Annotated in this window: 34 protein-coding genes (2 of these 34 cut by a window edge); 28 read left to right on the top strand and 6 right to left on the bottom strand. The window is 41.1% G+C overall.

From position 1 onward, the window contains the following. Positions 1 to 2951, top strand: partial view of a hypothetical protein gene (locus tag VGT41_06800; GenBank protein ID HEV2601969.1) — the 3' portion only. Its footprint begins 292 nt before the window's first position; only the last 2951 of its 3243 coding nucleotides appear in the window; the start codon falls outside the window, past its left edge; the stop codon is at positions 2949 to 2951. A gap of 77 nt (positions 2952 to 3028) precedes the next feature. Beyond that, positions 3029 to 5653, top strand: a complete 2625-nt coding sequence (locus tag VGT41_06805; protein ID HEV2601970.1) for a hypothetical protein — start codon at positions 3029 to 3031, stop codon at positions 5651 to 5653. A 64-nt stretch (positions 5654 to 5717) separates the two neighbouring features. On the opposite strand, the gene VGT41_06810 is transcribed toward VGT41_06805, so the two are convergent. Continuing rightward, positions 5718 to 6986 carry a glycoside hydrolase family 3 N-terminal domain-containing protein gene (locus VGT41_06810; GenBank protein HEV2601971.1) on the bottom strand — a complete coding sequence of 423 codons (1269 nt, stop codon included), beginning with the start codon at positions 6984 to 6986 and terminating at the stop codon, positions 5718 to 5720. Positions 6987 to 7021: 35 nt separating this feature from the next. On the opposite strand from VGT41_06810, the gene VGT41_06815 reads away from it, so the two are divergent. Together VGT41_06815 and VGT41_06820 are read left to right on the top strand one after the other, a co-directional pair. Further along, a complete protein-coding gene (locus VGT41_06815; GenBank protein HEV2601972.1) occupies positions 7022 to 7198 on the top strand; it encodes a hypothetical protein in 177 nt (58 codons plus the stop codon). A gap of 38 nt (positions 7199 to 7236) precedes the next feature. After that, the gene (locus VGT41_06820) at positions 7237 to 8457 is read left to right on the top strand and encodes a hypothetical protein (GenBank protein ID HEV2601973.1); all 1221 of its coding nucleotides are present in this window, start codon (positions 7237 to 7239) and stop codon (positions 8455 to 8457) included. A gap of 165 nt (positions 8458 to 8622) precedes the next feature. Here VGT41_06820 and VGT41_06825 read toward each other — a convergent pair whose 3' ends face one another. After that, on the bottom strand, positions 8623 to 10317 hold the full coding sequence (locus tag VGT41_06825; protein HEV2601974.1) for a family 1 glycosylhydrolase: 1695 nt from the start codon (positions 10315 to 10317) through the stop codon (positions 8623 to 8625). A gap of 288 nt (positions 10318 to 10605) precedes the next feature. Between VGT41_06825 and VGT41_06830 the strand changes: the two genes are divergently transcribed. Next, positions 10606 to 11484, top strand: coding sequence for a hypothetical protein (locus VGT41_06830; protein ID HEV2601975.1), 879 nt, complete (start codon positions 10606 to 10608; stop codon positions 11482 to 11484). Between the two features lie 2 nt (positions 11485 to 11486). Here VGT41_06830 and VGT41_06835 read toward each other — a convergent pair whose 3' ends face one another. From VGT41_06835 to VGT41_06845, 3 genes are all read right to left on the bottom strand, one after another. Next, a complete protein-coding gene (locus VGT41_06835; protein HEV2601976.1) occupies positions 11487 to 13919 on the bottom strand; it encodes a hypothetical protein in 2433 nt (810 codons plus the stop codon). A 488-nt stretch (positions 13920 to 14407) separates the two neighbouring features. Then, on the bottom strand, positions 14408 to 15520 hold the full coding sequence (gene ychF / locus VGT41_06840) for a redox-regulated ATPase YchF (GenBank protein HEV2601977.1): 1113 nt from the start codon (positions 15518 to 15520) through the stop codon (positions 14408 to 14410). Between the two features lie 119 nt (positions 15521 to 15639). Continuing rightward, positions 15640 to 16098 (bottom strand): hypothetical protein, encoded by a 459-nt coding sequence (locus tag VGT41_06845; protein HEV2601978.1) that lies wholly within the window; start codon positions 16096 to 16098, stop codon positions 15640 to 15642. Positions 16099 to 16335: 237 nt separating this feature from the next. Here VGT41_06845 and VGT41_06850 point away from each other — a divergent pair, with 237 nt between their 5' ends. From VGT41_06850 to VGT41_06945, 20 genes are all read left to right on the top strand, one after another. Beyond that, on the top strand, positions 16336 to 17496 hold the full coding sequence (locus VGT41_06850; protein ID HEV2601979.1) for an ankyrin repeat domain-containing protein: 1161 nt from the start codon (positions 16336 to 16338) through the stop codon (positions 17494 to 17496). A 91-nt stretch (positions 17497 to 17587) separates the two neighbouring features. After that, positions 17588 to 18250: an ankyrin repeat domain-containing protein gene (locus VGT41_06855; protein HEV2601980.1), complete on the top strand. Its 663-nt coding sequence runs from the start codon at positions 17588 to 17590 to the stop codon at positions 18248 to 18250. Between the two features lie 174 nt (positions 18251 to 18424). After that, complete coding sequence (locus VGT41_06860; protein HEV2601981.1) at positions 18425 to 19864, top strand: hypothetical protein; 1440 nt, start codon at positions 18425 to 18427, stop codon at positions 19862 to 19864. A 136-nt stretch (positions 19865 to 20000) separates the two neighbouring features. Further along, positions 20001 to 20234 (top strand): hypothetical protein, encoded by a 234-nt coding sequence (locus VGT41_06865; protein ID HEV2601982.1) that lies wholly within the window; start codon positions 20001 to 20003, stop codon positions 20232 to 20234. A 208-nt stretch (positions 20235 to 20442) separates the two neighbouring features. Continuing rightward, a complete protein-coding gene (locus tag VGT41_06870) occupies positions 20443 to 20745 on the top strand; it encodes a hypothetical protein (protein HEV2601983.1) in 303 nt (100 codons plus the stop codon). Positions 20746 to 20774: 29 nt separating this feature from the next. After that, positions 20775 to 21077: a hypothetical protein gene (locus tag VGT41_06875; protein HEV2601984.1), complete on the top strand. Its 303-nt coding sequence runs from the start codon at positions 20775 to 20777 to the stop codon at positions 21075 to 21077. A gap of 54 nt (positions 21078 to 21131) precedes the next feature. Next, entirely contained in the window at positions 21132 to 21509 is a 378-nt protein-coding gene (locus VGT41_06880) for a hypothetical protein (GenBank protein ID HEV2601985.1), read from the top strand. 208 nt (positions 21510 to 21717) lie between these two features. Beyond that, the gene (locus tag VGT41_06885) at positions 21718 to 22011 is read left to right on the top strand and encodes a hypothetical protein (GenBank protein HEV2601986.1); all 294 of its coding nucleotides are present in this window, start codon (positions 21718 to 21720) and stop codon (positions 22009 to 22011) included. Positions 22012 to 22223: 212 nt separating this feature from the next. Continuing rightward, positions 22224 to 22616: a hypothetical protein gene (locus tag VGT41_06890; protein ID HEV2601987.1), complete on the top strand. Its 393-nt coding sequence runs from the start codon at positions 22224 to 22226 to the stop codon at positions 22614 to 22616. Positions 22617 to 22631: 15 nt separating this feature from the next. Then, positions 22632 to 23087, top strand: a complete 456-nt coding sequence (locus VGT41_06895) for a hypothetical protein (protein ID HEV2601988.1) — start codon at positions 22632 to 22634, stop codon at positions 23085 to 23087. Positions 23088 to 23250: 163 nt separating this feature from the next. Next, a complete protein-coding gene (locus VGT41_06900) occupies positions 23251 to 27108 on the top strand; it encodes an ankyrin repeat domain-containing protein (GenBank protein ID HEV2601989.1) in 3858 nt (1285 codons plus the stop codon). Positions 27109 to 27174: 66 nt separating this feature from the next. Beyond that, entirely contained in the window at positions 27175 to 30597 is a 3423-nt protein-coding gene (locus VGT41_06905) for an ankyrin repeat domain-containing protein (protein ID HEV2601990.1), read from the top strand. Between the two features lie 62 nt (positions 30598 to 30659). Continuing rightward, entirely contained in the window at positions 30660 to 34163 is a 3504-nt protein-coding gene (locus VGT41_06910) for an ankyrin repeat domain-containing protein (GenBank protein HEV2601991.1), read from the top strand. 15 nt (positions 34164 to 34178) lie between these two features. Then, entirely contained in the window at positions 34179 to 37775 is a 3597-nt protein-coding gene (locus VGT41_06915; protein HEV2601992.1) for an ankyrin repeat domain-containing protein, read from the top strand. Positions 37776 to 37821: 46 nt separating this feature from the next. Next, positions 37822 to 39909 carry an ankyrin repeat domain-containing protein gene (locus tag VGT41_06920; protein ID HEV2601993.1) on the top strand — a complete coding sequence of 696 codons (2088 nt, stop codon included), beginning with the start codon at positions 37822 to 37824 and terminating at the stop codon, positions 39907 to 39909. 67 nt (positions 39910 to 39976) lie between these two features. Further along, entirely contained in the window at positions 39977 to 42427 is a 2451-nt protein-coding gene (locus VGT41_06925; GenBank protein HEV2601994.1) for an ankyrin repeat domain-containing protein, read from the top strand. A 99-nt stretch (positions 42428 to 42526) separates the two neighbouring features. Further along, positions 42527 to 44830 (top strand): ankyrin repeat domain-containing protein, encoded by a 2304-nt coding sequence (locus VGT41_06930; GenBank protein HEV2601995.1) that lies wholly within the window; start codon positions 42527 to 42529, stop codon positions 44828 to 44830. An 85-nt stretch (positions 44831 to 44915) separates the two neighbouring features. Then, positions 44916 to 46823: an ankyrin repeat domain-containing protein gene (locus VGT41_06935; GenBank protein HEV2601996.1), complete on the top strand. Its 1908-nt coding sequence runs from the start codon at positions 44916 to 44918 to the stop codon at positions 46821 to 46823. Positions 46824 to 46850: 27 nt separating this feature from the next. Beyond that, complete coding sequence (locus tag VGT41_06940) at positions 46851 to 49232, top strand: ankyrin repeat domain-containing protein (GenBank protein HEV2601997.1); 2382 nt, start codon at positions 46851 to 46853, stop codon at positions 49230 to 49232. 117 nt (positions 49233 to 49349) lie between these two features. Further along, positions 49350 to 51371: an ankyrin repeat domain-containing protein gene (locus VGT41_06945; protein ID HEV2601998.1), complete on the top strand. Its 2022-nt coding sequence runs from the start codon at positions 49350 to 49352 to the stop codon at positions 51369 to 51371. Positions 51372 to 51534: 163 nt separating this feature from the next. Here VGT41_06945 and dnaK read toward each other — a convergent pair whose 3' ends face one another. Next, the gene (gene dnaK / locus VGT41_06950) at positions 51535 to 53433 is read right to left on the bottom strand and encodes a molecular chaperone DnaK (GenBank protein ID HEV2601999.1); all 1899 of its coding nucleotides are present in this window, start codon (positions 53431 to 53433) and stop codon (positions 51535 to 51537) included. A 1509-nt stretch (positions 53434 to 54942) separates the two neighbouring features. On the opposite strand from dnaK, the gene VGT41_06955 reads away from it, so the two are divergent. From VGT41_06955 to VGT41_06965, 3 genes are all read left to right on the top strand, one after another. Further along, positions 54943 to 55851: an ankyrin repeat domain-containing protein gene (locus tag VGT41_06955; protein ID HEV2602000.1), complete on the top strand. Its 909-nt coding sequence runs from the start codon at positions 54943 to 54945 to the stop codon at positions 55849 to 55851. 340 nt (positions 55852 to 56191) lie between these two features. Beyond that, positions 56192 to 57484, top strand: coding sequence for a hypothetical protein (locus tag VGT41_06960; protein HEV2602001.1), 1293 nt, complete (start codon positions 56192 to 56194; stop codon positions 57482 to 57484). 102 nt (positions 57485 to 57586) lie between these two features. After that, on the top strand, positions 57587 to 57671 hold the beginning of the coding sequence (locus VGT41_06965; protein HEV2602002.1) for a CarD family transcriptional regulator. The gene runs 461 nt beyond the window's last position; the window shows 85 of its 546 coding nt (coding positions 1–85); it begins with the start codon at positions 57587 to 57589; its stop codon lies beyond the right edge, outside the window.

Raw genomic sequence — 57671 nt, forward strand, 5'->3', positions numbered from 1 at the left:
ACGAAGGAGAAACATACGTATTACGTCCTACATCGCAGGCGGAACGCGCGAAAGGGCAAGGCAACTGGAAGCAGGTACGTCAAGAAGGTTTGGTGTTATTAGAACATGCTCCCACTGGATCAGTAGTAAAACCTGTCTTGTCGATAGAAGATAGTGATAAGGGTGAGTATTATTGGAGCGAAAGAGACGGCATTTGGGTGTTTATTTCAAATCACCCGATTCAATTATCAAGGGCTGTTTCACAATCAGTTGCGCCTACTCCGACTGCGCCTATTTCTGAGTCTGTAGTTATTGCAGAAGCGGGTGCCGAAAATGTGCCATTAGCGCCATCTATCCCATCAGCCCCATTAGTCCCAACTGTGCCAGGAGCGTTAGCGATTCCCGGGGCACCGCCAGTTCCATTAGCACCAAGCATACCAGGCGCGCCTCAAGTCCCCATGGCTCCCGTGGCACCAAGTGCTCCAGCAAGTGGTAGCAGAGATTTATTATCTCAAATACGGGGCGGAAAGAACAAACGTGGCGAACAACAACAAGAAAAAAAGGAGTTGGCAGCGCTTGGGGAAGCTGAGCAGCAGGAATTATCCGATGAGCAGAAAAAGCAATCAGATACCTTACTGGTTGATAAACTCGTGATGCTTTCAAGAACCTGTGTAAAGCCAACACCAGGAGAGATATATCCGGTGACCCTTGAGAATTATAAAAAGAGTGTAAAGGCAGAATGTTCAGAGCTGTTGAAAAATGAACTGTTTCTTAAACGTGCAGAACTCAAAGAAATTAGAGATAAAAAATTTGATGCGTTTTTAAAAGATAATGCATTGCATAATCTGGATGTAGTTAATGATAAATTTGATGCAATTGTTACTGCTGGTGTGGATATGTTTAGCAGTGCACTCTTTAATCCTGCTGCAATGAAAGAGCAACCAATACGATATTTGGTGCTTGTTTTCGCAGGATTGTATCGAAATCCTCAAAACGAGAGAAAATATGATGCGTCGATGAAAGTTTCAAATGATCAGGTTATTGCAGCGGTTGGAAAATCACGTACCATGCAGCAGTTAATTGACCAGTTGAGTATGTTGTGTATTAATAGGGAATTTTTACATTATAAACGTCCGGGAGATAACCCACCCTTTTATCTGTTGGATTCATGGTTAAACGAAGAAGATAGTAAGCCACAAGAAAAAGAGAAGCCCGGTGAACCATGGAAGATTCCAGTATTGCAGCTCCTTTCTAAGCCCGAATATTATAGTAAAGGAGCTATATTAGGACTTGTTAGGCGTTTGATTTCAACAATGCGTGAGCAGTTATTGTACGCGGAAGTTTTGGATCTTGAGGATGAAAAAAGATTAAATCATCCTCTGTTTTTAGTAATTAGTAATTATCAAGAGACAGTGCAGCCAGCTAAGGGCCCGATATCACAAGGAGCGGTAGATCTCGATACATTATTGCATTGGAATGAAATTGAAACATTTGTTGATTTAGAAAATTCATTGAAGAAAATAGTAAAGCAGGTAACTGCAAAAGAGAAAAAGGCTGCTTTAGAAAAACTGTCTGAATTGATTAAAACCAGTCCAGATAAGGATGACGAAGTAAAGGCTTTATATAAAGAACTATTTAAAGAAAATTTAGAAAGTTTAGGCGCATTGTATATAAAGCATATTAGGGAAGTTGCGGCATTACGCGGTTTGCGTCAGTCGCGCGCTCGCTGTCAAAAGATACGTTCTGAGGCAGAGGGGCTTAAAAAGGCGAATAAATTTGCACAAGCAGAGGAATTATTAGCTACCGCATATCAAGGTGCATTGTTATATCATATCTTACAGGGTATTTATTGGGAAGACCTTCCACCATTTGTAAAAGATGGATTTACTAAATTATATAGGCGTAGTGATGATATTTATAAACTGTTTGATCAATTAATTAAAAAGAGTGTTGGATCATTATCTGCGCTTGGGTTTTCAAAAGAAGATTTTGCATTAATGGTTGAGCCATATGGTCTTTTATTAATGATGATTGCGGAGTTTAATAAAACAAAAGAGTATCAAAAATTAGTTAATGGATTGGTTGCATTAGATACAGCAACTAAAAAAGCTGATGAGGAATCTTTTGATGCAGTGGTGAATAATAAAGAATATATTCATGATATAACAACGTATGCATTGTATAAAAATCGATTAAAAAACATACGAATAGCGTTTGATAATTTTGACATTGGTGAAGTGCGTACTGCTATAGAGCAACTGGTTAAGCAAGCCGATCTATATCTTTCTAAAAATCCGGTACGTGGTGAGGGAGGCATTGCAGTAATGCAGTCTGCTGGTATCGACATTACTAACACTTCGGCATTTAGTATGTTGATGAACGAAATGGAAAAAACGCTCAGTGAGATATTCTACTTAAAAATAGTTAGTCGCATACAAGCATTATCTCAGGGTGGTATCGTAGAAAAAGAACATGCATTTACCTTGCCTGAACCATCCGCAGATACAGGATGGACCCGCAGATCGCGAGATCCATATCTATTGGTTGCGCTCGTCAAAGCTCAATCATTGCAATCACTACAGCAGGTATTTGTAGGGAAAACCATTATGGATGCAGGGCTTATAGGTGCGGTTGATAAAGCACTTGAAGATGTACGTAAAGCGCAATCATTGCAGGCAGTAGTACGAAAAACATTAGATGAGCGATGGTCTGGTGCCAAGCCGGCTAATTATCAAGCACTGCTTACTGCTGAAGTTAGTGCGATTGTAATGTACATCCAGGAGTATTTAACATTGCAGCGGGATCAGCTGGAAGTATTACAAAGAGCAGTGGGTGTTGAAAGCGCATCCGTTGGTATTGTGCCGCAAGAAAATGTTGAACAAGTAACAGAACAAGAAGCAGAAGCTAAGAAACATGCAGAACAAGCTCGACAGGAATATTTTGAAGAACAAGCTGCATTAGCGGGCTTCTGATTTGGTAGGGGTTTTTGTCCAGTAGAGTTCATATGATATTGATAGCAAAATTGTTGTAGTAGTTACATGGAGTAATAATGATGAGTGAAAAAAAAATTATTCTGTTTTTAATGCGGCTTATTGTATGTATAGCCTATATTTTTGCTGTTTCCGATTTGTTATATGCATTTGATAATGGATCTCAGATTGGTAATACCGTCGTAAATTTAACCATTCCGAATGATCCACCAGCACCAAATGTTCTGGAAAGAGCATATGTTATTCCAACTGTTCCTCCGGTAAAAAGTATTCCTGTAGCTCCACTGGCACCACCCTTACCAGGAGCACCAGTTGCGCCAGCAGTCAAGACTATTTCTCCAAAGCCAACAGGAGATCGCAGAGATTTTCTTGCTGAAATACAAGCTAGTAAATCGTCAAAAGGTAGAGCTACTCAAGGCAAAACTGAACTGCCATTGCTTGACGAACAAGCGCTTGCAGTATTAACCGATGAACAGAAGCAACAATCAGATATCTTGTTAATTGATACATTAGTAACACTTTCAAGAACATGTATAAAGCCTGAGGAGAGTACGTCATATCCAGTGACCCTTGAAAATTATAAAAAAAGTGTGAAACAATCGTGCACAGAACTTTTGCAGAATGACCACTTTTTTAAGCGTGCAGAATTGCGAGAGATTCGTGATGCACAATTTGATGCATTTTTAGAAGAAAATAAATGTGATAATTTAGATCATGTGAATAATAATCTTGATACCATAGTATCCGCTGCAGTGCATTTGTTTGGACAGGCATTATTTAATAAGGATAGGCTTGATCCACAATCGATGCGCTATTTAGTGGTTGTATTTGCAGGATTATATAGAATCCCTGCGCAAGAGCCGAAGAATGATGCAAATAAGTACATTTCAAACGATCAAGTGATTCAAGCGATAACAGCAGCAAGAAGCATAGATCAGTTGGTTGAGTTTTTACTGATGCTCTGTATAAATAAAGATTTTTTGCATTATAAGCGTCCTAGCAATGATGCACCTCCCTATTTACTAGATTCATGGCTTGATGATTCAGATAGCAGAATGCAGCAAAAACTTGGTTTAGGAGCTGTGGGCGCATCATTTGATGAGCCGGTCCTTAGGTTGTTATCTAAGCCTGAAGTTGTAATGCGCAAGGGTGTTAAATCAAAAGAGCTTGCAGGACGATTATCAGCTACAATCCAAAAACAGTTATTGTATGTAGATGTTATGGAGCAAGATGATAGGGTTCTGATTCTTTCTCTGTTATCTGTATTAATTGATAATTATCAAAAAACATTTACGCCTGGTCAGAGCGCTCAAGAGTTAGTGGTTCCTGTAGCTGTTACAGACATGGATAGTCTTTTACATTGGGAAACTATTACAACATTTCCTGCCTTAGAAGGTGCATTGCGAAAAATGACTAAACGGGTTGGTGATAAAAAGAAAGATAGTATAGATAAGCTTGCTAAACTCATTAAAAGTAATCCGGACAATAAGGATGAAATTGTAAGGCAATATGACTTATTATTTAAGAATAATCGAAACAAGTTAGCTGCTTTATATGATACGCATGCAAAAGAGATGGCTGTACTACGACTATTGCGTGCAGCGCGAGCAACATCTAAAAAAATAGATGGGCAGGCAGAAGTACAAAAGCAGGCTGAACTAAAAGGAGTCCAAAAAGGTAAAAAGGGTACTTCGGCAAAATCATTACGTCTTCAGTCGTACCAAGGAGCACAATTGTACAAAGAGTTGCATAGAATATACGGGGACGCTCTTGCTCATAAGGTGCAAGCACGATTTACCGCATTATTTAGACGAGGTGAAGATATATATAAACTGTTTGATATGTTACTAAAAAATAGCGTTGGTTCTTTAGTAGCGCTTGGATTTTCAAAAGAAGATTTTGTTAAAATGATTGAGCCATATGGTCTTTTATTAATGACGCTTGAAGAATTTAATATAACAAAAAATTATAAGAAATTAATGAATGGCCTTGTTGCATTAGATACAGGAGTCAAAAAGGCGGATCAAGAGTCATTCGATGATGTGATTAATAACAAAGAGTATATCAATGATATCACTACCTACGCATTATATAAAAATCGGCTAAAAGGGGTGATTTCAGCACTTGAACATAATGACCTATCGGGGGTTTGCAATGGTATAGTCGCCATTGTCAAACAGGCAGGCGTCGGGGCTGAAACAACAGAAGATTTTCGTAATTTTATGGTAGAGTTCAGACATTCTCTGTTGTCTGTTTTGTATACAAACATAGTTAATCGCATACAGGCATTATCTAATGGCTCTATTACAAAACAAGAACATGGGTTCGAGTTTCCAGCTCCAATTAACGCAGGATGGCAGCAAAGAAAGCGAGATGCATATTTGCTTGTGGCTATCGCACGCGCTCAGATTTTTAAGCCGTTGCGGCGGTTATTTGTCAATAAACTGATTGCCGAAGTTGCTATAGATGCATTGGATGCAATGCTTGCAGCGCTTAATAATTCAGTAGCATTAAAAGAAGTTGTTAAGAAAACATTAAACGATACATGGTCTCATGCGAGCAAGCCAGAGAATTATCAACAGTTGCTTGATAGGCAAGCGGCGTCAGTCATTGAGTATTTGCAGCGGTATTTGCAAGACCAGCGCGATCAATTAAAAGTGCTGCAGCGCGTTGCGGCAAAATAAGAAGCTTTTTGGTAGGTATGAAATATCGGCGGATGCATGTGATGATGCATTCGCCGATATATTTTTACTTTTGAGTTGGTGTAAACTCTTGGAACTGACCAGCCGTTATAGCGTCAGCTTTTAGGGTGAGTTTTTTCTGCAGATCATATGCATGTGCTGTATGAAGCTGTTCATAATCATATACAGGATGTAGTGATGCAGGATGTTGTGAAAAAGCCCATTGTTTTGCTTTCAAAATTTTTATAACACGTGCATCTAATTCTTGTTCTGAAACTGTATCATTGATGATGGCTTGCTCAATGAGTGCGACTGCTTTTGGCATATCAACGGGGCAGAGCAACATATCGCTGCCAGCAAGGAATGCCTGGAGCTCAATATCTCCTGGTGCATATTGTTGTGTTACCCCTTTCATACCAAGACCGTCGGTGATCACCAAACCAGTAAACCCGAGTTCATTTTTGAGTACATCAGTGACAACAGTATGAGAAAGACTGGTCGGTATTCGTGTCGGCTCAAGTGCCGGTACGCACAGGTGTGCAGTCATAATTGCAGGGGTCCCCGCTTTTATAAGCTCTTTAAATGGATATAATTCAATGGTATCTAAACGGCTTCTTGTGTGTTCAATGACGGGCAAATCATGATGCGAATCGGTTGTGGTATCTCCGTGACCCGGAAAATGTTTTGCGCAAGATAGTATACCAGCATCATGAAGCCCACGCATGTAGGCGATGCTGTGTTGGGCAACCAGTTCAGGGTTGTCACCAAACGATCGTGTGGCAATTATGGGATTGAGTGGATTATTATTAACATCCACAACCGGTGCAAGATTACAGTGAACGCCAATGAGCGTAAGTTGTCGACCAATTTCTTGTGCCATTTGATAGGTGAGGTCGACATCATTAATTTCGCCTACTATTGTATTGCGAGGGAATACTACCGCATCTTGCAGTCGCATACTAAGTCCCCATTCCGCATCAAGTGCAATTAAAAGGGGGGATGTGCTTAATGTTTGGTACATGTTGGTGGCATCGACAATATGTTTTGTTGTTCCTTTCCCTAAAAAAATGATGCCGCCGGGGCGATAGGTAGTGATGATATGTTTTATGTAATCAGTTGTTATATTATATGGTGCGGTTACCATAAAATCTTTGTGGCGAGATTCATCAGCAACTGCTGCAAGGATAAATAATTGTCCGATTTTTTCGCGCAAGGACATGTTTTTAAGGGAGGTGTTGACCCAGTCATCATTGTAGTGCGTAGTGTTGATAGATGTCACAACAAGCACGGGGCACAGAAAAGTGGTACATAATAAAAATAGAGTAATCCTATTCATACAAATTCCTTCTTTAGGGGAGTGAGAAAGATTGCTTGAATATAATTAATGCTCTTATTGTTTGTCAATGCATGGTAGCAGCGGTTGATGCATGTCGGATGAAGCCAAAGTTCCCTAGTCATTTCTTTTTAGGTGCTGGCAAAATTCAGTTAGAACAAGGCATGCATATTAGATATTGCTTCTGGCATGTCGATTTTGCTACACTGCAATGAGTGAATCCAAGTATTAACTGATTAAAGGGGAAAGAGATATGAAAGTTTTATGTATATATGTATTGGCAGGGATAATACTGATAAGCAGTAGCGTGCAGACAGTGGCAATGCAATCACAGCAAAGCCGATCGCGAGAATTGGCACGCATGTTGGAACGACAGCGCGAGCAGCAACGGAGAAACCAAGAGCTGGAACGTAGGGATGCAGCAGCGCTTGAGCGTCTCGTTCGAAGAGCTACTGGGCCGACAGAAGCGGCCCCTCGTAGAGAACCGTTGGAACAACCAAGACGAGTTGAGCGAGTGCCGGCAGTAGCGGCGCAACCGATGCCGTCTGCAGAGGAAGTTGCTGCACAAGAGGAGCATCGTCGGCATGCAGAAGTATTACGAGAAAGAAAAAGAAGAGAAGAAGAGCAGGTGAAGGCACGCATTGAGCAGTTGCAAAAAGGGGTGCTTACAGGTCAAAATCGCAAGCAGGAATTAACAGAACAAGAAAAAGAACAAGCTTTACGTTTGCAAAAACTTGAACAGAATTTGGCTAAACAAAAAACAGAAACAGAACAGCGCCAAGCAGAAAACACTCGTGCTTTGCAAATCAAACAGCAGAGTGTCGAAGCACAGAAGGCAGAATTACAAAAACGTGTGTCGTTTGCGAACTTAAAAGAACAGCAGAAAGAACGGTTACCGGATTTAATAAAAAATCTCATGGAGCCATTATTGACAGCGCTCATTATAACCGATGATAAAGGAGCGCGTAGAAATGTGCGTTATATGATACAAAGAATGATACAAGGGATCAATAAGGGACGGCCCGCGTATGAAGGGCATATCCCACAAGACAATCCGGATAATAAGGACATTACCGCGTTGCTCATACCATCGATCGGTCGTCAGCTGGCAGCAGATCGGCAGTTGGTTGCGCCAGCGGATTCAGCGTTTATAGATTTATTGAGAGCTTTGCATGCAGGTGATTTGCAACAAGCGATATATATTGCCCGAACTGCATATCGAGGAAGTTCGTCATTTGGTAATGATTTTAAAATCGAAAACTTTGAGCACGAATATAAAAATACGGTGGCAGGGATTGCATTGATAGGAATGTTCGATCACGGAAAGCCATTTGAATTTTTATTACAGCTTCCACAGGGGGACCTTGCGGAGCAATTGGAAACTATTAGGGTCGGACGTGAGAAAGTGAGAGACGCAATGCTGAGAGATTTGGACATATCAGCGCGCGATGTAGCGCAGGATGTGCGTTATTAAAATCGAATTATACGATATATACTTGGCAGGCTTTTGTATAAGAATGTGATGTAAAGATCCCAGAAAGTTGTAATGCAGCGATTTGGGATCTTTTTTTATGAGTTGTATGTATACAAAAAGAGATGCATGGTGATGCATCCCTTTGATAAGATATCTAAAAAATAATTAGCTCAATTTAGGTGTATATCGACGGCCAAATTTTGGTTTTTTTTCTTGTTCTTTGTTTGTTGTAGTGAACTGCAATCTATCTTTTTTTTGAGTAAAAGGCGCAATGAGTCTTGCGTAATGGAGTCCGCTTTCTTTTATATTGCGATATTTATCAGCAAGGCCGAAAGAATATATATCATAACCATCTGCCCATTCGGCGTTGTCATATAAAGTCCAATGAGAATATCCAGCTATGTTATATCCTTCTTTGTATAATCTTGATACTGCATAAAGACTTCGGTTGAGCAATAATGCTCTCAGGTTATCGTCCCCAGCAACACCATTTTCAACGATATATATTGGGATATCGCCTAATGGTTTTGTTACTAAATTCGATACTTCTTTAACTGCACGATAGAGCCCTTCAGCATATATGGTGTATCGTGGCAAATCAGTTTTGATTTCATTTGGGTACGGGAATGGATCTTTAGAGCTATCCATACCATTATGACTGTAATAATTTAAGCAGATGAAATCGATTGTTCTTTCGTCAGGGTTTACGGTGTTTCGATTGTATAATGCTTTTAGTAATCGGTCTGGGCGCATATTTTTTGATGCCACAAATGGGATGAGCATAGTCAGTTGCTTGTCAGTAAAGAATCGGCATCCAGCGCTATTTGAAAGCCAGTTACCGAACCATGATTTTAGATATCCAATTCCCCATGATGCATATGCAGAGAGTATAAATTTGTTCTCATCAAAGAAAGGATCAAGTTGGAAGATATTGTGTGATATGCCGATTTGTGCATTCGTATCACTATTTTTAATTGCTCGATATACGGCGCCATGCGCATTGAGGATGTTTTCGTATACGTCCAATGCCCGTTGCATGTTGGTTGCTTGTGGTGGACGCTCTCCACGAAAATAGCCGTTGAGGGCATATGCATTTGGAGAATTCATGGTAATCCATCGAGGCATTAATTGTTCTTTTTCTGCTCGTGAACGGTTTTTAACCGCTTTTTTACATTCTTTATCTATGTATTCAAAAGCCGTGCAGCAGTATTCTACAAATTTTTTGCTATTTTCTTCGGTTTCAAAACCAACAGGGGTTTCTCCGTCTGGATACATGAACCATGCCGGATCGCTATAGTGATGGAAGGTGATAAAAGGAGTTACGCCGTTCTTTATCAGCTGTATACATCGTGAAGCATATTCTTTTAATACATCCATATCAAATGTATCGGGCGTTGGTTGTATACGGCTCCATTCAATAGAAAATTTATATTGATTAAGCCCAAGCTTTTTAATAAGTTCTAAATCTTCCTGCCAACGCAACCATGATTGGTTAGCGTCTCCCTGTAATGCTGGATATTTTGCGCGGTGGCGAGAGTGGTTGTAGGTACTGTCTATAATACCCCCCTCTGATTGTATTGCAGCATTACTTGCGCCAAAATACATTCCTTCAGGTAGATCATCGGGGTGTAACGTAAAGTCTGGGTTGTAATTTTCTCCATCATCAGTGCCAATAGCCTTCCAATCCCAGTAGGCGAAATCTTTTTTGAACTCTTGATATTGTTTTGCTTTTTGATACACAAGGGCGGTGGCAGCAGTGAGCGCGGCTATTCTTTTGGGATGATTGATGAGCGGTATACCGCTTATTTGAAAGGTTAGAGTTAAGAGTAAAAGTGACCCGATCGATCGATTTTCATTCATGATATATGCCTCATCTGTGCTAACACTGCGTACAAACTATTTTTATTCTATTATAAATAGGGTAGTACGGGGGGTGATAGCTGTCAACAGCTTGGTGGCAAGCATGGGTTTTACCGCTGTTGATCATAGCGTGTAGGCGTATTTCTTTGTTTTTATCGGCTTTTAAACAGCCATTTGCCGCCTTTCGTTTTGTTTATTATATTTTTTTTGTATTCTTACTATATGTCTGTATGAAATTGCTGGAGTGTGGGAATGGCATGAGATGGGTAACATGTAATAGGGGTTTGTATGTTTGTGCCGCGTATATGTATCGCAATAATAGTAGCCTTTTTTCTAGCAAATAACGTTTCTGTTGAAAAAAAGGTAGATAATCTGACAGAGCAGGTCGTGCGACAGAAAAAAGTGCGTGGCGGGTATGTTCTGGCAGATTTGCTGACATATGGTGTTTCTGCATATCTTAAAGATAAAACAGAGCAGGAACATTTAGAAGATATCTGTTCGTTGATTTGGTACCTGGATGCGATTGCATCTATTTCCGGTCAGCAGGTGGCAGAAGGTATGTATGTGCTGCAAGATGCTAATAGCGTTGTTTTTAATTTTTTGTTTCGGTATAGCAAGGTGTATCAGCGGATTTCTTCTCATTTTAAAGAGTATTACACGCCCCATTATGGTATTGATATACCAAAGGAGCTGCGTGAGCGGTTACTGTTGCCGCATAATAATCATCATATTTTATTTGGGTTGCTTCCAAACGGGTACATGTTTATTGAGCCAGAAGGATATGGGTTGCGGTATTTATCGGATCGCTTTGCGCATTTAAGGGATTATCTGCGGTATGTTATAAAAAAAAGATATAAGCCATCATTATTAGATGCTGCAACTGCTCGCCATGAAGTGATTCCGCATGCTGTGGCGATGAGGTGGCGTGAAGTAATAGCGCAGTTATGTCGTGATACCAGTTGCATGCGGCAGTATGAAAATTTGGGGTTAACATTTGGTATTAAAAAGATGCGTGAAATTGTGCATGATTTGAGTAAAAAGAAGAAACTCAATAACCTCCAACAACAAGCCATACAGCGGTTTGACGCGGCATTAGTAGGATATAATTATTTAGATGTTCGCCGCGGGCGTGAAGTTATTTTTATGCAACATGATTTGGTTGATTGAGGCTACTGTATTCCCATGCCCCCTAAATCAGCTGCTGGGCCAACCATGCTTTGTTTTATATGTTCTTGTTTTCCTTGTTCAAACGCGGTGTCGATTTCTGCTGTTGCATCGCGAATAAAAGTTTGAAAATCAAAGTCGGCTTGTAGTGCAAGTGCAGAAGTGCCATCAATAATATTTGTCAGACGGTCAACCCATTCCTGTATTTTTTCTCTCAGTATCTGGGGGAAGTTGGGCATCTGATCGGCGTGTTGTAGTAGCTGACGTGCGTGTGACAAGGTAGGAGATAGCATTGCCTCACTGGCTATTTTCGTAATATGCTCTTTAGTGTTGGTGACCAAAGTACTGAGATGCTTTCCTCCTCTTACCATGCCGATGTCGGACTCGATTCTTGCCTTTAATCCCTTAGTAGCACCTAACATTCGGTCTTTTTCCTTTTGGGGGAAATCAGGCATTTTGTTCGCTTGTTCAAGTAACCGCTGGGTGTAGATAATGACGGGAGTGATCAATTGTGCTGCGGCTTGACCTTCATTAAAAAGCTTTGTAAGGTCTTCTTCCTGTTTTGCGTACAATTTTTCTGATTCCTCTGCTGCAGGATCATACGTTTTTATGGTACGAATGATAGATTGCATGTTCAAGATGGAATACGGCGGGAAATTAGGTATTGCCGTTGCCTGAGTCATAAGTGCCAGATTTCGTATATCATTGTTTCCCCTATTAAAAAGACGTTTAATGGTTTGTTGCGTTATATAGATATGATTAGATTCGTCTGCGGCAGGATCAAGTCTGGTCAGATATTGTAATTCGTATTCCATTTGCTTGATAATCTCGGGAGAAAAATTTTGGATCGCTTGCGCTTGTGCTATAAGTTCCTGCATATTTTTGATTATTTCAGGCATGAATGTTTGTTCACGTGCAAGCTGAGCGATGGGAGGGAGCGAGGGTTTGGGTTTCCATATATCTATTTCGTTGTCTTTATTGCTATAAGTAACAATAAATTGATCATCAGGACTAATGATCAATGGTATAGACGGCCATGACCATTCCGGAGAGGATTTTGCTTTTTGTAAGAGCTTCCCAGTTTCGAGATCCCATATACTTAGAAGAAGGGGGGCTGCACCGATAATAGCAATGAACTTGTTGTTACCCACCGCAATAGTCTCTATTCTGCTGAATGTCAACAGTTGTTTTCCCGGTGCTATTTTTTTATATAAGGTGCCACTGCTGATTTGCCACACGTTTATCGTTTGGCCTCCTCCCGTAACAAGGAATTTGTTATTTGGGCTGAAGGCCAATGCTGTGATTGCATTATCGTGGTCTAAGCTATACAGCAATTTTCCTGAGGTAGCGCTCCACAGGTAGGCAGTTGCATTGATCGTTGCGGCGATGAAATTTCCATTTGGACTGATAGCTAACGATGTTACCGCTCCCCATTTTTTATATTCTAATTGTGGTCCTATAGGAAATCCTGTTTCATTGCTATATAAAATATTTCCATTGGTGGCGTTCCAAATCCGTATAGGCTCATTAAGGTCGGATGTTGCGGTTACGATAAACATATTTTTAGGGTCTATAGCAACAAACTTTACTGGTGCGGTGTGACCGGTGAGAGTAAAGAGTAATTCTCCGGTGCGTATGCTCCAAACATATGCATTATGGTCGGTGCATCCGGTGACAATGAATGCGTTATTCTTACTTACAGCAATAGATATTATGCGTGAGGGAGAAGTGAAGGCGGGTAACAGTGTTCTTGTCTTTCTATCATAGATATATATCTTGTCATCGCTATCCTGAGTAACTATGAGTTGCGTGTTATTGCAGATCAGGATTTTCACGATCTCTCGCTCTGATACACGAAACTTATCGAATATTTTACCTTCGCTTGGCTCCCGTAGATATACATGCCCATCTGTAGATCCCGTTGCAATGAATGTGCCGTCGGGGCTAATATCGGCGACAGCTTCCTGAAGTCCTGCGATTTTTATGTGTTTGAGTGCTTTGGGTGCATTAGGGTCACCAAATTGGCTTGGTGTTGCAAGTGATTCAATATGTTCTCCGATAGCTCTTGGAACGTTGCCGAGCACCGTTCTGAGTTTGGGATCGGAATATGGTGTATATAATTTTATTGTTTCAGGTTCTTGAGCATCTTTCTCTTCTTCCTCTTTTGTATCTTCCTGAGTTGCTATTGGCCCAGCGGCCTCTTTCTGGCGATGAAGAGTCCCTTGTTTTTTCTCTTTTCCAGCGCGTATACGCACTTCCTCTTGCTTTCGAAAGGCTTCAAGCCTCCGCTCGCGTTCTAACTGTGCCCGGATTGCCGCAGGATCTTCTAATGACGCTTGTATTGCAGCGTGAGTCTCTACATCTCCTGGTGCAGCTGACGGATATAAAGGGGATATAATAGTGAGGCCATATACAAGAACTATTTTTATCATTTTCATGGAAATCTCCTTATTTGTGCTCCATTCAATGCTATTGTACACAATCCTCTTGTTGAAAATCAACAGATTGATTCTCGGTGAATAAGACGAATGACACGCATCGGCGGCCGTTTGGGATGAGCGGGTGGATAACAAATAAAGGGGATTTAGTCTAAGACGCTAATCATCAATGTATTTAAGCGGTATATTATGATGCATTGCAAAAAGATAAAGGATGTTGCCTTTGCGTCATCACGAACGGAGCGCAGCTTCTGTGCGCAGTGTGGTGATCCAGCCTGTGATTTCTTATGGTGTCACTTTATGAGGCTAGATTGCTTCGCTAGCTCGCAACGACTATGTTCGAATATCAATAATTCTGTAAAAAGTTTTTAATTTCGCATAATTTTTACAACAATAAATACGACAAAATATAAGAACTCGTTAGGTCGAACTCATGCGAGATTAGCTTCCGAATAGGCTATAATGGGCATTTCTGGAAAAGGTCTTAGCTACACATTAAACTTGATATTCAACAGATCCCCATCACGTACCAAGTAATCCTGTCCTTCTTTGCGGAGTTTACCTTTTTCTTTGAGCGCGGTTTCACTGCCAAATTCAAAAAGATCGGCACAGTTAAAAATATCAGCGCAGATAAAACCTCGTTGTAGATCAGAATGAATTTCTCCTGCTGCAGCGCGTACGGTCATACCTGATTTGATCGGCCATGCGTGGGCTTCTTTTGGACCGCAGGTGAAAAAAGTGATGAGATCAAGATTTGCATAGGTTTTTTTGATGATACTGTTCAGGCTACGTTCTTCTATGCCTGCAAGATCCATAATTTCTCGTGCTTCATCCGGCTCAAGCTGTGATAGCTCACATTCAAGGCGGGCGCATACTGGGATAACCTTATCCGCACCAAATTTTTTAATGAGCGCTTGGTAATGTTTATTATTTTCGTATGCATTATTTTCCATCTCGTGCTCAGCGGTATTAGCGATGATAAGAAATTTTTTTGGTGCAAGAAGTGGAACAGTAACAGCATCGGAGGTCTTTAGGAGCTCCTGTGCGCCATGCAGGTTGCTAGCATCAAGAAGTGTGTGTAGTTTTTGCAGCAACGCTAGTTCAGCAGTAAACTCTTTCAGCTCTTTAGGTTTGGTTTGATGTAGTTTGATTTCTTTTTCTACACGAGGGATTCGTTTAGAGATAGATTCTAAATCTTTTAAAATAAGTTCGGAGATAATAATATCATAATCTTCTACGGGATCGATAGTGGCACCAGAATGGGTAATATTAGGATCTTCAAAGCAGCGGAGGACATGTAAAATTAAATCCACTTCTCTGATGTGGCTTAAAAACTGGTTGCCGAGTCCTTCACCAGATGCGGCTCCTTTGACCAGCCCTGCGATATCTACAAATGTTACCGTTGCAGGAATTAGTTTTTGTGATTTAAAGATTTCTGCAAGTTTTGCAAGGCGTTCATCGGGGACTTCAGTGATGGCCACATGGGGGTCGATCGTACAAAATGGGTAATTTTCCGCTGGTACTGATGATTTGGTCAGTGCGTTAAAGAGTGTTGATTTTCCGACGTTTGGTAATCCAACAAGACCTGCCTGAATGCCCATAATATAAGTATCCCTTTATTAATCTGTTATCTGCTATTTTGCTTATCATAGCAAAATGGTTGTGTATGCGCAAAAGATCTCTTTTGATGACGTAGCTTTATGCACGGATTATAGCCGTATTATTTTTGTAATAACAAATACCAAGACACTACACAACAAAACCAAACTTGTATATGTATGAGTATATGTAATGTATTAGGAACGGTATTATCACCGCGAGCGGGCAAAAAGGTATGTGTGTGTTTATATTCGCTCAATCCCTCTTTACGTGCCGGTGAACTCCCAAAAATATAGGGAAGCCACCATGCGCAGATTGTGCCAACCGTAAGGAGCGTATAGATAATTATCCAATTTATTTTTACCCAGCATGGGTATGGTCCTGGATAGTAAGTACGTAAGATTATTAGGCACCACGCGATTGTTCCGGCATTCACCAATGTGGAAAGAATTAACTCATTTAAGGAATGTTTCTCACGTAATGCTTTGATATTGGTAAATGGTGGAATATCAAGCCAATCATGTAATAACATGAAAATCATGAGTGTGATTTGAGCGATTAAAAATAAAAGGAATAGCATATGGATTATTTACCGTTTTTATACTTTGTATTAATACATTGCTGTAGCATAGCAAAATAATAGTATATGCGTAAAGGTGCGTTTTTCGACCGTGAGTGTTATGTTTTCATTGCAATGAATGTGACAACATCATCTATTTAAAAAGATTTTGTTTTTATGACTTTAAATTCTTATTGTTAAGCGTTAAGCTGTGTGGCACAGGTATAATCACAGCGTAACTAAACAGAAAGGTTTTTTATGAATATGGCAGAAGCTCTATTGACAGCAGGGTTGGCGTTGTTGGGGGTAGGGTCTCCTCAAGATGGTGCTATAGCATTACAACAACAAGTACCGCAACAAGAAATGCGCCCAGCAGTTGATGAAGAAAGCCGCGATCCGGTAGTTGTGGCAAAGAAAGATGTTAGTCATTCAGTCTTTAATGCGGCTTGTGTTGCTGAGTATGAAGTAGCGAAACAATTGCTCGGTGAAGTTCGAAAGGGTAAGGCGACTATTAATCCAGGCTATGTTGATCCAAAATCGGGAAGAGCGTTGCTTGAAGTTGCTTGTAAATATTGTAGAGATTTAGCGAAAGACTTACGTTTCTTACCAGGTTTTAACCGAGCTCAAATTGACGACTTGTTACTTGAGGAATTACTACAGAACAATGCTGAAGAGAGAAAAGAACTGGCTGTTGAGCAAAAGGGGGAATCACTTCTGCAAGCGACCAGATTGCAGCAAGAAGCATTGCAGGCTATTCAAGAAGAACACGTGCAGGTTAAGCAAGATGCAAGCCGGGTGTTATTTGATATAATGATCAAAGCTAGATATAAAGAAATAAATAAAAAATATGTAGATGTTAAACCTGAAGAGGTAAATGGTTGGTTGGGTCTAGCAGAGGCTGGTTATGTAACGATTAATCCAAATTATGCCCCTCTGAAACCAAAGAGCGATACACCAGAGAGCGAGCAACCACTTTTTGACAGAAATTTGTTGGCCTTGGCTGCTCAGCGTAATTTGTTTGTTCAGAGATTTCTTGATTTAAACGCTGATCCTAATGCGGTATGTTCTGTAGACGGCCGCACACCACTCTTTTCTGCAATTGCCGCGGATCAAGTAGAGGCTACTCAGATATTACTTAATGGTAATGCAAATGTTAATACTGTAACTAAGCCTGCTGCTGATACTCCTTTGCTATATGCACTATGTAGATCTAATGATAAGCAATGTAAAATTGGTCCTCAGATGGTCGAGTTATTGCTTAATAACAAAGCTGATGTAGAAGCAAAAACTAAAGTGGTGCGTCATAACGGTACAATCATTCGGCAATCATGTTCCGCATGGGATTATGCAAAGCCAGATCATCATCCAAAAGTGCATCAACTGCTTCTGGCTCATGCAAATAAACAACAACAACGGTGATTTGCAGTAGTATGTTTTTCTTATTTGCTTGGTCATCATAAGATGCTTATGTACTATATATGTATGGATTAATTATATTTGGAGAATGTGTATGGATATCGTTAAAACTATGATTATTTCTAACTTAATAATGGGTGTTTTTGGCATTCCTCGGGGCGATGCACCTCAACAGCAAAACGCACCGCATGCTGTGGTGCAAGAAATGGCTGATCAAGAGGAAGTTAAAGAAGCCGCGCAGGAACCAAGTCCTCTATTTTCTGCAATCAGTCAGGGACAATACGAGCAAGCGCATCAATTAATTCGTGAGGGTGCGGACGTTCGCTATATTGACCCGCGTTCTAAAAAAAGCGTGCTGGCTTTGGCTGCTGAAAAGGGTGTGGGAAATTTGGTTTATAAGCTCATACTTGCAGGCGCTGACCCTGATCAGTCATGCCCCGGATGGTTCAATTGGACGCCCCTATTTTTTGCAGTTAATAGCAATCAGCTTGGTACCACGCGTGTATTGCTCAATGACGGAGCCAGTGTCGACGCGCGTGACAGTCGTGGGTTTACGCCGCTCATGCATCGTGTGCAGGTTCATTATAAGGCAGAAGATAAACAACGTAGTATTGAGGTTATTAAAAGATTATTGAAAGGAAAGGCTGATCCAGCTGCAATTAATAAAAAAGGTTATCCGGTATCATTTTATACGCAGAATGAAAAAGTGAAATCTTTGCTTGATGAGGCTCAGCGTTTGCGTGAGCCAGGTCAATAAGGGCGATATTGAGATACATTTGCCGGAATAACTATTGAATTTTTGTTTCTTATGCCGCTATCTGGGTCCAGATGGCGGTTTTTTATTTTATAAGTGTTGCGGTTTGCGTGGTCAAAATGCTATTATGTTTTCATATAGAATATATTGTGGGGGTTTAAAATTAAGGAGTTTTATATGAAAGTAATGAAAAAAATAATGGTTTTGATTGGTATGACTGCTTTTTTTGTGCCTATATCACCAGCTGCTGAAAGAGAGCGACGTCTTTCTGAATGGCAGCGATATAATCAAGAGATGGGCGCGCAGCAGCAACAAGAGGTGGCAGATCAGGCGCGGCGTAAGGAACTTACTAAGCAGATACGTGCCGAACGTAAAGCGGCTAAAGATAAAGCAACAAGAGAAGGTGAGAGTTGGTTTGCTGGTCCCAAGACATCCGTGGAGCAAGAGGTTGAAAATAGAATACAGCAAGAACAACGTGAACGAGGGATCGCACAACTTGGAGGTCAAGATGTTTTGCAGAATGTTGGGGAAGATCGTACTGTAAAAGGTTTGGTAAGTGAAGTTGATACAATTTATAAGGGAATGGAAGGTGGGGCATCTGCGGCTCAAGAAGAAGATTGGGAGCTGGCGGAACGGGTGGTCACTATGGATGATCAAGTGAAGGCTTGGACAAAATTACTGCAAGATGGTACTGCGTTAAAAAATCAACTTACTGCATTGAAAAAATTAAAAGGTGATGCAGGGGTTTTGGTTGATAATGCGTTACAAAAATTGGATATTCTTTTAGAGCGTGCTCCATGGTCTGATGGAAAAAAAATCATGCTAAAGGTGCTTAATGGCTCAGTTCCAAAGATATCCGAAGATTTGATTCGCGACTTTATCTGGTATTTATATAAGCTTTCATACGATAAAGGACAAGGGTTTGAAGAAGGCATGTGGGTGCTTGCAGATCATCAAGAAAAAATCTTTAATTGGTTAAAATCATATCCAAAGGTATATCAGCGGCAATCAACCCATTTTTATGAGTATCGAAAAGATAGATCTAAGAAGAATTTAGGTATTGATGTGCCAGGACTACCGACTAATAAGCAGACGATATTATTTGATATATTTACTCATTGGGGTCAACATGCTGGCGATAAAAAGTATCTTTTTATTAAGCCAGAATCGCATGGAGTGCAGCATCTAGATTTAGAAGCGGTAAGTCATGCGGGAGAGTTAGCTATTGCTCGTGCAAGAAAATATGTACCTGGTGCGGATGATAGGCCTGAGTGGCGGAAAGAACGGGTGCCCTATGCAGTTTCGTCAGTCTTTAGTAGCATTGTAGAAAAAGCGAATGAATATTCCGCTCTTGGTTCTTGGGCGCGATGGGCAACTACGCAGGTGCCATTGGTGAGCAACAAGCTTGACCAACGAGATCCGCTCATTATCTCAGGTGAGCAATTGGGTATTTGGAAAATGAAAGAAATTGTAGATAGTTTGATAAATCAGAACAAAATTGAATTAAACGATCCGTTGATTGCTCGATTCAATAAAGCTTGTGCTGAATACGATAACATTGATATTAGAAAAGGACGTGAGGTTATTTTAACTGAGCAAGAATTAGGTAGTAGGTAGTTAGATATAAGTACGAATATCATTGCTGATATTGGATCTAATAAAGTTTCTGAATCAGTAAAACATTGCGTATGAAATGCTTTTATGGTATTTCAAGAAGATAGACATTTTTAAACATTTTTTTTAAGGAGAAGTCATGAAATCATTGGTTCATTGTTGTGGAAAAGTGGCGTGGGTTTTAACGGCATTAGCTGCAATCATGGTTGGTCTTTACCCGTTTGGTTTTGATTTATTTTTAACTAAATTTATGATTGATACGCCAGCTCTTGCATTAACACTACGGTATGTATGTTTGGCTGCAGGTGTGTTAAGTCTCGCTATGTTTGCAATGACGTGCAATTCTAATTGTTGCGCTTCATGCAATAAATAACGTCAAAGTAATTGATTTTGTAAGGCTCGGGATCTATTCCCGGGTCTTTTTTATGGCAAAAAATGGTTGCGTTATACAATTGGCTATAAATGGGGAAAAAGCCTTTAAACTATTGCTTTTTCTATTCTTAACTTGGTATCTTTATTACATATAGAATTTTTTGTTTTTAAAATGGATTATTGCCTTTATTTCAAAAAGGAGGATTTTTATGAATACAATTAAAAAATTGTTCTTAGCATTATTTGCTCTTGCGGGTCTTGTGCAGGTGGGATCTGCAGAAGCGCTGTTCGGGTATCACCGAAGATATGATCGACGTTATTATCGCCCATCATATTATTACGATGATTATGATGATTATGATTACTATGGGTATCCATATCGTTACGGTTATTACGGTCGCCCTTACTATAGCCGTGGTGAAGCGATTGCCGATACCGTAGGTGGTGTTGTAGGGAGTATTGGCGATGCAATTGCAGATCGTCATTATCGACGGCATCATTATTGGAGATAGTAGGCCATTGATAATGGAAAGGAAACGTTATGAATATAGTTAAAAAAATGTTCTTAGCATTGTTTGCTCTCGTTGGCCTTGCCCAGGTGGGATCGGCAGATGCCGGCGGTTATTGGCGAGATGGATATTGCTATGGTAATTGTTCATACGCTTGTGATGAGGAACCTATCGATGGAGCGGCAAGAATAGTTGTTCGTAGAGAAGGTGCTATTGCAGGTGCGCGTCGGCGAGCCAGTCGAGAAGATGCACGTGAACAAAGGGAAAATGAGGCAGAGGTACGAGAAGAAAGACGTGAACGCATTATAGAAGCATTAGATGCGACTCGAGATTAAATAGAACCTTATAAATAAATGATCGTTTATGCAATGTAATAAAGGGGGACTATAATGAATGTAGTTAAAATTTTATTGTTATCTATGCTTGTTATGGCAAGCGTGGTTCAGGCAGCTCCATTACCTAGGGATCATCATGGGAATCATGTTTATTATCATGATGGGAGATATTTTTATGGTAGGAAAGGCTATTATAGAGATTATGACCGTCCCTATGGTGTAGATGAGGTAGGTTATAAGGACTATTACGGAGATTATCAGAGTCCCAATAGTGTAGTTAACAGAGCGGCTGATACGACCGTTGGTCCAACGGCTAATGTTGCTGGAGTTGTTAGTGGTGCCCATGAGGATCGTCGCCTTCGTAGATCAAATAAGCAAGCAGAAGAACGCGGATATCAACAAGGCCACTCCGATGCTTATCATGGTGAGTAAACAAATAGAGTATATATAAATACGATGAAACGGCCCGGGTCTATTCCCGGGCTTTTTTTGTGACTGGATGGTATTGCCTTGCTTGCCCGGTTGATTCTTGTTGAAACAAAGCTTGCTCAAAACCATTGATTTTATATGTTTTAAATTGCTATGCTTGTTTCATATAGAATTAATTAATGTTTGTACAATGTAACACAGGAGAACTATTATGAATATAGTTAAGAAATTATTGTTATCTGCAATCGTTATTGCAGGGGCAACTCAGACAGGGGTAACAGTTGGTAATCATGGCTACGACTATGATGGTAGAGAGTATTCTGGCGATAGAGGATACTACAGAGGCGATTATGATCGTCCATACGCAACTGATGTAGCAGCTGATGTGGCTGTTGATACCGTTGATGCAGCGGCTGATGTGACTGGCGATGTTGTAGGCGGTGTTCTTTCGGGTCGTAGAGGCCGTGGTTATGAACGTAGACGTGATGGTGGGTATCGCCGATAAACGGCTAGCGCCATATATTTGAGAACTATAAAAAGGCTCGGGATTTTCCTGGGCCTTTTTCAGTATAATTAGGATCATTTCCTACATGGCCTGCCAATTCTATAAGAAATCATGCATGTTGAAAACCCTTGATTTTGGCCATTTAAAACTGCTATGATTGTTTCATATAGAATTAATATATGAGGTTAAAGTCTTATTTTAAGGAGAACTATATGAATATAGTTAAGAAATTATTGTTATCTATGCTTGTGATCGCAAGTGTAGCGCAGACAGGATTATTGTATGCTCCACACGGTGGCGGCGGTGGTGGCGGAGGTCACGGCGGTGGAGGCCATGGTGGCGGTGGCGGTGGACGTGCTGCTGTATCAGGTGGTGGTGGCGGTGGACGTGCTGCTGTATCACATGGCGGCGAAGGTCGTGATGGTGGACGACGTGGTGGCGAAGGTCGCAGAGGCCATTTCCATGATGGTGGCCGTCGAGGTGGTGGCTATTGGAGTGGCGGTGTATGGATTGGTGATGGCCCGTATTGGGATGATTATGATGATTATGATGATTATGGTTATTATACGCCAGTTGATGCAGCCCTTGATGTAGTTGGCTATTAAAAATAAGGAGAGGTTATGTTGAATAAAATAAAAACAAAACTGTTTTTCCTGCTTGCTATCATTGGTGTAGGGTGTATCACCCCGTCACTTAATGCATGGCGAGGTCGTTGGGGAGGCGGCTATGGATGGGGTGGTCGTCGATGGGGAGTTGGTCTTGGATATCGACGTCCTTATGGATATTGGGGTGGTTATTACGGTCGCCCATATTATTATGATGATTATGCACCTTCTCGTACCGTCGTTGTTGAAAAATCTACAACAACAAAAGAAACTACCGTGAAGAATGATACTAAGCAAACGTTGTATGTAGAATCAAATCAGGAATCTCGTAATGTTGCGCCGGGTGAACGAATTGTTATTCGTGGTCGTCGGGTGGCAATTGAAGGTGATAATGGTACATTGCCCCAACGTGATTATGGATCGTCTGTACAGGTAACTGAAGATACGCAAGGACGGTTGCAAGCGCGATAACGCAATCATGAAATTGATACAAGATAAGGCTCAATGATGTTCTCATTGGGCCTTTTTCATTGCGATTATTGTTTTGAAGGATGGCTCTTATGTATGATGGCAAAGGGGTAGGAGATTCGCCTCCATTCATAGTACGGCGGATAAGAAAGAAGGGGTGTAGGGGATGCTATCAAAAAATAGTTTTATTAATTCATTATTATGTGCTTTTTTATTGAGCGGCTTTATGCCGCTCTTTGCAATGCAACGTATTCAAAAGATGGTGCAGGGTAAAACAAAAAACATTTTTGATGCGATTGAAAAAGGACGTATTGAATCGGTAAAATATTGGTTGGATCGGGGAGTAGATATTGAATCGGCGAACGCATTGGGACGTACGCCACTCATGAAAGCGGTTGAGTCTGTTGATGATGCTGGTTTAGCGATAGTGCAATTATTGCTGGACCGGGGTGCAAATATTCAAGCGACTGATCGTGCTGGGTTGACGCCATTATTGTTAGCAGTCGAGTACAATAGAATTAAAGTAGTTAAAGAACTTCTTGCTCGGAATGCACGTCTCGATGTGGTGAGTAAGAGGGGCTTTACTCCTCTGAAAATTCTCCTTATAAAGAGTCATAAAGAAAGTATTTTGCCCTTACTGCAACTGCTCTTAGATCACGGCGCCAAGATCGATGAACGTTATGAATCAGGTGACACTCCATTATCACAGGCGATTAAAAATAATCGTTTTGATGCAGTAAAGTTTTTCTTGGATCGGCATGCTGACATTGAGGCGAGTAATCAAGGAGGCAAGACACCGCTGATGGAGGCTGTGCTATGGGGTAATACGGATATCGCAGAATTACTGCTACAGCGGGGCGCAAATATTGAAGCGCAAGATATGGAAGGTAATACTCCACTACTCTTGGCAGCTAAGCAGGGGATCCTTAAAAGTCTGCAGTTACTTCTTGATAAAAAGGCAAATATCGAAGCTTTTAATAAACAAGGCGAGACTGCGCTTGCGAGTGCGGTAATGTGGGGCAGGCAGGAGTCGACTGCATTGTTATTAGCACGCGGAGCAAACCCGAAGGTCAAAACCGCGGACGGAGACAGCTTGCTGATTTCAGCAATTCGAGGTGATAGTCCGGCAATAGCGAAACAGTTATTAGAAGTTGGTGTGGATATTCAAGCGCAAGATGCAAAAGGTTTGACTGCTCTACAGCTTGCTATTTTAGGAAAATCTCAAAATATAATTCCCATGCTTCTTGAACGAGGAGCTTTTATCACCGAAAAGGACGTTCGAGATATACTTGATTTGGCTTTGTTTTATTCCAATGAGAATTTGTTGCATGCGCTGCAGATGAGGGGTTTTAAAGATGTTATCAATACCCCGGATGCTCGGGGCGAGTTATTGTTAACACAATCTATCATGAAGAATGACAGCAACCGTGTTGTATTTTTAATAAAACAGGGCGCTAATCCGTATGCACAAGATGCTACAGGATTTGATGCTTTTGATTATGTGCAAGCGCAAAACAGAAAAACAGAAATTTTTAAGTTTTTTAAAGAACAATTTCCCCAAGAGATGGTCCACAGAGAACAAGCTGACGGAAGTCGTGCACAGTTTGTATCGATCGAAGGGGGAGTAACACCAACAGAGATTCATTATGCACAGTTTCGTGAAATCATAGAAAAAAAATATGAAAATGTTTTAGAGGATTTCGTGGTGCAGGAATGTATTGCAAAAGAACGCATTGCGTATGCGCAAGATAACTATGTTTTTTATCGTGCAGAGCCAGGAAAATATAGAATATATCAGTATGTGATACAAGAGTTTGATGATTTATTGAGATCATTTGGTAAAAATAAAGATTCATTTGTTTTCACTCGTTTTTTTAAAGATGCGGCGCTAGAGCAAACGATCAATGAGTATATAGATACAAAGCCATGGGCGGCGCACAAAATAGATCCAACTAAAAATGTTCTTTTATCAACCAACATACCATTATTTGGCAATGTTGGAACTCCGGGTAGCTGCACGTGGGAATATTTTAAAAATAATCATGAAGCGGAAACGTGGATAGAATTGGATACACTTTTTAAGCGAGTATTTAATCTTTATGGCTTTGATACACGCTACATTGATCAAGAGCTTATGCCATTGCAAGAGGGAGGGCTTGAGCGTATGGCGTCGCTGCAGCAAATTATTATTCCGAAAAAAATTGTCGATGATGTGGCAATGTTAGCGGCGGTTGGTTATTGCGTGCCATGGCCTACCGTCGTTGATCCATCGTGCTGGGATCCAGAGGCTCTTAGTGCAGATCGATACGGAAATGGCACCCGAGGGCGCCACACGCGTATAGGATCGATTATAGATAACTATAGAATAAAACAAATTCCAATAGATGATGCATATCAGGCGCGGATTTTTATGAATGCAGCCTATGGTTTAAATCCTGCCAGTGGCATTACCTTTAATGTATATACACGTTTGCCTAAATCAGATACGCGCATTGAAAAACTGAAAGCGCAGGTGCGTGCAATTACCGATAAGATGTTCGGCGAGTGGTTTGCCGATCAAGTGATGCGCGATGATCGGCCGCTTACTATGACGGGTGAAGAGTTACGAGCGGTGCTAAAAAATTATGGTAATGGTAATGTCGATAGGCAAAACGCTTTTTTTGATGCCTTCAGGAAGCGTAAAGAGCAATCGGGTGAGGATCGTAAATATGAAGCTGATATATCAGAACAAGAAAAGGGACAAGCGGTTGCGCAGGTGGCGGCGCGCATAGCACGGGAAGATATTCGATCAGGGGCGCGAGAGGCGCACGTGAAAGAAATAGAAAAAACGGCGACCGCAGCATCATTAAAAGAATATGTGCCAGCGAGTATTTGGCAAGAATATGCACAGGGTCACGAGCTTGCGAAGGAGGGCATGGCAGTATTATATAGTAACGATTGTGTAAGGGATGCCTTTTATAATGCACGTATTGCTAAAAAAACATCGCGTGTTGCCCGTATCGCCACATATAATGTTCATCTTTGGAAAGATGCCATTGGAGTTGATGCATACCAAGATATTCTTAATGTAATTGCCCAGATTCAAGCAGATATTCTTGTACTGCAAGAGGTATTAATGTTTGATGAAGCGCAAATAAAGAAAGACCTTGCTGCGTTAGGGTATGTCTATCCACCAACATTTGCACCAATGGATCGGATTGGTGGGGTGCAATTTGGCAATATGATTGTTTCAAAATATCCGTTTGTTAAGCCGCCGTTTCGAACAACATATGCGGCTAATGCTCGAGATGATCAGCGCAACTTTATTAATGCACACATACAATTACCAAATGGTTCTATTATATCACTGTATGGCACGCACTTAGATGTGTGGGATGAAACAGGCGCAGTGCGTGAAAAACAGGTGCGTGAATTACTTGAGCACGTGCAAAAAGATCCGCACGAAAATATAGTTCTTGCAGGTGACTGCAATGCAGTGCGGCGTTCTGATTACGAGTATGAAGTTGCGGGAAAATCGGTATGGGATATGCAGACGGAGCAATTTTTAAAGCGCGTTCCGGCGCGGTTAAGATTACAAGAAGTGCCGACGCAGGCTTTGCAGAATATAGAGCGCGCCGGCTTTAAAGATTGTTTTACCGCTGCGGGTATTGCTGGTCCAAAATATACCGTGTGGACGGGAACGATCGTTGATTTTATTTTCTGTGCACAAAAGTGGAATCTTCCTATTGATGGGTGCTACATATATTTTACTGCCGCGAGTGATCACCTACCGGTTATCATGGATGTGCGCATTGTAAAAACGAAATTTGCAAAGGAATTAGAACGCCTTGCGCGGCAAAAAGCAGAGCAGGTTGCGCGCAGCGAAGAATTAGTTCATCGAGAAAAAAAGAGACAAATGCAAGAAGCAACTGAGGGCGAGCACGAAGAAAAGAAATGGCCACAGGAAGGGGGGAGAGAGCAACAAGAAACGCAACGTGCTATTGAGCAAGATATTGAATGGAATGCAGCACTTATGGGATTTTAATGACATGAGCATAATGACGATGTTGAGGTGCCAAAAGGATTTATAAATACTATAAAGGGGTAAGGGATGTTGGGATCGATACGTATCAAGTTTTTTATAATGATGACAGTGTTATGTGGTGCGTCACCGCTGTTTGCGGCGTACATCAGCGGCCGAGGCAATACAGTCGATTTTCCTGATGCTATTGCACGGGAAAACGTAGGTGCTATTGCTCATTGGCTTGGGACGAGGCAATCGGTGAGTCGTAACACATTGACACGTGCATTGCTGGCTACCATTAAAGCAGCTGTTGTGCCAAATGAAGAAACGCGTTTAGAGGTTGTGAAGCGTTTACTTAATGAAGGCGCACCGATTGAAGAAGTTGATGAATTGGGGCGCACGCCGCTCATGCTTGCTATAAACGGAGGACATATTGACATCGCGAAGCTGTTACTAGAGCGGGGTGCAAGTATGAAGGCTCGCTCCAGTCAGGGTACCAGTATCTTTGAATTTGTTCCAAGGGGCAATGTGGCACTTATGCAATTGTTGCTCGATAACAAATTGGCTATTGAAGCTCAAGATAAATGGGGTGGGACAATATTACAATGGGCGGTATCGGGTGATGACGTGCCAATGGTAGCCCTCTTGCTTGAGCGCGGGGCCAAGACAGAAGTAAGAAATGGATATAGTGGCGAAACCTTGTTGCTTTTGGCAGTGAGCTATCGTTTTTTAGATGTTGTTAGGTTATTGCTTCAAGCAAACGCGGACATTGAGGCGGAAGATAAGCGTGGAAATCGTGCATTAACGATTGCTTTTGAGAAACGGAATGCTGATGCTGATATGGTATCGTTGTTGCTTGAATATGGGGCGTCTTGTACGCCGCAGCAAATAGCCGATTTTGTTGATTTTGCAGTATCAAAAGGACATGAAAAGATGCTGCAATCTTTGGAATTGCGAAAGTTTCCCGTTGCAGACCTTATTAATAAGCCTACGCAAAACGGGGAAACTTTGTTGATGCAATATGTTATCCGTAATAATTATTCTGTAGTGGCACTTTTACTTAATCATGGTGCGAATCCGTTTGTGCGAGATGCAGCAGGATTTACGGTATTTGATTATGTGCGGGGGCAGCAAAAAAACAGTAAGATGTTTTTATTATTTATTGAGAAATTCCCTGAGCAAATGAGGGAGTCGAAGGGTTCTGTATCGGTCTCGCCCGACGATATCCCGTTGGGCAAAGGCAATACTCCGACTGAAGTTCATTACAGACGTTTCAGTGCACAGATAGAGCTGGAAAAAAATTACGGAAAGGTCCTTGAGAATCCTATAGTGCAAGAATGCATTGCGAAAGAGCGCGTTGCGTATGAGCAAGATAAATATGTTTTTTACCATGGAGAACCGGGAAAATATAGAATATACGAGTATCTTTTGCAGGAGCTTGATGATCTGGTGAGATCGTTTGGCAAGACTACGCGTGATTTTATTTTTACTCGTTTTTTCAAAGATGCAGCGCAGGAAATGACTATTAATGAATATATAGATACAAGACCGTGGCGCGCAAATGAAGATCCTACCAAAAATGTTTTATTGTCGGCTAGTATGGCGTTGTTTGGCAATATATATAATAAAACAAGTTGTCCGTGGTATTATTTTTCACAGAATGCATCGGCCACCAAGATTGACTTAAATCCACTGTTTGAATCGATTTTTGAGCGTTATGGATTTGATAAAGCCTATATCAAGAGTGAGTTATTGCCATTGCAACAGGGAGCGCTTGATTCTGCTGGATCACTGCTACAAATCATTGTGCCGAAAAATATTGTAGATAAGGTGGTGATGCTTGCGGATGTTGGTTATTGTGTGCCATGGCCAGATATGGTTGATCCATCTTGCTGGGATCCACAAGCAATCAGTGCAGATAGATCTAGAGTGATTAAGCAAGGAAGGCATACGTGCATTGCTTCGATTATTGATAAATATCGGACGGGTGCGATTCCTGTTGATGATACGTTTCAAATGCGGATTTTCATGAATGCGGCCTATGGTTTAAACCCTAACAGTGGGATTACTTTTAATCTTTACAGTACGTTGCCAGAAGCGCGCTTGTTACGCTTAAAAGAGCAAATACATGCAATTGCAGACAAGATGTTTGGTCAGTGGCTAGCAGATCTGGTGATGAGTGCAGATCGACCACTGATTATGTCAAGCGAGGAACTGCGTGCAATGCTTAAACATTATGGTAAGGGCGATGTAGCAAGACAAACAGCGTTCTTTGAAGCATTTAAGAAGAAGTTGCACGTGGAAAGTGAAGAGCGTAAGTACGAGGCTGATAAGAATCCAGTGCAGGAAATGGGACACGCAGTTGCCCAAGTAGCAGCACGAGTTGCTCACGAGGAAATTATCTCTGATGCAAGAAAAGGGGTAGGAGTAAGGTCTGATGCAGCACGACTAAAAGAGTATCGTCCCGCAACTATTTGGCAAGAATATGGAGATGGTAAAACAGTTACAAAACAAGATATGCGAGCATTATATTTTAAAGATTGTGCGCGAGATGCCATATATAATGCGCGTATTCCAGAAAAAACAGCGCGCGTTGTGCGGATTGCTACCTATAATGTTCATCTTTGGAAGGATCTGTCTGGGAATCATGCATACCAAGACATTCTTGAGGTGATTGCCCAGATTCAAGCAGATGTTCTTGTACTGCAAGAGGTGTTAATGTTTGATGAAGCGCAAATAAAGAAAGACCTTGCTGGGTTAGGATATGTCTATCCACCAACATTTGCGCCAATGGATCAGATTGGCGGGGTGCAATTTGGCACTATGATTGTTTCAAAATATCCATTTGTTCAACCGCCGTCGCGGATAGTATATGCGGCTAATAATCAAAGAGAAAAGCGCAATTTTATCAATGCCAAAATACGCGTGTCCGGTGATTCTATAGTATCGGTGTATGGCACGCATTTGGATGTCCGGGATGAGACGGGTAAAACGCGTGAATTGCAGGTGCGTGAATTACTTGAGCATGTGCAAAAAGATGAACATGACAATATAGTTCTTGCAGGTGACTGGAATGCAGTGCGGCGTTCTGATTACGAGTATGAAGTTGCGGGGAAATCGGTATGGGATATGCAGACGGAGCAATTTTTAAAACGAGTGGAAGGGCGGTTTGAGTTGCATGAAATACCAACCAATGCATTGCAGGATATAGAACGTAATAATTTTAAAGATTGTTTTACCGCTGCAGGTATTGCAGGTCCAAAATATACCGTATGGTCTGGCACGGAGGTGGATTTTATTTTCTGTGCGCAAAAATGGAATCTTTCTATTGATGGATGCTATCTCTATTTTAGTGCAGCCAGTGACCACCTGCCGGTGATCATGGATGTGCGGATTGCAAAAACGAAATTCGCAAAAGAACGAGATCGTGCGCCGCAAGGAGAAAAGGGACAGGTCCAGCAAGCGGCTGAGCGTGAAGAAGAAGAAAAAAAATCGGCACAGCAAGAGTAAAGCATACGTGACAAGGTTGGAGGGTGCCAAAAGGATTGATAAGTAATATAAAGGGGTAAGAGATGTTGGGGATGCTACGTATTAAATCTTTTTTTATATCTATGATGTTGTGTAGTATGTCGCTCTTGTTTGGAGCACAGGCTGGTGACCGAGGCAATACACGCAATCTTTCTGATGCAGTTACGCGGGGCAATTTAGATGCTGTTGCCTATTGGGTTGATAATCCGCAACCTGTGGGTAGTAATGCATTGGCAAGCGCATTGTTATCTGCCGTTGGAGCATCTTTTATGGGGGACGAAGATACGCGTTTAAAAGTTGTGCAGCTTTTGCTTGATAGAGGTGCGCCCATTGAATCGTCTGATAATGGGGGACGCACGCCACTCATGCTTGCTGTAGCCGGAGGGCATCTTGATGCTGCGAAAATATTATTAGAACGGGGTGCAGATATTACTGTTCGATCTAGGCAGGGTGGTAATATTCTCTCATCTGTTCCAATGGGCAATGTGGCATTCATGCGATTCTTGCTTGATAACAAGTTCGATATTGAAACTAAAGATCTACAAAATCGCACAATATTAATGCATGCAGTTAGATATAACGATGTTCCAATGGTAGCTTTTTTGTTGGAACGCCAAGCGGATACAGAGGTAAAAGGTAGTGATGGTGATAGTCCCTTGCTTATGGCAGTGCGTTTTGGCTATGTAGATATCATTAAGCTATTGCTTGATGCCAAAGCGAATATAGAAATAAAAGATAAGCATGGCAATACTCCCTTGCTTATGGCAGTGCAGTTTGGCTATGTAGATATCGTTAAGCTCTTACTTGATGCCAAAGCGAATATAGAAGCAAGGAATAAGTCTGGGGATACAGCTTTGATGATAGCTTTCGAGGAGGGAAAGTATGACGATGTTATATCGCTATTGCTGGCGGCAGGGGCGTCATTTACTGCGAAAGAAATAACAGATTTTATTTATCGTGCGGTATCGGCAACTGATGAGAGGTTTCTACGCTCTCTTGAATCGCGCGGGTTTAATGTTACCGATGTTCTTAATAGAACTATGGATAATGGAGAAATGTTGCTCACGCAATACGTGATAGCTAATAATTGTCCGGTGGTAGCAATGTTACTTGCTCATGGTGCGGATCCCCTTGCGCGAAATGCCGCAGGACTCACCGCATTTGATTATGTGCGAGCTCAGAAAAAGAATAGTAAGATGTTGGCATTGTTTAACGAAAAATTTCCTGAAGAATTGGTGACGTTAGAGCCTGCTCTATCTATATCATCAAAAGATCTTCCCTTCGGCTCTGGTAATACTCCAACAGAAATTCATTATAAACATTTTAGTGTAGCGATAGAGCAAGCACAGAAATATGGGAAGGTGCTTGAGGATCCAATAGTGCAAGAATGTATTGCCAAAGAGCGCATAGCATACGAAGAGGATAAGTATGTTTTTTATCATGCAGAACCGGGAAAATATCGAGCATATCAGTATCTTTTGCAGGAGCTTGATGATCTGGTGAAATCGTTTGGTAAGACTACTCGTGATTTTATTTTTACTCGTTTTATTGGGAATGCAGCGCGTGAAATGACTATTAATGATTACATAGATACAGAACCGTGGCGTGAGGAAGGCATACGTTCTACTAAAAATGTTTTATTATCGGCGAGTATGGCATTGTTTGGGAATGTATACAATGATACAAGTTGTGCATGGCATTTTTTTTTGCGAAATACATCAATTACGAGTGTTAGTCTACAGGCGCTTTTTGAATCCCTTTTTGATCATTATGGATTTGATAAACAGTATATAGAAGAGTTGCGGCTATTACAGGAGGGAGCGTTTAACGCTTCAGCATCATTGCTACAAATTATTGTACCTAAAAACATTGTAGATAACGTTGTGATGCTTGCTGATGTTGGGTATTGTGTGCCATGGCCTGATATAGTAGATCCATCTTGCTGGGCTCCACAGGCAATCAGTGCAGACGGTAAGCAAGGAAGGCATACGTGCATTGCTTCGATTATCGATAAATATAGGGCTGAAGCAATTCCTATAAATGATAAGTTTCAAGTGCGGATTTTCATGAATGCGGCCTATGGTTTAAATCCTAATAGCGGCATTACCTTTAACCTGTACAGCCGTTTGCCAAAAGCATCAATTGTGCAATTAAAAGAGCGGATACATGCAATCGCAGATAAGATATTTGGTCAATGGTTGGCCGATCTGGTGATGCGTGCAGATCGACCGTTGCTTATTTCAAGTGAGGAACTGCGTGCAATGCTTAAGCATTATGGTAAGGGTGATGTAGCAAGGCAGGCCGTGTTTTTTGAAGCATTTAAGAAGAAATTGGAAGTGTTGGGCGAAGAGCGCAAAGATAAGGCTGATAAGACTCCAGTGCAGGAAATGGGACATGCAGTTGCCCAAGTAGCAGCACGGGTTGCCCACGAGGAAATTATCTCTGATGCAAGAAAAGGGGTAGGAGTAAGATCTGATGCCGCGCAGCTGAAGGCGTATGTTCCTGCAACTATTTTGCAAGAATATCGAGCTGGGAAAACGCTTGCAATAGCAGAGATGCTTCCTCTTTATGTAAAAGATTGTGCGCGCGATACAGTATATAATGCGCGTATTGCTAAAAAAACAGCGCGCGTTGCGCGGATTGCCACCTATAATGTTCATCTTTGGAAAGATGCCATTGGAGCTGATGCATACCAAGACATTCTTCATGTAATTGCCCAGATTCAAGCAGATATTCTTGTGTTGCAGGAAGTATTGTTATTTGATGAAGCGCAGGTAAAGAAAGACCTTGCTGCGCTAGGGTATGTTTATCCACCAATATTTGAGCCAATGGGTCGGATTGGCGGGGTGCAATTTGGCACTATGATTGTTTCAAAATATCCATTTATTCAACCGCCATTATCGATGGTTTACGCTGCCAATAGTTCTGAAGAGAAGCGTAATTTTATTAACGCTAAAATACGCTTGCCCAACGGGTTGGTTATATCTTTGTATGGTACCCATTTAGATCCCTGGGATGAAACAGGCGCAGTGCGTGAGAAGCAGGTACGTGAATTACTTGAATACGTGCAAAAAAATCCGGATGATAACGTAATTCTGGCAGGTGACTGGAATGCAGTGCGTCGTTCTGATTATGAGTATACAGTCGGCGGAAAATCGGTATGGGATATGCAGACGGAGCAATTTTTAAAACGCGTTCCGACGCGGTTAAGATTACGAGAAATACCAACACAGGCATTGCAGGATATAGAGCGTGCCGGCTTTAAAGATTGTTTTACCGCTGCGGGTATTGCTGGTCCAAAATATACGGTGTGGACGGGAACCGTGGTTGATTTTATTTTCTGTGCGCAAAAATGGAATCTTCCTATTGATGGATGCTATCTCTATTTTAGTGCAGTCAGTGACCACCTGCCGGTGATCATGGATGTGCGGATTACAAAAACTAAATTTGCAAAAGAACAAGATAGTGCGCCGCAAGCAAAAAAGGGACAGGTTCAGAAAGCAGCAGAGGGTGATGAAGAAGAAAAGAAATGGGCGCAGGAAGAGTAAAGGAGGGCAAGGAAAATGAAGTTAAAAAAAATAATTATCCATGTTTTGATGTTTGTTATTTTGTGTGGCATGCGCCCTCTGATTGGTGCGCAATCTGATCCTGGCGGAACGCAAGATATTTTTCATGCCGTTCGCGAGGGAAGTCTTGATTCTGTTACGTATTGGTTGGATCGGGGAGTTGCTATTGATAGTACAGAGTACGGTGAGACACCACTGATTGCAGCAGTAAATAATGGCCTGTCAGAGATAGCGACAGAGTTGATTTTTAGGAGAGCCAATATCGAAGCAAGGGGCCATGGTTATACCGTATTGATGTTGGCTACTGCATCGAACCTTAAAGAAGTAGTGGGGTTGTTGCTTGATAAAGGAGCGCTTGTTGAAGCTCGGGATGATCAAGAAGATAGAACTGCATTAATGATGGCTGCCGAGTCGGGGTATAGTGCAATTGTGCAGTTGCTGCTTGATAGAGGGGCGGATATTAACGCTTGGGATCATCTGGGCAAAACTGCATTGATGCTGGCTTGCGCATCGCGTGAGTTGGCGATGGTGCAATTGTTGCTTGATAGAAAAGCGGTGATTGATGCTCGAGATCAAGAGGGTAAGACTCCATTGATGATTGCTGCAGAAAAAGGATGGATGGAGGGGGTGCAGCTATTTCTTGATCGAGGGATTACCATTGAATCTATGGGCAAAGCGAGCTTTATGATGTTGCTGATGCATGTGGTCAAAGTTGGTCCTTTAGCGTACGTAAGAGAGTTGCTCGATAAAGGCATGATTCTTGATTTTATAAATCAAGCTGATCTTGCATCATTATTAATACATGCGGTTCGATTTGGTTCTTTAGAGGTAGTAAGAGAGTTGCTGAGCGGGGCTAGTGTTGATGCAAAAGATAAAGATGGTAAGAGTGCTTTGAAAATAGCGGTGGAGAAAAATCGATTTGATATAGTCAGCGAGTTGCTTGCAAGAGGAGCGCGCATTGAAGATGCAGAAGCGAAAATTATTTTTGATAAAGCAGTCCAAGATTGCAACGCTTCATTAATGAGAGCCTTGCAATTGCAGGGGTTTGGAAGGTTGATTAATCAAGACGATCCCGGGAAAAAACCGTTATTAATAGCAAGCGTTAAAAGTAATAATTATAAAAGGGTTAAGTTTTTATTAGAATCTGGAGCAAACCCGCGCGTGAAAGACAAATTAGGATTTGATGCATTTGATTATCTATTTAAAAAGAAAAATAGTGAGCTGATTACTCTTTTTAATGATTTTTTCCCCGAAGATATGGGCAGGCGAGAGGGTGCTAAAGCGGAGTTCAGTGGTTATATACTGGGACAAGCGCTCTTAACGCCAACCGAACTGCATTATAAAAAATTTGAGAAAGAAATAGAGCTTCGCTATGGTATGCAGCTTGATAATCCGATTGTGCGAGAGTGTATTGAAAAGGAGCGCATTGCATATCAGCAAGGTAACTATGTCTTTTATCGAGCAGAGCCGGGTAAATATAGAGTATATCAATATTTTTTAAAAGAATTAGATGCGGTAGTGCGGTCATTTGGTAAAAAGAATTCATTTATTTTTACCCGTTTTTTTAAAGATGCTGCGCAAGAAAGTACTATTAATGAGTATGTAGAAAAGCTGCAAAAGATGGATCAGGTTGGTGACATGCAGAATGTTCTACTGTCAGCCAATATACCGTTATTTGGTAATGTAAATAATCCTGGTAGTTGTACATGGGATTATTTTATAAAGAATAAAGAAGCGCTCAGGGGTGTCAACCTGTTCAAGATGTTTGAGCATATTTTTGATGTATATGGATTTGATCAGAAGTATATAGGTGCATTATTGAAGCTAAATGAAACCACACCGATAGAAAAGGGATCTTTGCAGCAGATCATAATTCCTAAAAATATTGTTGATGATGTCGCAATGTTAGCATCGGTTGGGTATGCTGCGCCGTGGCGAAGTGTTGTGGATGAATCCTGCTGGAAGCAACAAGTAGATAAGATAGACAACAATAAGACAATAGGTCGTCATACGTGCATTGCTTCGATTATAGATAAGTATAGAAGCGGTGAGATTGCTATAGATGATGCATTTCAGGCTCGAATATTAATGAATGCGCGTTATGGCCTTAATCCCAATAGTGGTATTGAATTTAATATGTACGCGGACATTCCGCAGGAAGATCTTGCTGCTTTTGGGGAGCAGGTTAAAAAAGTGGTAGATGCGATATTTGGTACATGGCTTGCCCATCAGATAGGAAGAGAAGGTCAGCTGATGGGTGTGGAGCGTCAAGCATTTCGTTATATTTTAAAAAATTATGGAAAAGGTGATCCGGACAGACAAAAAGTGTTTTTTAATGCATTTAAAGCAGTTCAAGCGAATAAGAAACAGGAAGTTCCCGCAGAGCCGAAAAAAAATGAAGAAGAAGAAAAAGATGATGCAAGTCAGGTGCGGGAAATGGGGCAAGTGGTAGCCCATGTGGCGGCGCAGGTAGCACGAGAAGAAATAGACTCGGAAGTAAGAAAGGGAGTGCAGTATGAGGCTGCGCGCGAAGCATCGCTGTTAGAAGGAGACTCGCCGGCAACTATCTGGCAAGAGTATGCGGCTAGGGGGGATGTAACTCCTGCTCGTAAGGAGTCACTATTTATGGAAGATTGTGCTCGCAATGCGGTACGTAACATGCGTATTCCAAAGAAACATTCTAATGTTATTCGTATTGCAACCTATAACGTTCATTTTTGGACCAACCTTCTTAAGCGAGGAAGCTATAATCAGATTCTGGAAACCATTAAAGCAATAAACGCAGATGTTCTACTACTACAAGAAGTTCGATTATTTGATGAGCAAAAAATTCATCGTGATTTCAGTAGTATGGATTATAAGTACCCGGCATTTATGCCTATGCAACTATTGGGGAATGATCCATTCGGTAATATGATTTTTTCAAAATATCCATTTGTGGGTGAGCCGTTTAAAAAGGTATATGCATCAAATAAAAATGTAGGGGGAGTGCGTAATTTCATTAATGCGATAATACAGCTGCCCGACGGCGATATGCTATCGGTATATGATACGCATTTGGATGTGCACGACGCAACGGGCGTCACGCGCATGCAGCAAGTGCGAGAGCTTGTGGAGCATGCACAGCGGGATAGTAATAACCCGAATGTTTTATTGGCAGGGGATTGGAATGCGGTGAGAGAAAAAGATTATCAGTATGAAGTTGCGGGAAAGTCAGTTTGGCAGATGCAAACGGAACAGTTTTTAAAAAGGGCAGGAGCAAAATTGGGATTAAAGAAAATACCAACAGATGCGCTTGAATATGTTGAAGGTAATGGATTTAACGATTGCTTTACTTTGGCTAATGCTACGGCTCCTTGGTACACCGTTTGGGCCGGAACAGTAGTTGACTTTATTTTTTGTGCCAAGACATGGAATCTGCCTATTGTAGGTAGTTATGTGTATTTTAGCGCAGCAAGTGATCATCTGCCGGTTATCATGGATGTACGCATGGCAAAAACAAAATCTGCAGAACGGGGAAAAGCCGCTCAGGAGGAAAGCGCTGCAGTGGCTGAGCGTAAAGACCAACAGAAGGAACAAGCGATAGAGGGATGAAGCAGAAGCGACACTGTAAATTGTATTTTGGGCAGAAGGAGTAGGGATGAATTTTATAAATAGTGGTATCAAAATAGTAACGCTCATTTTTTTGTGCAGTGTAGTGCCAGTAGTTGCTGCGCAAAAAGATCCTGGCGGCACAAAAGATATTTTCGAAGCGGTTCGCAAAGGGCTTGTTGGCTCTGTCAATTATTGGCTGGATAATGGCGCCAACATTGAAGCGAGAAATCAATATGGCTTTACACCGTTAATGCTAGCAGTTGATCTTAATAAATTGGAAGCGATGCGTACTTTGCTTGATAGGGGAGCCAATATTGAAGCGACAGATAACCGCGGATTTACCGCTTTGACGATTGCAGCTGTTCGTGCGGAATTGGACATGGTTCGCGAGTTGCTTGATAGAAAGGCAAATGTTGAGGTTGTAAATCAGCGTGGATTTACCATTTTGATGGAGGCTGTTGATGCGGATCATGTTGATGTAGCCGAAATGCTCCTTGAAAGGGGTGCTAATATAATGGCTATCAACAAAGAGGGGCAGACTGCGTTCACGATTGCGCTCAAAGCGCGTCAATTGGATATGATTGAGCTTTTGTTACAGCATGGTGCAAAGCTTGTTCCGTATAACATTGTGGAAAGACAAGATATACCCATAATATTATTTTTGATGCAAAAAGGATTTCACATTGATTTGAATGGGGTCTATACACAAGGGGAAACATTTCTAATACAGAGCGTTATGAAATCTGATTATAGAGTGATTGATTTTCTCATTGAGCAAGGAGCGGATCCATACATTAAGGATGCAGCGGGCTTGGATGCGTTTGACTATGCGTGGGCGGTGGGTGATAAAAAAGTGATTGATGCATTGCAAAAAACAAAACATGGTTCTTCATTACACGAGGCTATGCGTGATGAGGCGGTTGAGGTCTTTAATTCTGCGAAACTAATGACACAAACAGAGCTTCATTTTAATCAATTTAGAGATCAAATTGTGGCTTCGTATGGAGAGGTTATGCAAGATGCTCTTGTGCAAAAATGTATTGCAAAGGAACGTGCTGTAATTCAAGAAGGAAATTGCGTATTTTACAGAGCGGAGGCGGGAGCGTTTAGAATATATCAATATTTTTTGAAAGAATTATATCGATTATTTCGACAGGCTTCCGACAAGGGTTCCTTTATTTTTACTCGTTTTTTCAAAGATGGTGCGCAGCAGCAGACGATTGACGAGTACATGAAGTCAAATCAAGATAGTGATTACAGGGCGCGTAGTAAGGATTTATTATCATTAAATATTCCCTTGTTTGGTAATGTGACACGGCGGGGAAGTTGTACGTGGAATTATTTCGTAAAGAATCAGCCTGCAGAGAATATTATTCTGGAACCATTTTTTAAAGCCATTTTTGATAGATACGGTTTCTCTCAAAAATATTTAAAGAGGTTGTTGCATCTGAACCAAAGTGCATCAGCGGGCTTATCATCATTGCAGCAGATTATTATTCCAAAAAATATTGTAGATAATGTAGTAATGCTTTCCAGTGGTTTTTATGTGCCGTTGGACGAAGAGCATTCAATGTCTGCTTTCTTGGATCAGTATAATCAAGGATCGCTTGTTATTGACGATAGCTATGAGGCTATGATGCTCATCAATGCGCTGTATGGGCTTAATCCTGAAAGTGGTATTCAATTTAATTTGTATAGCCGCTTACCAGAAAAAAAGCTTACTTCTTTAAAAGATAGTGTTAAAAAAATTACCGATGAGATGTTTAGCGAGTGGCTCGCAGGGTATATAGCATGTGAGCATGTGCCACAGGGTGTAGAGAATGAGGAATTTTGCCATGCAGTCAAAACGTTTGGCAAGGGCGATGTTGATCGACAAGAAGCGTATTTTAGAGCGGTTAAAGAGCGCGGGCAGGAAGAAATAAAGGAAGATGAGGCAAGTCTTGCGCTTACTATTGAAGATAAGAAAAAAGCGACAGCTCAACAAGCGGGGCGGTTGGCGCGAGAGAGGCAAAAAAAGCCGGCGTATCTAGGACTGGTAGAGCAGGCAAGAGAGAGAAAAGAGCAGCACGAAAAAGAGCGGGCAGAGGTGCACAGGCAACGACTGGGAAAAGCAAAACTATTGGAGGGGAGATAGTGAAAGGAAGCGGCATGAACGGGATTTTAAGAAATTATATTGTAGATGCTTAAGAAGGGGCAGAGCGATGAAAAGTGTTCTTAAAAAAATTGTTGTTTTAACGATTTTGTGTAGCGCGTTACCGCTTTGTGCAATGGAGCGGGTGAAAAAAATCGTAGGGCAATTGCAGGGCAAGCCTGAATATACAAAAGATATTTTTGATGCAGCGGAACAAGGCAACGCTGCTGGAGTTGTCTATTGGTTAGATAAAGGAGTTGATGTTAATAGTATTGGCTACAATAGCGTTGGCAATAAAAAAGGCACACCGTTAATGCATGCTATTGAGTCTGGCAATATAGCAACCATCACGGTATTACTTGATAGAGGAGCGGCTATTAATGCGCAAGACGAGGAAGGGAGCACGGCATTGGCCTGGGAGGTTGGTAAGTCGTACTCGCGTGTACCGAGTTTGCCGATTGTACAATTGCTGCTTGATCGGGGAGCTGATACTGAATTGAAAGATAGATTTGGAGTTACGGCTCTTGAAAGAGCGGTGAGGTATAATAGAGAAAGTATAGTGAGGCTATTGCTCGATCGAGGAGCGCATCTAGAAGCTGCTGATAAGCAGGGTAAGACGGCATTGATGATCGCTGCTTGGGGAGGGCTAGTAACTATGGTTTCATTGTTGCTTGATCGACAAGCAAATATTGAAGCGAAAGATACATTGGGTAGGACGGCATTGATATGGGCGATGCTTAGCGCATCTGGATTAAAAGTTATATCGTTGTTGCTTGCACGAGGCGCCAATATTGAAGCGAAGGATAAGGATGGAAACACCCCATTGTTATGGATGGCTGGTGGAGAATACAAAGAACATGTGGCGGGAGTAGAGTTATTGCTTAATCGTGGCGCTAGCATGCTAGCGCGAAATGTAGATGGTCAAACACCATTGATGCGTGCTGTGGATAAGTGGCGATCAAAAATAATCTCATTGTTATTACGCAAAGAAGTGCATGTTGATAAAGGGCTTGCCCAAATCATTTTAGATAAAGCGCTTGATCAAGGGGATAGTGAGGTGCTGCAGGCATTGGTTGCAACACCATTTACCACTCTTGATTTAAATAGGATCGTTGATGGTGGTGAGACCTTGTTGATACAGAATATTGTGAAAGGGAATGTTTTTGCTGTTGATTTTCTTATTAAAAATGGAGCAAATCCATATCATAAAGATTTTGCGGGTCTTGATGCATTTGCTTATGCACGTAAAGATGAAAAAATGCTTGCTCTATTACAGAAAACAAAATTTTCAGCGCCAATTGAGCAGGTAGAAGAAGTTGAAACGGATACACAAAAAGCAATGCGCCGACTGGGGCAGATAGATAGAGCTTTGCGTCCGCAGGAACGGGTACATGCGCGTCCGAGTAAAAGTAAAGCGCGTGGTTTTTCGCTTTGGACTCCATCAACACCAACAGAGGTTCACTACAAGAAATTTAAGAAAGACATAGAAGCGCAGTATGGCAAAGAGAGTAAGCATGGTAATAAAAAACAAGAGCTACTAGGAAATCCTATTGTAAAAGAGTGTATGGCAAAAGAGCAGGCAGCATACAAGCAGGGTAATTATGTGTTTTATCGATCAGAGCCAGGAAGATATCGGGTTTATGAGTATTTTCTGCAGGAGCTGTATAATTTGGTTAATTTAGTTCCTGAGCGCTATTCATTTATATTTACTCGATATTTCAAAGATGTAGCAAAAGAACAAACGATTAACCAGTACATCGATACAAAACAATGGCAAGCGCATAAAATGGATCCTGCTAAAAATGTGCTCTTATCAGCCAACATAGCGCTATTTGGTAATGTGCATAACGAAGGAAGTTGTACGTGGGATTATTTCCTCAAGAATTTTGAAGCAACGGGTGGAGTTCAGTTAGAAGGGATGTTTGAGCGCATTTTTGATAAATATGGTTTTGATAAAGCATATATTGAAGAGTTGTTGGAGTTGGATGCGGGTTTGCCGAAACAAACAGCATCGTTACAGCAGATTATAATTCCAAAAGAGATTGTAGATGATGTCGTTATGTTTGCAACACATGGGTACTGTTTTCCATGGCCAGAAATGGTTGATTCATCGTGTTGGGATCCACAAGCAGTGAGTGTTGAGCCAATAGCTACACTTGGTGAGAAGCCGAAAGAAAAGTTGGGTCGGCATACGTGTATTTCTTCTATTATAGACAAATATAGAGCAGGTAAGATTAACATTGATGATGCGTTTCAGGTGCGAATACTTATGAATGCGGTGTATGGAGGAAATCCAAAAAGCGGCATTAAGTTTAATTTGTATACGGCGCTGGCAGAACCGCGACTTGATGCGTTCAAGAAAGCTGTGGTGAAAATAACTGACAAAATGTTTAGTGAGTGGTTAAAGCAGCAGTTGCAGAGCAAAGACGTGCAAGCGGAGATTGCAGATGAGCCGCTTGGTGGCGTGCTGAAACATCTGGGCAAAGGGAAGAGGCAAGAGAAGGTAAAGGCGAAGTTGTAGGAAGAAAGAAGGCTGGATCGCCACACTGCGCCTAGAAGCTAAGCCCGTTCGCGACGACTGTCTGCGGAGGTTGTATTTTCTTAGATAAGAGGGGATAAGATGAAGTTGCAAAAAATAGTTGTGAGTTTTTTGATGATTGTAAGTCTGTGCAGTGCGATGCCGTTATCTGCAATGGAACGTGCGAAAAAGAATATGCGATATATTCTAGGAAAGCCAAGATACACATTTTATATTTTTGATGCAATTGATCGTGGGCGTATTGATTCTGTGAAGTATTGGTTGGATCAGGGAGTGGATATTGAAACAAGGCAACCTATTGGCAGAGATACGCCATTAATTAAGGCAGCACGATCGGGGAATGCAGCGATAGTAAAATTATTGCTTGATAGAGGGGCTGATGTTGCAGTAGTGAATGAAAGGGGAGAAGGCCCGTTAACAGTAGCATGTCAGTTTTCATTTTCTTCTGCAGAACCAGAGTTGTTAGTGAAGTTGTTGCTTGATAAAGGGCCAGATATTGAAGCAAGAGGTGAGTATGGCAATACACCATTGATGCTTGTAGCATCAAGTGGCTTTTTATCTTTGGTTCAGGAGTTCATAAATAGGGGCGCTCATCTTGAAAGTGTTAATAAAGATGGGGAAACGGCGTTAACATTGGCGGCAAGAGCAGGTCGTTTAGATGTGGTGAAGGCATTGCTGGATAAGGGTGCAAATATTGAAGTGAGAGATAAATCGGGCGATACCCCATTGATGCAAGCAATTACTCGTCTGGAAATGGTGCAGTTGTTATCTGATAGAGGGGCAGATATTGATGTCGTTAATAATACAGGCCTTACACCGTTAATGATGGCGACCCGGATAAATGAATGGGCAATTGTGAGTTTCTTGTTGAATAAAGGAGCGCGATGTGTTCATGCGCTTGCGCAAGTGATTTTTGATAAAGCTATGAATGCTCCTGAAGCGCTGGATGCGATCAGATCGTTAGTGGCAAGAGGTTTTAAGTTTGACTTTGATCAACAGGATAGTAAAGGTGAGACATTGTTAATGCGAAGTATTGCTCAAGGCAAGGTGGCTCGCGTTTCATTTTTGATTGAGCATGGCGCAAATCCGTATTTACAAGATAAAGCGGGGTTTGATGCGTTTGATTATGCGCAGCAGGATCAAGGCGTAATTGGCATTTTAAAACGGACGGCGCATGTTCCGGGATTGGAGAAAATGATTGTAAGGGCAGGCGCAACGAGAGCAGAAAAAGCGATACGCCGGTTAAGGAAGGTGACGGGACATATAGATCCGCAGCAGCGTGAAAGTGTGAAGGAGGCAAATATATTGGTTGATGTTTTACGTACGCCAACGCCAACGGATGCTCATTATAACCAGTTTAAGGAAAAAATAGAAAACACCTTTGGGCAAAGCAGTAAGTACGAAAGAAAGGGACAAGCTTTGCGTGATGATCCTGTCGTAAAAGAATGTGCAGTCAAAGAACAAGCAGCATATGAGCAAGGTAATTATGTATTTTATCGCTCAGAACCAGGAAGGTATCGAGTCTATGAATATTTTCTGCAAGAGTTGTATAGGTTAGTACGGTTGTTTGGAGAAAAAAATCCCATTATTTTTACTCGCTTTTTCAAGGATGCGGCACAACAGCAGACGATTAATGAATATATTGATACAAAGCCATGGCGAGCCCATAAACTTGGTGCATCACAGAATGTCTTGTTGTCAGCTAATATCCCGTTGTTTGGTAATGTAAATAATGCTGGCAGTTCTACGTGGTATTATTTTTTAAACAATTATGAAGCGACTGGAAAAGTTGAATTACAGGAGATGTTTGAACGTATTGTTGATAGATATGGTTTTGATAAAAAATATATAAATGACCTGCTGAGCTTGCATGAAGGGATGCTGGAAAAAGCATCATCGTTGCAACAGATAATAATTCCGAAAAAAATTGTAGATAAGGTAGTTATGTTTGCTGATCATGGCTACTGTTTTCCATGGCCCAAAATGGTTGATCAATCGTGCTGGGATCCGAATGCGGTAAGTGTAGATCATGATGGTAATGAAAGGTTGGGGCGACATACCTGTATAGCACCCATTATCGATAAATACAGAGCGGGTGAAATCGAGATCGATGATAATATGCAAGTGCGCATATTAATGAATGCAGTATATGGCCTGAATCCAACGAGCGGCATTGAATTTAATTTGTATACACGGCTGCCGAAAGAAAGAATTGAATATTTCAAAAAACAGGTTACAGAAATCACCGACAAAATGTTCGGCGAATGGTTAAAAAAGCAGTTGCAAAGTAAAGAGGTTCCAGCGGAGATTGCAGATGAGCCGCTTGGTGATGTGCTGAAGTATCTGGGCAAGGGGCGAAAAGAAAAGGTGAAGGCGAAGCTGTAGTATGAGAAGAAAATTCTAAGGGCGTAAGCCCTACGAAGCTAAGCTCTCCATGCCAGGCTTCGTAAGGCGTAGTAGGGGAGAGGGGATGAAGTTGAAAAATAATTTTATCAAAACGTTAATGGTCAGTTTTTTGCTGAGCGGTTTTGTGCCGCTTGTTGCAATGCAACGTGCAAAAAGAATTGTGCGGCAACTAAAAGGAAAACCCGAATATACAGAAGATATTTTTGATGCAATTGAACAAGGTCGCCTAGATTCTGTTAAGTATTGGTTAGATCAGGGAGTTGGTACTGAAAGTAAATATCAAGGCAGAACACTATTGATGGATGCCGTGCTTCGTGGTCAATCAGAGATAGCCAAGTTATTACTTGATCGAGGAGCGAATATTGAAGTTGTAGCTAAAAATGGTGAGACACCATTGATGATAGCGATTGGTATGAGTAATATAACATTGATAAAAATGTTACTTGATAGGGATGCTATAGTTGAAGGTGATGCAGCTTTAGAAGTTTTTGATTTAGCAATAACTAAAGATAGTAATGAATTAGTTGAATCTCTGTTACGGAATTTGATGCGGAAAGGGATTAAGTTTGATTTTGATAAACAGAATGGTCGAGGTGAGGCTCTTTTAATACAAAGTGTGATTAATGGTAGTGGTAAGATCGTTGAAATTTTAATAGCAAATGGGGCAAATCCTTACTTACAAGATAAGACAGGATTAGATGCATTTGATTATGCACAGGAAGATGCAAAACTGCTTGCGGTCTTAGGAAAAACTAAATTTCAAGCACCTGTTAAACGATTGGCAACGGAAAATGTAACTGATACACAAAAGGCAGTGCGTCGATTAAAGCGGTTGTCAGAGCATCTTTATGCTGAAGAGCAACAAGGAGAAATTTCTACGAATTTACAGGAATTACCTATTGGGGCAATGTTAACACCAACGGAAGTTCATTATAAAAAGTTTAGCAAAGAAATAGAATCACAATTTGGTGAAAATAGCACGTATGGTAAAAAGGGGCGTGCATTATTAGATGACCCTCTTGTAAAAAAATGCATGGTAAAAGAGGGTGAGGCATATCAGCAGGGTAAATATGTCTTTTACCGGTCAGAACCGGGACGCTATCGTGTTTATGAATATTTTTTAGAAGAACTTTATAGATTAGTACGATTGTTTGGTGAAAAAAATCCGATCATCTTTACTCGCTTTTTCAGAGATGCGGCGCAAGAGCGGGACATTAATGAGTATATTGATACAAAGCCATGGCAAGCGCATAAGCTTGGTGGAGAAAAAAACGTCTTGTTGTCAGCGAATATACCCTTGTTTGGTAATGTTGATAATTCAGGCAGTTGTACATGGTATTATTTCCTAAAAAATTATGAAGCGACCGGAAAAGTTGAATTGCAAATAATGTTCGAACGTGTTTTTGACCAGTATGGCTTTGATAAAAAATTCATTGCGACTTTATTAAGTTTACATCAGGGAGCGCTCGAAAAAATATCATCGTTGCAACAGATAATAATTCCGAAAAATATTGTTGATAAAGTGGTTATGTTTGCAACGCATGGGTATTGTTTCCCATGGCCCACAATGGTTGACCCATCATGTTGGGATCCAAATGCGATGAGTGTAGATGGAAGTGGTAATGAGAAGCGAGGGCGGCATACTTGTATAGCATCTATCATCGATAAATATAGAAATGGCGAGATTGAAATTGATGATAATATGCAGGTGCGCATATTAATGAATGCTGTGTATGGACTGAATCCGGAAAGCGGCATTGAATTTAATTTGTATACGCGACTGCCTAAAAAGAGAATTGAATATTTCAAAAAACAGGTTGCAGAAATCACCGACAAAATGTTCGGCGAATGGTTAAAAAAGCAGTTGCAAAGTAAAGAGGTTCCAGCGGATATTGCAGATGAGCCGCTTGGTGATGTGCTGAAGTATCTGGGTAAAGGAAGGAAGCAGGAGAAGATGAAGGCGAAGTTATAGGTATTAATTTTTGAAAAAAGGGATGGGATGAAGTTAAAAAATAGTATTGTCCATACGGTGATGATTTATATGTTTTGTAATGTAGGTTCAATATTTGGAATGCAAGCAGATCCTGGTGGAACGAAAGATATCTTTCGTGCAGTTGATGACGGGCGTGTTGAGTCAGTAAAGCATTGGTTAAATCACGGGGTTGATATCAATGCAGTTGGCGGTTTCTTTCAGTCGACTCCATTAATGATGGCATTGAGTTCTAGTAAGAGATTAGGGGTGCTAAAATTATTGCTTGCTAGGGGTGCTTCACTTGATGAGGAGATCGTTCAAACGATTATCCAACAAGCTGTATTTACCCAAGATGATGAGCTGCTTGAATTATTGAGAGCAAGGGGGGTTGTTGTTACTTTTGATCAATTGACTTCTGAAGGTACGACTGTTTTGATGGAGAATATTTCTGATGAAAAGATCGTTTCTTTTTTAATTAAGCAGGGGGCGAATCCTTATGTGCAAAGTAGATATGGATCAGATGCTTTTGATATGGCACGGTACAATCAAAATCAAAAGATCCTTCAAATTTTAAAAATGACGAAGCATGATCCCAGAACTATTTTTCAAGCGATTGCGGCAGGTAGAACAGATTTTATCGTACATTGGTTGGCAGAGGGGAGTGATGTTAATGCTGTTCAGTTGCATGACACAGTGTTGATGGCTGCAATCAAATATGGTTCGCTTGATTTGATTAAACTACTTCTTAATCACAAAGATATTGATGTGAATTTTGCCAATGCATTCGGGGAAACCGCGTTATTTCTTGCGATTCAAAGGAGGAGTCTTGCTGTATTAGAATTGCTTCTTGAGTACGGAGCTCGCATTGATAGTGTGAGTAAGTCTGGTCACACTCCTTTTCTTATGGCATTTGAAGGTATGAGGGATTGCTTGAAGGATGAAAATTATGTTGGCGCGGAAGAACTTAAAAAAATCATTGATGTATTGATTAAAAAAGGGGTAGATATTGAGCAACAAAATGATCAGGGAGAGACTTTTTTGATTCGATTGGTGGTCCAACGAAAGAAGGGTGAGGTTTTAAGGTTGCTAGCATTGGGAGCTAACCCCTATTTAAAGGATGTTTCAGGATCGGATGCTTTTGATTATGCACGCGCGCAAAATGATGGAGTTATACTTAAATTTTTACAAAACAAGTCAAAAGAAAAACTCGGGGCTCAAGAAGAGCTCAAGGAAGAAGAATCAAAATATGCAGAAAACGCTGGAGATGAGCAAGGGTTGAAAATGCCAAAAGCGATTCGTCGCATGCAGCATATTCACCGGGCGATGCATCCTGAGCAGCAGCCTGAGCCGAATAAAAGGGCTCAAATAAATGAAGATGCGGTTGCTGCTCAGATAGAGACGCAGACTGATTACCATTTGAAGAAATATGATGAAGGTGTTAAGCGATTGTATGGCGATGTTACACAGGATCCTGTAGTCCAGCATTGTATCCAAAAGGAGCATGCAGCGATTCAGGAGGGAAAATGCGTATTTTATAGAGCAGAGCCTGGAATGTTTAGAGTGTATCAATATTTCGTAGAAGAGGTGCATCGATTAGTGAAGCTCTATAGCACGCAACATCCATTTATTTTTACTCGTTTTTTTGCGCATGGAGCTCCAGAAGAGACGATTACTGAGTATATGGAGAAAAGAAAAGAAGAGTTTGGTGGTTATGATCAGTTCCCTGTCCCTAGTAATTATAATATTAACAAAAAATATTTGATTTCATCGAATATGCCATTATTTGGTAATTTTTCTGATACAGGGCGTTGCACATGGTATTATTTTTTAAATAATTTTGCTGCAGGAGCGCCTATTGAATTAAGGCCATTTATTGAATCTATTTTTGATATGTATGGATTTAATAAAATATTTATTGACCAATTATTGGCTTTAAATACGGGCGTTGCAATTGAACTATCATCATTGCAACAAATTACTATTCCAAAAAACATTGTAGATAAAATAGTTTTGCTTTCAAGTGGGTTTTATGTCCCCTTGTTAGCAGGGGATCAATTTGTAAAGGTTTCTGATTTTTTAGATCAATATAATGCGGGCACGCTTGATATTCAAGATACAGAGGAAGCTATAATGCTGATAAATTCTGTATATGGATTAAATCCAGAGAGCGGTATTGAGTTTGATTTATACAGTCGATTACCGGACAAAAAACTTGAATATATAAAAAAACGGGTACAAAAGATTACTGATGAAATGTTTAGTGAGTGGCTGGTAAAACAATTGCATAGTGAGCGGGTTCCGGCAGAGGTTGCAGGAGAAAAGTTGGGGGATGTTTTGAAACATCTTGGCAAGGGTGGGCGGAGAAATTATTCTTTGCCTGTTGTGGATGAAAAAGCAGTTGTAAAGTAAAGAGGTACCATCGGGGGTTGCAGGTGAGCCGCTTGGTGATGTGTTGAAACGTCTGGGCAAAGGGAAAAAGCAAGAGAAGGTCAAATCGAAGTTATAAAAAAGAGGATGGGGTGGTAAATGAAGTTAAAAAAGATAGTTGTAAGTTTTTTGATGATTGCTGTTTTATGTAGTTCCTGGTCAATCTTTGGTGCACAGGATGCTTCTCTTGGAACAACAAATATTTTTCAGGCAATTGCAAAATGGCAATTAGGAGCTATAGAATATTGGCTCAATGAGAACATTGACGTCAACGCTGTGGATGATAAAGGACGCACGCCGTTGGCATGTGTAATTGAGGACGTGCGGTGGCAAACAGAGAGCGCTATAGTATTACTGATGAATCACGGCGCCCGTATAGATGGCGTTATTAAAAGTTCTGATGGTTCGACGGCATTAATGCTTGCGGTTGCTTCGGAAGATTTGAATCTAATTAAATTTCTCGTTGATAAAGGAGTTGTGGTCGCTGGCGATGAAGGTGCAATGAGGGTGGCCTGGAGTAAATATAAAAATGCCGTTGAGGATTATGAATTTAAAGGATCATCTGATTGTGAAGCGCGCGTTGCCCTCGTGAAGAATATCATTCTATTTTTGCTTGCAAGGGGGGCGAATGTTGATGCGCCAAATGATTTAGGGGAGTCGGTCTTGATCGATGCGGTCATGCGACGCGACTATGCTTTTATTTCATGGTTGCTTTCTTTAGGGGCTAATCCATACGTGAAGGATTATTCGCGGTCGGATAGTTTTGATTATGCGCGAGCGCAAAATAATGGGCGTCTTATTGACCTTTTAAAAACAACAAAACACAAAGCCCCAGAAGGGGGCCATGCTGAACATGTATTGCAGGAAGAAGAAAAAGAACATGCAGTTGGCGAGATTTTGCAGGAAGGAGTGGCTCCTGAAGATGCAACGTCATTTAAGGCTACTCAGGCGGTTCGTCGGATGCAGCACATTCATCGGGCTCTCTATCCAGAGCAACAGGAGGTTGACCAGGCTCAAGTGCAACTGGCTGAGCGCTCACAAGAGGGTGTTCCTGTGCAATTGACTCAAACCGAACTGCATTTTAATAAATTTAAAGGCATTATAACTGCTTTCTTTGGCGACGTTATGAAAGATCCTATAGTGGAGCGGTGTGTGTCAAAAGAACATGCATTTATTCGAGCCGGCAAATGCGTATTCTATAGAGCAGAGCCGGGACGATTTAGGGTATATGAGTACTTGATAGAAGAGCTGCACCGGCTGATTCGATTGTATAGCAAGCAACAGCAATATCAGTTTGTTTTTAATCGCTTTTTCGCAAATGCGGCACAAGAGGAAACCATTGCTCAGTATATGCGTAACAAAAAACGGAAGTTTGGTGGGTATAACACGTTTAAAAAAGAGGTTAATTACACTATTAACAGTGCTCATTTGCTGGCATTAAACATACCGCTCTTTGGTAATGTAACTAAGAGTGGTAGTTGCACATGGGAGTTTTTCTTGGGTAGTGGTGCAGCGGCGGCAATAGACGTGGGGGTAGAAGACTTGATTTGGAAGATTTTTGATACCTATGGTTTTGACAAAAAATACCGGAAAAAGTTGTTTGATTTAGGCAAGTCTGCTTCGTCGGTTTGGACAACATTGCAGCAAATTGTTATTCCAAAAAATATAGTTGATGATGTTGTTTTGCTTTCAAGGGGCTATTATATTCCGTTAGAAGAGGGGAAATATGCAAAAGTTTCCCGCTTTTTGGATCAATATAATTCGGGAAAGCTTGATATAGAAGATACTATTGAAGGAATGATGCTCATGAATGATCTCTATGGATTAAATCCCGATAGTGGGATTGAATTTCATCTCTATAGTCGTTTGCCAGAGAAGAAATTGGCATATTTGAAGCATCGGGTGCGTCAAATTGCTGATGAGATGTTTGGTGAATGGCTTATAAAGCAGCTGAGTGGTGAGCGAGTTCCGGAAAGTGTTGAAAAGGAAAAGTTGGGTGATGTGTTGCGTCATGTTGGGCGTAGAGGCGGAGTGAGTGCGCGTGAAAGAGTAAAAGAAGAAGCTAGGCGACGTGCTAAGCGTGAAGATGTCGAATGGAATGCCGCGTTAATGGGATTTTAAGCAAAGGCTATGTGCCCCGCAAGCCGTTCGCGACGACGGCAAGCAATTTTTTCGTTGCTGTAGGGCGGTGACGAGGATTTCTGGGCAGGTTTAATTGATATGTTGAGATGAAAAAGGGCGTACGAAAGAATCGTACGCCCTTCAAAAATATCACAGATATATCTTAGCTGATTTCAGCATCGATTGTTTCATCATTTGATTGCGTGTTGTGTGCGCTTGCAGTGTCCTGAGTTTGGTTTTCAGGAGCTTGTTGTTCAGCAGATTTATACAATTGTTCAGCTATTTTGTATGAAGCTTGCATCAATTCATCATGTGCTTTTTCTAGCTCATCGCCATTATCAGCATGCTCTGTGAGTGCCGTTTTTGCTTTTTCAATTGCAGCTTCGACTGTTACCACATCTGCTTCTGCGAGCTTCGCTTTGTTTTCTTTTACTGTTTTTTCTACTTGCAGAATCATGCCATCTAGCTTGTTGCGTTTTTCGATCGTTTCACGATTCTTTTTGTCTTCAGATTCATGCTCTTTTGCATCAGCAACCATCTTTTCGATTTCTTCTTTTGATAAGCTGCTATTGCCTTGGATCGTAATCTTATGTTCTTTTCCAGAACCTTTATCTTTTGCAGATACGCTTACAATACCATTGGCATCGATATCAAATGATACTTCGATTTGTGGAACGCCACGAGGTGCCGTTGGAATACCTTCCAATCTGAACATGCCCAGTTGTTTATTGTCTTTTGCAAATTCCCGCTCACCTTGTACAACACGAATGTCTACTGCAGTTTGATTATCTTCTGCTGTTGAGAACACCTGAGATTTCTTTGTTGGGATCGTGGTGTTGCGTTCGATCAACTTAGTTGCGATTCCACCCATGGTTTCGATACCAAGAGATAATGGTGTTACGTCGAGAAGCAATACGTCAGTTACATCTCCAGATAGTACGCCACCTTGGATTGCCGCTCCGGCTGCTACCACTTCATCAGGATTTACTGATTTATTTGGCTCTTTGCCGAAGAACTCTTTTACCAGCTGCTGTACTTTTGGAATACGGGTTGATCCACCGACGAGTAACACTTCTTCGATCTCGTTAACCGTTAGTTTTGCATCACTCACTGCTTTTCTGCATGGTGTCATGAGGCGTTCGAAAATGCTTGCGCACAATGATTCTAATTTAGCGCGACTGATCTTCATATTGAAGTGCTTAGGCCCTGATGCATCGGCAGTGATGTAAGGCAAGTTGATTTCAGTCTCTTGTAGAGCAGATAGCTCTCTTTTTGCTTTCTCAGCGGCTTCTTTTAGGCGCTGCAAAGCGATCTTGTCAGATTGTAAATTTATGCCATTTGTTTTTTTGAACTCTTCGATGAGGTAGTTGATCAATTGGTGGTCAACGTCATCACCACCCAGATGGGTATCTCCATTGGTTGATTTAACCTCTACGAGGCCATCGCTTACTTCTAGTATTGAGATGTCAAATGTACCGCCACCGAAATCAAATACGGCGATGATGCCATTTTTCTTTTTGTCTGCTCCGTATGCTAGGGCTGCGGCCGTTGGTTCGTTTATGATGCGTTTTACGTTCAATCCAGCGATTTGTCCAGCATCTTTAGTCGCTTGTCGTTGTGCATCGTTGAAGTATGCAGGGACCGTGATAACCGCTTCGGTTACTGTTTCACCTAGATACTCTTCTGCCACTTGTTTTAAGTTACTGAGGATGGCTGCTGAGATTTCTTGTGCTGTGTATTCTTTTCCTTGTGCAACGATACCAACTTCTCCATTGGCTTTTTTTGCTATTTTATAAGGGAGTGATTGTGCTTCCTGTGCTACTGATTCATAGTTTTGACCAATGAATCTCTTTGCAGAGAAGATAGTGTTTTCTGGGTTTGTCACCGCCTGGCGTTTCGCCACGGTTCCTACTAGGCGTTTGCCTTCTTTATCAAATGCTACCATTGACGGGGTCGTGTTATCACCTTCTTTGTTAGGGATGATTTTTGCAGACCCTGCTTCCATGAATGCAACGACTGAGTTTGTGGTACCAAGATCGATACCGATTATTTTTCTAGCCATTAATTTGCCCTCATTTATTATTAAATTACTTAATTATTCATATTTAGTCTTTATACTTGGGTTTATTGTATATTATGAGCCCTCCCTTGTCAACACCGGGCTAATATTATCTTAGTCTTCTGTGCTAACATTTTCTTAACGTCGGGCCATTAGTATTTCTGAGTGCGTCGCCTCTATGTTGCGACTTCTCCTGATATAGCCCCTCCCCCCTTATTGACCGCGCGCCCCCCCCAGACCCCCCGGGCACTCCGTCCTCCGCTTCCACCCTTATCTTCGGGGGTATTACTATGGGGGGTGGAATCCTCGACTCCGTTTAAAAAGGGGCGATCCGGGAGATTTGGGAAATGGGGAACAGGGAATAAGGAATAAAGAGCAAGGAATAAAGAGCAGGGAAAAGAAACAAGGAGGGGAAAGGAAAAGAAAAAGGGAGTAAAGATAAAGAATAGAGGATAAAGAATGAGAATAAAGAATAAAGAAAAGAATAAAGAAAAGAATAAAGAAATAATGAGGATTTATATATTACTTACTATTTCATATATGAGGCCCTATCTATCTCTCTACATGTGTGCGTGTGTGTTGTTTGTAAGGAAAAAGAGATAAAGATTAAAAAGAAATAAAGATTAAAAGGAATAAAGGAATACTGAATAATGAATACTGAATAATGAATAGGGGAGTAATAATTTTAAGGATTTTTTAAAAGGATTTTAAACTGAATAATGAATAGGGGAGTAATAATTTTAAGGATTTTTTAAAAGGATTTTAAAAGGATTTTTTAGATGTGCATGTATATCGTATGACTATGTGATGCGTTGTGTGATATGTGTGATATGTGATGTGAGTGGTTATGTATGTATTCTTCACATGTCATCATGTCATTATGAGGAACTCGCATAGCCGTGCGAAAGAAAACTGAAGAAATAATAGGTGTGTCTGCGTGGGTGTTCCGTCTTCGCTAAAACTTCGCCGGACAAGCTTGCATCAATAGAACTGTTATGCGTATGTTATACGTGCATACCTTATATTATAACACACGCGTACACCTACACGAACCAATCGTACGTACTGTGTATTATTGCAGAGATTACTAACCATTGTACGCTCTTGGTTTTTCTGCTTCTTGTTCTTGAAAGTTTTTATATGAAGAATGTTCTTTTGGGGGTGTTGAAACTCACCTATGATTTCAATTCATACCATATAATTATTTCTCCTTAAACGGGAAAGCAGGGGGTGGTGATTGCTGCCGTATCATTTTTTAAGGGAGAATGGCCCCTGTTCTTTTTTTTCAATAAGAATCCTTATTTTTGTTTTAATTTTATGGTTTTGCATTAAATGAAAATAAGCCACCCCTTTTTCATAGCACTGTCTGTAATAATCTCTTGCGTAAATTACATATTAGAGTTTTTTGCAACATTGTGTTGATGTTTATGGTTTCAGTGTGATATTGTTTTCATGAGGTTTATCGTTGGTTTTCTATAGTATGTAGAGGGGGTAAGGGCGATGGTATATAAGATGATATATAAAAGGTTGGTGTTTTCTGTTGCGCAGATTATTGTCTGCGGACTATTGTTTTTTGGTGGTTCCCTGTTGAGTGAGGATGATTTGGGAGTCTCATCTGAAAATGCGGGATCTTCGACGGGACGTGAGGTGGTTATTGCTAATCAGGTTGCATCGGAGGTGCCTGCGCAAGAACGAGCGTCGGACGAATTTTTATTTAATCCTGCTGCGACGATAAAAGAATTAGAGAAAAAAATGATAGATGCTCCGGGATTAGTTAATAAAAAAAATCAATTTGGGGTAACGGCGTTGATGGGGGCGGCAAGGGATGGGAATTTGGATAAGGTGGAGTTGTTCTTGCGGTATAATGCTGATGTGAATGTAGTGTCGAGTGATCATATATGGACAGACATGACCATAGATAAGGGAGGGAATGTGGCATTACACTACGCATTGTATTATGGTAATAATCCTCATGTATATAGGATAGTAGAAGCGTTATTGCGGAAAGGTGCGGATCCAGAAAAAAGAAATAACATGCAGGAGATGCCAATACATTATCTGCGAGAGGTCCAGAATATGGAGGTGAAGCGGATGCTGCTGAGACTGCTGGTTGATGAGTACGAGGTGGATATAAATGCACGCGGGTATAATGGCGACACTATATTGCATCAGACGGTAGCAAGAAATGACTTGCCGTTCGCTGGGGTACTGAATGAGTTTAGGGGGAAGTTGCAGTTCGGGATAAAAAACTATGCGCAGTTGACGCCGCTTGAGTATGCACAAAGTATGAGTAGAGATGGAGTGGCGAGCGCACTCATTGGTCTTGCTTCACCGGGTGGTCTAAAGCAAGAAGATGGTAATTATATGGTGAACGCACCAGAGGAAAACAAAGTGGGAGCGCCAGATGGGTTAAACATGTAGGCATAAGAGTGGAAAATAGATCGTGGGAGAATTGCAGATAGAGTAGATGGAGGGGTATAAGGAGAAATATGTTCGAGGATCTGTTTGGTGTAGGGAAATGTTTTTGCGGTGCAATCTATTGGGTTGCGATTGAAAGATTTGCTGTTGGTCGAATTTGAACACGAATTTTTTCGGGAGAAAAATTTTTTTACAGGGTCGTGTGCTATAGGGGTGTATGTAATGTCAGTGCTGTGAAGAACAAGAATAAGTTATTGTAGGAATCTGGTAATAGGTGCCCTGATCGTGGTACTGTATCAAATGCGATATGAAGATGCAAAAAAGATACAGACGTGGAGATGGTATGGCATATGTATGGTATGTGGTGTTCAGTATGATGATCGGTATGCAATGTTGCGTGATGACAGGTCACGAGGAGATACAAAGTAATGCGGGCGATATGATGGAGGTGATACAGCAGCGGGCGTATCTGATTAGGCGTCTTGCAGCCCCGGTGCAGACGTTATTTGCTTCGTACAAAAAGTTAAAATCAGAAAATAGTTTTGATGGGTTTTGTATTAGTGCTGATGAGATCGATAGTTTTTGTGATCCGATGGTGAGATGCTGTATACAAAAAATTTGCTCGGTAAAGTCTATAGAGCCATTTTATAAGGTGTGGGAATCTTTTTTATCATACAAATATATTAATCGAGAGTTTTTTACGCAGGAAGCATTAGTGGTACTTATGATGCTATATAGGGAATTGTTAACGAAAAATAACAATCGAGGTGCTGTGCACCAACTGCTGCTACGGGTGGAAAACTGTTTGCAGCAATATTATCAAGGTAAAAGTTATGCAAATGCTATTATATCTAATGGGGTAGCAACATTGTATGAATATAAAAAAATGGCTACCCAATATCAACACGAGCTGTCACATTTGTTGGTGCAGCACCATATAACTGCTGATCTATATTATGATGAGGTGCAAGCGCAGGATATACAAGGTGGCTTGAGCGCGGTTATAGAGGTTTTTGAATCATCGGCTATTATTCCTAACTTAGCGATAAATAATAATATTCGCTTTTATTATATACAGCGGGTTCTTCGTTCTATATTTATTTTATCGCGATACTCATATACCATACAACCATTTAATGATGTATGTAATGCTTTCAAACATCCGTTGATAAAAGAGTGTGCGGCGCAGATAGAGGAAACAAATAATTTAAAATCATTGTTTAAACTGTGGAAGTGCTTGGCTTCATATAACCATATTGAAGATGAATTGTTATTGCAGGACTTTATCTGTTTGGTTATCTGCGTTTTTGGGCATTTAGAAATTCAGGGTAAAAATGGTATTAAGGTGCCATTTTTTAAAACAGCAAGAGTCACAAGAAAAGAGCTAACCTTAGAACAGATTTTGCATGCATATCAAGATGCCCTTACCCCTTTAGCCGATCTTATGGATCTATTGGATGAAGTGGTAGATCAATTTGATGTTTTTTCGAGAGAATATGAACTAGATAATCAATCGTTAAGTTGGTTTGATTGGTTTGCACAATATTGGTGGTCGGTGCCGATTATGTTTAATAAGTTTATGCTGATTTTGGTAAAGCATGCATCATCAATCGGGTCAGTAGTGCGTCTGGTGTAGCAGAGATTGTAATTGCGGAATCTGTCTGGTTGTGGTAATGTGATAGAAGCAAGCAATTGCTTTTTTGGTTGAGATTTTTTCTTACCAGAAGGGGCATAGATTATGTTTGCTCTTAATGAAAATGTTGTATACCCAGGTCATGGGGTCGCGTGCATCAATCGAATAATTGATAAGCGAGTAAGTGGAA

The organism is Candidatus Babeliales bacterium, assembly GCA_035944115.1.
GTDB lineage: Bacteria > Babelota > Babeliae > Babelales > Vermiphilaceae > DASZBJ01.

What these genes read in the sequence shown, in the direction of transcription:
- VGT41_06820 (HEV2601973.1), top strand. Translation starts at nt 7,237, where the DNA reads ATGAAAGTTTTATGTATATATGTATTGGCAGGGATAATACTGATAAGC.
- VGT41_06895 (HEV2601988.1), top strand. Translation starts at nt 22,632, where the DNA reads ATGTTGAATAAAATAAAAACAAAACTGTTTTTCCTGCTTGCTATCATT.
- VGT41_06935 (HEV2601996.1), top strand. Translation starts at nt 44,916, where the DNA reads ATGAAGTTGAAAAATAATTTTATCAAAACGTTAATGGTCAGTTTTTTG.
- VGT41_06890 (HEV2601987.1), top strand. Translation starts at nt 22,224, where the DNA reads ATGAATATAGTTAAGAAATTATTGTTATCTATGCTTGTGATCGCAAGT.
- VGT41_06825 (HEV2601974.1), bottom strand. Translation starts at nt 10,317, where the DNA reads ATGAATGAAAATCGATCGATCGGGTCACTTTTACTCTTAACTCTAACC.
- VGT41_06945 (HEV2601998.1), top strand. Translation starts at nt 49,350, where the DNA reads ATGAAGTTAAAAAAGATAGTTGTAAGTTTTTTGATGATTGCTGTTTTA.
- VGT41_06850 (HEV2601979.1), top strand. Translation starts at nt 16,336, where the DNA reads ATGAATATGGCAGAAGCTCTATTGACAGCAGGGTTGGCGTTGTTGGGG.
- VGT41_06900 (HEV2601989.1), top strand. Translation starts at nt 23,251, where the DNA reads ATGCTATCAAAAAATAGTTTTATTAATTCATTATTATGTGCTTTTTTA.
- VGT41_06940 (HEV2601997.1), top strand. Translation starts at nt 46,851, where the DNA reads ATGAAGTTAAAAAATAGTATTGTCCATACGGTGATGATTTATATGTTT.
- VGT41_06955 (HEV2602000.1), top strand. Translation starts at nt 54,943, where the DNA reads ATGATATATAAAAGGTTGGTGTTTTCTGTTGCGCAGATTATTGTCTGC.
- VGT41_06830 (HEV2601975.1), top strand. Translation starts at nt 10,606, where the DNA reads ATGTTTGTGCCGCGTATATGTATCGCAATAATAGTAGCCTTTTTTCTA.
- dnaK (HEV2601999.1), bottom strand. Translation starts at nt 53,433, where the DNA reads ATGGCTAGAAAAATAATCGGTATCGATCTTGGTACCACAAACTCAGTC.
- VGT41_06860 (HEV2601981.1), top strand. Translation starts at nt 18,425, where the DNA reads ATGAAAGTAATGAAAAAAATAATGGTTTTGATTGGTATGACTGCTTTT.
- VGT41_06960 (HEV2602001.1), top strand. Translation starts at nt 56,192, where the DNA reads ATGGCATATGTATGGTATGTGGTGTTCAGTATGATGATCGGTATGCAA.
- VGT41_06875 (HEV2601984.1), top strand. Translation starts at nt 20,775, where the DNA reads ATGAATATAGTTAAAAAAATGTTCTTAGCATTGTTTGCTCTCGTTGGC.
- VGT41_06920 (HEV2601993.1), top strand. Translation starts at nt 37,822, where the DNA reads ATGAATTTTATAAATAGTGGTATCAAAATAGTAACGCTCATTTTTTTG.
- VGT41_06805 (HEV2601970.1), top strand. Translation starts at nt 3,029, where the DNA reads ATGATGAGTGAAAAAAAAATTATTCTGTTTTTAATGCGGCTTATTGTA.
- VGT41_06915 (HEV2601992.1), top strand. Translation starts at nt 34,179, where the DNA reads ATGAAGTTAAAAAAAATAATTATCCATGTTTTGATGTTTGTTATTTTG.
- VGT41_06880 (HEV2601985.1), top strand. Translation starts at nt 21,132, where the DNA reads ATGAATGTAGTTAAAATTTTATTGTTATCTATGCTTGTTATGGCAAGC.
- VGT41_06870 (HEV2601983.1), top strand. Translation starts at nt 20,443, where the DNA reads ATGAATACAATTAAAAAATTGTTCTTAGCATTATTTGCTCTTGCGGGT.
- VGT41_06885 (HEV2601986.1), top strand. Translation starts at nt 21,718, where the DNA reads ATGAATATAGTTAAGAAATTATTGTTATCTGCAATCGTTATTGCAGGG.
- VGT41_06930 (HEV2601995.1), top strand. Translation starts at nt 42,527, where the DNA reads ATGAAGTTGCAAAAAATAGTTGTGAGTTTTTTGATGATTGTAAGTCTG.
- VGT41_06910 (HEV2601991.1), top strand. Translation starts at nt 30,660, where the DNA reads ATGTTGGGGATGCTACGTATTAAATCTTTTTTTATATCTATGATGTTG.
- VGT41_06925 (HEV2601994.1), top strand. Translation starts at nt 39,977, where the DNA reads ATGAAAAGTGTTCTTAAAAAAATTGTTGTTTTAACGATTTTGTGTAGC.
- VGT41_06855 (HEV2601980.1), top strand. Translation starts at nt 17,588, where the DNA reads ATGGATATCGTTAAAACTATGATTATTTCTAACTTAATAATGGGTGTT.
- VGT41_06835 (HEV2601976.1), bottom strand. Translation starts at nt 13,919, where the DNA reads ATGAAAATGATAAAAATAGTTCTTGTATATGGCCTCACTATTATATCC.
- VGT41_06810 (HEV2601971.1), bottom strand. Translation starts at nt 6,986, where the DNA reads ATGAATAGGATTACTCTATTTTTATTATGTACCACTTTTCTGTGCCCC.
- VGT41_06845 (HEV2601978.1), bottom strand. Translation starts at nt 16,098, where the DNA reads ATGCTATTCCTTTTATTTTTAATCGCTCAAATCACACTCATGATTTTC.
- VGT41_06865 (HEV2601982.1), top strand. Translation starts at nt 20,001, where the DNA reads ATGAAATCATTGGTTCATTGTTGTGGAAAAGTGGCGTGGGTTTTAACG.
- ychF (HEV2601977.1), bottom strand. Translation starts at nt 15,520, where the DNA reads ATGGGCATTCAGGCAGGTCTTGTTGGATTACCAAACGTCGGAAAATCA.
- VGT41_06905 (HEV2601990.1), top strand. Translation starts at nt 27,175, where the DNA reads ATGTTGGGATCGATACGTATCAAGTTTTTTATAATGATGACAGTGTTA.